Below are 57,671 nucleotides of genomic sequence, written 5' to 3'. Positions count from 1 at the left end.
ACCCCGAGGAGCGTTCCGAGGTCGAGCTGCACGGCAAGGAGTACGTGCTCCTGCGCGAGCGGGACGTGCACGCGGTCGCCGCCAGCCGGGTCGAGTCCGACGGCACCGGCCTCTATCTGTAGTAGTAGGGGGGCGGCAGGACCACCGGCAGGGGCACCACGGGCTCGGCCGGCGCACCCACCTGCCGCACCGTCCCGTCGGGGAAGCGGACGCTGTAGAACGCCCCGTTCCAGAAGGCCATCGGCGCCTGCGGGTCCCGGCCCACGAAGACCGCCCGGTAACCGGACAGCTCGGTGAGCAGCTTGCGCTCCTCCGCCTGGGCCCGCTCGTGCTCCTGCGGCGTGCGGGTCAGGCCCCGCTGCATGCCGTCGCGCAGCAGGGCCAGCTGGGTGCCGGCGAGCTGGAAGGCGCGCATCGCTCGCAAGCCCGGCTCCCCGGCGACTCGCTTCGCCCAGCGGCGCGCCGAGTGCCGGCGGCCGAGGGTGCCCAGCGTGGCCACCTCGGGCGGGGACAGCCAGCCCGCGCGGACGTACACCGGCAGGATCCGCTCGCTGAGGCGCCCCTCGTAGCCGCGCAACGCGATGGCGAACCCGAGGACCGCGAAGAAGAACGGCACCATGAAGCCCAGGTAGCCGTACAGCATGATGACGGTCTCGCCGGTGGCCACCGACAGCGTGGGCAGCAGGTTGAAGGTGCCGTGCAGGATCATCGCCATCAGCAGGCCGGCGATCGGGGCCAGCCAGCGCACCCGGCGGTCGGCCGAGCGGGCCGCGATGCCGAGGCCGATGCCGGTCATCGACGTGAAGAGCGGGTGCGCGAAGCCGGTGAAGAGGATGCGCACGACGAAGATCAGGAAGACGTTCTGCAGGCCGGTCGCCGTGCCGTACTGCTCGGCGCCCGCGGCGTAGCCGTGCCCGCCCAGGTAGAGCACGTTTTCGACCATCGCGAAGCCGAGCGCGGAGAGCCCGCAGTAAACGATGCCGTCGGTGATGCCGGACCACTCCCGGCGGCGCCGCCAGAAGAGCAGGATCGGGCCGAGTGCCTTCATCGACTCCTCGATGAAGGGCGCCACGATGACCGCCACGAGCGCCTCGGGCAGGCCCCACTTGTCGAAGAGCCAGGCGGCGCCGCTGTTCACGCCGATCGCGACCAGGGTGGCCACGGCCGCGCCCCACGTGAAGCAGAAGACGAGATAGCGCACGGGCTCGGGCTCGTAGCGGTCGAGCCAGAGGAAGCAGGAGACCAGGACGGGCACCGGCAGCATCGCGGCCACCAGGCCGATGGCCAGGCCGGTCGGGCCGTTGCTGAAGCCCAGGATGACGAGCATCGCGACCGAGCACGCGGCGATGAACACGATGATGCCGGTCAGCGGCAGCCAGCGCCGCCAGCCCGCGCGCTTGTCCGGCACCAGTGGCGCGGGGGCCGGGGCGGGCAGCGGCGCGGGCGAGGAGGGCGGCGCCGACGTCGTCGTGCCAGCGGGCGAAGCGTCGTCGTCGGCCATGCCGCCAGCGTAGTCACCCGGGCCCCACTGTGCGGCCCGGGGAAGATCAAAGAGACCGGCGCCGGGAGCGGGGCTTCCCGTGCCAGCCCGCCGCCCGGCGGGTCAGCCGCGGCGCCTCCGCATATTCCACGCCGGTCGCCCGCAGCAGGTCCGTCACGGTGGTCCGGACCTGCGCCACCACGACACCACCCGAGAAACCCACCCCGTCCCGGTACGCCTGCCCGCCCTCCGCCGCGGCCCGCAGCGCTCGTTCCCGGGTCGCCTCGGGCTCGACGCCCCGTGCCCACTCCTGCCGCAGCAGGTCCACCGCGTCGGCGAGCAGCTCGACCGACGTGGGCAAGACGGCGGGGATCGACTCCTTGTCGTCCAGCGCGGTCATGACCCGGCGGGCGAGGACCCGGACATTGCGCAGCGCGTACGTGAGATGGGGCGCCCCCTCGACGTACTGGCTGAGCGCGCCGCGCGAGCGCCACCGGGCGGGCGCGATCGCGATGTTCTCGCTGGCCGCGGTGGCCGCCTGGGCGAGCGCCGTGAAGTTGCTCTCCGCCGCCCGCAGCCGCGCCAGCCCGGCGCCCACGTCGTCGGAGGAACCGGCCGCCGCGCCCCTGGCCACGATGCGCAGACCGGCGGCGAGCTCCTCCAAAGCCGGGTCGGCGGCCCGGCGTACGACGGAAAGGGGGTTGAGCGGCAGCAACAGCGACATGACCACCAGGCCGACACCGCCGCCGACCAGGGCGTCGAAGAAGCGGGTCCAGGGCAGGCCGGTCGCCGAGGTGAGCGTGGCCACCAGCACCGCGGACGACGCGGACTGCACGACCAGCGGGGTGCCGCCGCCGACCGCAGCCGCCGTCACGATGGCGAGCAGCACCACCAGCCCGATCTGCCACGGGCCGGACCCGATGAGCAGGATGATCGCGTCGCCGATCCCGATGCCGATGGCCACGCCGAGGACGAGCTCGGCCGTGCGCCGGGCCCGCTGCCCGATCGACGACGCCAGCGTGATCACGGCGGCGATCGGGGCGAAGAAGGGGTTGGGCCGGCCGATCACGTCGTGCGCCACGAACCAGGCGATGCCCGCGCCCAGCCCGGCCTGCAGCGCGAGCACGAAAGCACCGCGCACCCGGGCCCAGCCCGCCGCCGCGCCGGAGCGCGACCGGCTGTGCAGCTCGGCCAGCGCCGCAGCAAGCCCCCGGTCCGTCATGAGTCGGACTCTAGGCTAGATCGCGTGACATCACTTGAAGACCGATTCGTGGGCGCGGCCCGGGGCGCCGGCGCCACGGCGGACGAGGCCGACCTGGCCGCAGCCGGGGCGTACCTGCTGAGCCGGTGGTCCGAGCCGCAGCGGCAGTACCACGACGTGAGCCACCTCACCGCCGTGCTGGACATCGTCGACGAGCACGCCGCGCTGGCCCGGCACGCCGACCGGGTGCGACTGGCGACGTGGATGCACGACGCCGTCTACGACCCACGGGCGCTCGGCGACGCCAACGAGCGGGACAGCGCGGACTTCGCCGAGGGGCTGCTCACGACGCTCGGCACGCCCGCGGAGGTCGCCGCCGAGGTGGCCCGTCTGGTGGGACTGACCGCCGGCCACGCGACCGGCGACGACGACCCGGACGGCGAGCTGCTGTGCGACGCCGACCTGGCCATCCTCGCGGCCGATCCGGAGCGCTACGCGGCGTACACGGAGGCGATCCGCCGCGAGTACGCCCACGTGCCCGACGACACCTTCCGGGCTGCCCGCGCGCAGGTGCTCGTCTCGCTGCTCGAGCTGCCCGCGATCTATCGCAACGAGCCGCTGCGGGAGCGCTGGGAGGCCCGGGCCCGGGAGAACCTGGAGCAGGAGCTGCGCAAGCTAGCGGCGGGCCGAGAGATGCTTCGGGCGGCGCAACCCCGCCGTCCGCAACCGCGCCGCGATCTCCCGTGACGGCACCAGGATCGCCCCGAGCATGAGCGCCATCGCGAAGCGGTTCTCCGGGATGTCGTAGTGGTCCCGGTCGAAGCCGCGCCGGGGCGCGCCCAGCATCTCGGCGAAGACGTGCAGCTCGGCGAACGAGACGTCGCTGACCAGGTGGGACCAGAGCCGCCCCCGGGCCGGCCAGCGCGGCTCGTCGACCAGAATCACCGGCCGGCCGTCGCGGGCCGGCCGGGAGAGGCGACGGCCGTCACGGGCCGGCCGGAGAAGACGACGGCCATCACGGGCCGGCCGGGAGAGGCGACGGCCATCATGGGCCGGCCGGACGAGGCGACGGCCATCATCGGTCGGTGTCGAAGGCGGCCAGGTCCGGCCCGGCCAGGCCCGCGGTGTAGGGGTCGTCCTGGATCAGCTCGGGCAGCTCCGGGTCGGGCAGGACGAGCGACGGGCCCCGGTCCGCCGCATAGCCGCGCACGTCGGAGACGCCCAGCCGGGCCGCGTCGGCGGTGAGGTCGTCGGGCATCTTCTGCGACTGCCGCTCCGCCTCGACCCGGGCCAGGTAGTGCTCGACCTCGCGGTCGCGCACGGCGTCGTCCCAGCCCAGCGTCGTGGCCATGATCGTGGCCGCGTGCCGGGCCGTCTCGGCGCCGCGGTGCGCGGTCTCGAAGGAGATGCGGGTGCGCCGGGTCAGCACGTCGTCGAGGTGCAGGGCGCCCTCGGCCTCGGCCGCGTAGGCCACCTCGGCGGCCAGGTATTCCGGGGCTCCGGCCAGCGGCGCTGCCAGCTCCGGGTCGGCCTCCATCAGGGCGAGCAGGTGCCCGGTGAGCGTGCCGTAACGCTCCAGCAGGTGCTCGACGACGCCGGTGGTGACGCCGTGGCGGCGCGCGGCGTCCTGCCGGTCGCGCCACGCGGCGGCGTATCCGTCGGCGCCGAGCAGCGGAAGCTCCGCCGTGCGCGACGGGGCCTCGACGCCCAGCCGGCGGGCGGCCAGGTTGATGACGTCGGCGGCCATGACCCGATAGGTCGTGTATTTGCCGCCCGCCACGAGCAGCAGCCCGAGCATCGGCTCCACGACCGCGTGCTCGCGGGACAACTTCGACGTCGAGTCGGCCTCGCCGGAGAGCAGCGGGCGCAGCCCGGCATAGACGCCCTCGATGTCGTCGGTGGTGAGCGGCCGCTCGAGCACGGTGTTGACCTGGTCGAGCAGGTAGCGGATGTCGCGGGCGGACGCGGCCGGGTGCGAGCGGTCGAGCTCCCAGTCGGTGTCGGTGGTGCCGATGATCCAGTGGCCGCCCCACGGGATGACGAAGAGCACCGAGGTGGCGGTGCGCAGGATGAGGCCGGCGTCGCCGGTGATGGCCGAGCGCGGCACCACGAGGTGGACGCCCTTGGACGCGCGCACCCGCAGGCCCGGGCGCACGCCGACGTCGTCGAGCATGCGGGACATGTCGTCGCTCCACACGCCGGTGGCGGCGACGACCTGCCGGGCGCGGACCTCGAACTCGGGGGCGTCGGGCGACTCGAGATCGCGGACGCGGACGCCCACGACCTGCCGGGCCTCGCGCAGGAAACCGGTGACCCGGGCGCTGGTGACCACGGCCGCGCCGAGGCTGGCCGCCGTGCGGGCCAGGTTGACCACGAGCCGGGCGTCGTCGACCTGCCCGTCGTAGTAGCGGATGGCGCCGGTGATCTTGTCGGCCCGCAGGCTCGGGAAGAGGTGGCGGGCACCGTCGCGGGTCAGGTGCCGGTGCAGCGGCATGCCGCGGCCCTTGCCGAACACCCCGGCGAAGACGTCGTAGGCCGCGACGCCCAGCCCGTAATACATCCGGTGCCAGACGCGGGCCGGCGGGGCGGCGGGCTCCAGCGGCACCAGGATCGGCACCGGGCGCACCAGGTGCGGCGCGATGCGGCTGGTCAGCAGCCCCCGCTCGCGCAGCGCCTCGTGCACCAGGTGCAGCTCGAGCTGCTCGAGATAGCGCAGGCCGCCGTGGATGAGCTTGCTCGACCGGCTGGACGTGCCGGAGGCCAGGTCCCGCGCCTCGACCAGCGCGACTTTCAGGCCCCGCGACGCGGCGTCGAGGGCCGCGCCGGCGCCGGTGACCCCGCCGCCGATGACCAGGACGTCGAACTGCTCGTCACGCAGCCGCTGGAGGTCGGCCGCACGGCGGATCGGGGAGAGCCGCCCGGCCGCATACCGGGATTCCGAGGGATTGCGCACGCCCCCACCGTAGCGCCGCTCGGCATCCCTCAGCTCGTGACATTCGTCAGCATTTCCCGCACCGACCCGGCCGGATCGGTCACCGGGAACTGCACGGATCGGATCACCGCACCCGCGTCGACCAGCAAGGTCAACCGCTTGAACCGCTCGGTGCCACCCGCCCGGAAGGTCGGCAGCCGCAGCCCGGCGGCCAGCTTTCCGTCCTCGTCCGAAAGCAAGGGAAAAGGCAGCTCCGCGTACGCGGCGAAAGCGGCCAGCTCGTCCGGACGCTGGGTGCTCACGCCCATGACCGCCACGCCCTGCGCCGCGAAGTCGCCGGCGCGCGCCGCATAGGTCCGCGCCTCCAGCGTGCAGCCCGCCGCCCCCGGGATGTCGCCGTAACCCGGCGGATAGCCTCGGTGATCCTCCGGCGCGAAAGCCCCCGGGAAGAAGAACAGGACCGTCGGCTGCACCACCGTCAGCCCGGGCACCACCCGCCCCACCAGCTCGTGCACCCGGTGGATCTCGGCCGGGCCGGCCTCCGCGGTCAGCGAGCCGTCGCCCATGACGTGCCGCGTGCCCCAGTCCTGCAGCGCGATGAGCACCGGCAGCAGCCCCTCACCCTTGGCCGTGAGCAGGTAGTCGTAGCGCGGCGGGCGCTCGGAATAGGCCTCCCGGCGCAGCACGCCCTCGTCGACCAGGGCGCCCAGCCGCTCGGTCAGCGCCCGCCGGCTCATGCCCAGCGCCCGTTGCAACGCGTCGAAGCGGGTCACGCCCCCGGCGACGTCCCGCACGACCAGGAACGTCCACCAGTCGCTGAGCACGCCGACGGCCTGCGCTATCCCGCAGTCCGCATCGGCCAGGTCGACTCGTCGCACGCCCGCCAGTATAGTGCGTTCCAAATTGGAACTCACTGAAGCGAGGCGCGATGAGTGTCTTCTGGCGGTGGTGGACGGCCGGGACGGTGAGCAGTCTCGGCACGGCCATCGGGGGCGTCGCACTGCCGCTGACCGCGCTCGCGGTGCTCGACGCGTCCCCGTTCCAGATGGGTCTGATCGTCGCCGCGCGCTACGCCGCGTGGATCGTGATCGGCCTGCCGTCCGGGGTGATCGTGCAGCGGCTCCCGCTGCGCGGCACCCAGGTCGGCGCCGACCTGGCCCGGGCCCTCGCGGTGGGGTCCGTGCCCGTGGCCTGGTGGCTGGGCACCCTCTCGGTGACCCATCTCGTGGTGACCGCGCTGGTCATCAGCTTCGCCAACGTGCTCTTCGACGTCGCCAACTCGACGTTCCTGCCCGAGATCGTCGGCCGGGACCAGCTCCAGTCGCGCAACAGCCTCACCTCGGGCACCCACGCGTCGACCGAGCTCGGCGGTCCTTCGCTCGGGGGCCTGATCGTGCAGGTCGCCGGGGCGGTGCCGACCCTGCTGTTCGACGCCGTCAGCTATCTCTTCTCGGCGGCCATGCTGCGCGGTCTGCCCGCGCGGCGGGCGGCGCGGCGCGACACGTGGCCGCCCATGGCCGAGATGATCCGCGAGGGCTTCTCCTATGTCGTCCGGCACCCGGTGATGGGCCCCGGCATGTGGGCCGCGACGGCCGTCAACTTCGTCTGCGGCGTGCACCACGCGCTCTTCCCGCTCTATCTGGTGCGGGACTTGCACGCCTCCCCCGGCGTGGTCGGCCTCATGCTGGCCACCGACGGTGTCGGCACGCTGGTCGGCGCCGCGCTCACGACCCGCCTCACCGACGCCGTCGGCACGGCCCGGGCGCTCCTGATCACCGGCGGCACGGCGGCGGTGGGCGCGCTCCTGATCGCGGCCGGCGACGGTGGCGCCGCCTACGTCACCTTCGCGGCGGGCAACCTCGTCTTCGCGGGTTCCGTGGTGGTGCTGAGCGTGACGACCCGGACGTACCGGCAGACCGAGAGCCCGCCCGAGCTGCTCAGCCGGGTGATGGCGACCGTCCGGTTCGTGTCGTGGGGCGCCATTCCGATCGGCGGCCTGCTCGCGGGCGCCGCGGCCGGGCTGGTCGGCGCCCGGGTCACGTTGATCGCGGCGGGTGTGGTGGCCGTGTGCGCCCCCGTGGCCTGGCTGCTGTCGCCCGCGCGCGGCAAGCGGGATCTGGCCGAGGTGCAACTGTGAGCGGCCGCCGCTGCACCTGAACGGCTCTCGTCCGTCCCTAGCGTCAGTGAGACCCGGGCCACAAGGTCCGGGTCTTCCGTACGTGAGGATTCCCGAGGCCCGCATGCATGCCCTGCGCTCCGCACCGCACCGTGTGCTCGCTCTGCTCGTCGTCGTCGCCGTGGCTGTGGCCATGACGCTCTACATCAACCGCGCCGACGCCGCGATCACGACTCCGTTCGGCCAGGAGTTCGGGACCAACGCCAACGGCGCGATCCTGATGCGCGGCAACGTGAACCTCGTCTGCCCCACCGCGGCGACCGGCTGCACGGCCGCGCAGGGCGGCACGGGCTCGACCGCCGACGAGTCGTTGAACAACAACGGCTACGTCATGGAGAATATCGGGGCCGACAGCGGAAACGGCATCTTCAACTCCAGCAGCGCGACCATCGCGATGCCGGCGAACAGCACCGTGCTCTTCGCGGGCCTCTACTGGAGCGCCAACACCGCGGCGGGCACCGGTGGCGCGGTCGCTCCCACCGAGGCGGACAAGAACAAGGTCAAGTTCGGCGTTCCCGGTACGCCCGGCTGGAGCACCGTGACGGCCGCCAAGGTCAACATCACGGCCACCACGGTCTTCCAGGGCTTCGCGGACGTCACCTCGGTTGTCGCCGGCGCCGGCAACGGCACCTATGCGGTCGGCAACATCCAGGCCGGTACGGGCAAGGACCGTCACGCCGGCTGGGCGCTCGTGATCGCGTACCAGAACGCCGCGCTGCCCATGCGCGACCTGCGCGTCTACGACGGTTTCGGCGTCGTCAGCAACTCCTCGACCAGCGTCGACATCACCGTCAACGGCTTCCTGACGCCCGGCTCGGGCCAGGTCACCACCAAGATCGGCACGGTCGTCTACGAGGGCGACCTCGGCAAGACCGGCGACGCCCTGAAGCTCAACGGCACCGCCATGACGGACGGCAAGAACCCCGCCGACAACTTCTTCAACAGCACCATCAGCGAGGGCGGCACCTCGATCACCGACCGCACGCCCAACTACGTCAACACGATGGGCCTGGACGTCGACCAGTTCGACGCCACCGGCAAGCTGGCCAACGGCGCCACCAGCGCGACTCTGACGCTGACCACGAGCGGCGAGACGTTCTACCCGGGCGTCGTCACGTTCACCACCGACCTGTACGCCCCCGACCTCACCGCCACGCTCACCGGCACCGACAAGACGGGCGACGCGCGGCTCATGCCCGGCGACGTCATCGAGTACTCGATCAGCGTCAACAACAAGGGCACCGACAACAGCCTGCACACCGTGCTGACCGACGCCGTGCCGGCCGGGACGACGTACGTGCCGGGGTCTCTGAAGATCGACGGCACCGCCGTGAGCGACCCCGCGGGCGACGACCGGGGCGATTTCGCGACCGACAGCGCGCAGGGCAAGACGACCTTCCGCCTGGGTACGGGCGCCACCGCGACCGCCGGCGGCACGCTGGCCACCAACGCCACCACCGTGGTCACCTACCGGGTCAAGGTCAAGGACTCGACCCCGTCCGGCGCGACCATCACCAACGTCGCCGCCATGAGCTACGAGGGCGAGCACACCGGCCGCCTCATCTCCGGTACGAGCAACGTGGTCAACGCCACCGTGAACAAACCCGTCGCCGACCTGTCCGCCGCCGTGACCGCCACCCCGGTGACGGTGCAGCGCGACCCGGCTCCGGCCACGGTGACGTACGTCGTGACCGTCACGAACAACGGCTCGGACCGGGAGCCCCTGCCCGTCGCCAAGCTGACCCTGCCCACCGGGATCACCGTGAGCTCGCTGCCCGCCGGCTGCACCCAGTCGGGCCAGGACGTCACGTGCGCCCTGAGCGCCCTGGAGAGCGGCACCTCCGGCACGGTCACGATCAACGCGACCGTGGGCAGCAGCGCCGTGCTCAACTCGGCCACCACCGTCGTGGTCTCGGGCTCGGGCACCGACAACACCCCGGCCAACAACAGTGCCACCGCTCCGCTGCGCGTGAACAGCGTGCCCAAGGCGGGCGCCGACACGGCCAACACGAGCACCAGCACCGCCACCGCGCCGATCAATGTCCTCGCCAACGACACCGACGCGGACAACGACACGCTGACCGTCGCCATGGGCACCGCGCCCGGGCACGGCAGTGCGGTCGTCAACGGCGACAAGACGATCACCTACACGCCGGCGGCCGGCTGGGCCGGCACCGACACGTTCACCTACACGGTCAGCGACGGCTTCGGCGGCACGGCCACCGGCACCGTGACCGTGAACGTCGACAACGCCCCGCCGGTGACCGTCGACGACACGGCCGCCACCGCGGCGAACACGCCCGTGACGATCGACGTGCTCGCCAACGACTCCGACCCGAACGGCGACCCGAAGAGCATCGCGGCTGTCACCCAGCCTGCCGGCGGCACGGTCACCATCAGCGACAACAAGGTCGTCTTCACCCCGAACCCCGACTTCAAGGGCCTCGCGACCTTCACCTACACCGCGTCGGACGGCCGCGGCGGCACCACCCCGGGCACGGTCAAGGTGACGGTCGCCAACGCCGCCCCGGCCGCGTCGAACGACACCGCCACCACGCCCTACCTCACCGAGGTGGTCATCAACGTCCTGGGCAACGACACCGACGCCAACAAGGACCCGCTGACCATCACCGCCGCCACCACGCCGGCCCACGGCACCGCCGACATCACCAGCGGCAAGATCACCTACCGCCCGGCGGCCAAGTTCTCCGGTACGGACACCTTCTCCTACACAATCTCCGACGGCACCGCGACGTCCACCGCCACGGTCACCGTGACCGTGCAGAACGCCGCGCCGACGGCCGCCGACCTCACCGCGGCCACCGACTACGACACCCCGGTCACCATCGACTGGGCGCCGAAGGCCGCGGACGCCAACAACGACCCGCTGAGCATCATCGGCACGACGCAGCCGGCCCACGGCACGGCGTCCGTCGACCAGAACGGCAAGCTGGTCTACGAGCCCGACACCAACTTCTCCGGCCCGGACACCTTCGAGTACACGGTCGGCGACGGCAAGGGCGGCGAGGTCACCGCCAAGGTCACCGTGACCGTGGCCAACGCGGCCCCGATCGCCGGCGACGACCCGGTCAGCGCCGAGTCGAACGTGCCCACGACCCTGACCGTGCTCGCCAACGACTCCGACCCCAACGGTGACCCGCTGACGGTCACGATCACGACGATGCCGGCGCACGGCACCGCGTCGGTCAACCCGGACGGCACGATCGCGTACACGCCGGCCGCCGGCTACCTCGGAGCCGACAGCCTCGAGTACACGATCAGCGACGGCAAGGGTGGCACCGCGACCGCGCTCGTCACCATCGCCGTGCTCAACTCGGCGCCGGTCGCGAAGCCGGACTCGGCGAGCACGCCGACCGACACGGCGGTCACGCTGACCGTGCTCGACAACGACACCGACCCCAACGGCGACCCGATCTCGGTCACCGCGTTCACGAACGGCGCCCACGGCACCGTGACGCTGAGCGGCGGCAACCTGATCTACGTGCCGTCCGGCGGGTTCGCGGGCATCGACACCTTCACCTACACCGTCAGCGACACCCACGGGAACACCGACACCGCCGTCGTCACCGTGACCGTGCAGAACGCCGGCCCGATCGCCGTACCGGACACCGCGGTGGCCCAGCCGGGCACGCCGGCCGTCCTCAAGGTGCTCGCCAACGACACCGACCCGAACCTCGGCCAGGTGCTGCGCGTCAAGTCGGTCACCAAGCCGGGCAAGGGCAAGGCGGTCGTCAGCGCCGACGGCAAGACGGTCACCTACACGGCCGACGCCGGCGCCACCGGTACGGACACCTTCGAGTACACGGTGACCGACGACAACGGCGGCGAGGACACCGAGACCGTCACGATCACCATCCGGTCGCTGCCGGTCCCCGCGCCCGACAACGCGACGACCAAGGCCGGCTCGGCGGTCACCGTGGACGTGCTCGGCAACGACACCGACCCCGCGGGCGGCGCGCTCACCCTGGTCTCGGTGACTCAGCCGAAGCACGGCAAGGTGACGATCGTCGACGGCAAGGCGGTCTACACGCCGGACGCCGGTTACCTGGGCACCGACACGTTCACCTACCTCGTCCGCGACGCGGCGGGCGGCGAGTCCACCGGCACGGTCACCGTCGGCGTCGGCAACACGCCGCCGGTGGCGAAGCCCGACCAGGCCGCCGCGGCCCGCAACGGCAAGACCGACATCGACGTGCTCGCCAACGACACCGACGTCAACACCGGCCAGAAGTTGACCGTGCAGTCGGTCAGCTCGCCCGCGCACGGCAAGGCGACGATCGTCGACGGCAAGGTGCGCTACGTGCCGGACGCGGGCTTCACGGGTACGGACACCTTCACCTACGTGGTCGGCGACGGCAACGGCGGCACCGCCACGGGCACCGTCACCGTCATGGTCACCGGCGACGCCCCCGTGGCGCTGCCGGACTCGGCCACGACCCCGTACCAGAAGGCGGTGACCATCAAGGTCCTGGCCAACGACCTGGACCCGGCCGGCGACCCGCTGACCGTCACCGCGGTGACCCAGCCCGGGCACGGCTCGGTGACCTTCACCGGCACGTCGGTGCGCTACACGCCGGCGGACGGCTGGTCGGGGACGACGACCTTCACCTACACGATCACCGACGGCACCTCGACCTCGACCGCCACGGTCACCGTCAAGGTGGGTCAGCCGCCGGCGGTGCCGGACAAGAGCGCCAGCGCCAAGCCGGCCACCCCGGTGTCGGTGTCGCTGCCGTCGAAGGACGAGCACGGTACGCCGGTCACGGTCACCACGATCGGCAAGCCCGCCCACGGTACGGCCAAGCTGAACTCGGACGGCACGGTCACGTACATCCCGGAGGCGGGGTTCGCCGGGGCGGACAGCTTCACGTACTCGGCGATCGACGCGGACGGCAACGTGGCCACCGGCACGATCAAGGTGATGGTGGCCGGGACGTCCACGGCCATCGCGCCCAAGGCCAAGAACGACACCGCCTCGGTGAAGGCCGGCAAGTCGGTCATCGTGCAGGTCCGCGCCAACGACACCAACGCGGCCAAGGTCGTCAAGGTGAGCAAGCCGGCGCACGGGCACGCGGTGATCAACGCCGACGGCACGATCACGTACGCGCCGGACGACTCCTACACCGGCGGCAAGGACACGTTCACCTACACCATCAGCGACGGCCACGGCGGCACCGCCAAGGCCACCGTGACGGTGACCGTGCACGAGGCCGACAGCACGAGCGGCTCGCTGATCAAGCTGCCCAAGACCGGCTCTGACCTCATGTCGGTCGGCGGCGTGGGCATCCTGACGCTGATCGTCGGCGCGGCGCTCTTCATGTTCGGCGGGCGCAGCCCGGCCTGGCTCCTGGCCGGCGGCCCCCGGGACCGCGGCCCGGGCCGCCACCGCCCGGGTAAGCACGCCGCCTAGGAACCCGCCCGGACCGGCATCACCCCCCTCGGTGCCGGTCCGGGCGCTGCCCGTCCGGCCTCAGGGTCTGTCCCTAACCCTTGATGCCGGTCTGGGCGATGCCCTGGATGAACTGCCGCTGCAGGAACACGAAGACCGCGATCACGGGTACGGACGCCAGCAGCGAGCCGGCCATGAGGACCGGATAGTCGGTCTGGTACTGGCCCTGGAGCGACGCGAGACCGGCGGCCAGGGTCATCTTGTCCGGGTCCGTGTTGACCACCAGCGGCCAGAACAAGTCGTTCCAGGACCACAGCAGCACGAGCACCGCCAGGGCGACCATGCCCGGGCGGGCCAGGGGCAGGACGATCGACCAGTAGATGCGCCACGGGTTGGCCCCGTCGATGCGCGCCGCCTCCTCGAGCTCCACCGGCAGCCCGAGGAAGAACTGGCGGAGCAGGAACACGCCGAACGCGCTGAAGAGCCCCGGCACGATCAACGCCGGCAAGCTGTTCAGCCAGCCCAGGTCGGACATGATCTCGTACTGCGGAATGATGAACAGCTGCGGCGGCACCATGAGCACCGACAGGAACAGTCCGAAGAGGAAGTTGCGGCCCGGGAAACGCAGGCGCGCGAAGGCATAGGCCGCCATGGAGCAGAGAAATACCTGTCCCACCGTACGGGCCAGAGCCGTGATCAATGTGTTGAGGAACTGGGTGCCGAACGGCAGCAGGTCGAACACCCGCCCGTAGTTGGCCCAGTGGCCCTCGGGCAGCAGCGTCGGCGGCACGCTCGTGGCGCTGCTCAGCGTCTTGAGCGACGTGACGATCTGCCACACGAACGGCGTGACCATCAGCACCGAGGCGACGATCAGCACCGCGTGCAGCCCGATCCGCCGGCCCTTGTCAGGCATAGTGCACCCACCGCTTCTGGAGCCGGAACTGGATCGCGGTGAGCACCACGATGATGAGCAGCAGGGCCATCACGATCGCGGCGCCGTAGCCCCGGTCGTTGGTGACGAACGCCCGGTCGTAGAACAGCTGCACGACCGTCTGCAGCCGGGGGAACGCGGGGTTCGCGCGGGCCGCGGCGCCCGAGCCGCTGATGACGTACACGAGGTCGAAGAGCTGAAGCGAGCCGATCACCGAGACCACCGACACGAAGAACGCCGTGGGCGACAGCAGCGGCAGCGTGATCCGGAAGAACTGCCGGAACGCGCCGGCGCCGTCCAGCGCCGCGGCCTCGTAGTAGTCCGCCGGGATCGCCTGCATGCCGGCCAGGAAGATGATCAGGTTGTAGCCGACGCTGCTCCACACGCCGATGACCACGAGCGCGTAGAGCGCGGTGTCCGGGTCGGCGACCCAGTTCGGGCCGTCGACGCCGACCAGCGACAGCCCATAGTTGATCAGTCCGTAGTCGCCGTTGTAGAGCCAGCGCCACACCATCGCCACGGCGACCGGCATGGTCACGACGGGCAGGAAGAAGAAGGTGCGGTAGACGCTCACGCCGCGCATCTTGCGGTTGAGCAGCGCCGCGAAGACGATCGCCAGCGGGATGGAGAGCAGACCCAGCAGGGTGTACGCGAACGTGTTGACCAGCGCGCGGCCCATCTCGGGGTCGTGCACCAGGCGCTCGTAGTTGTCCAGGCCGCTGAACGTGTGCCCGCCGAACGCGCCCCACTCGGTGAACGAGAAGTACGCGGTCTGCAGCACCGGCCAGAGGTAGAAGAGCCCGAGCCCGAGGGCCGTGGGGGCGATGAACGCGTACCCCCACAGCGCCTCGGTGACCCGGTGCTTGCGCGGCGTCGTCATTCCTTGGCCAGCAAGGCGTTCATGTCGGTGGCAAGCTCCGTCGCGGCCTGCTCGATCGGCTGCTCTCCGCTCCACGCCTTGGTGAGGTGGCTCAGCTCGGCCTCGTTCCACGCCGCGGTGTTCTTGGACACCGGGAACGGCACGGCGTAGTTCACCGCGTCGAGGAAGGTCTGCAGCTTGAGCTCGGGGTGCGCGCCGACCCAGTCGGTCTGCGTGCCGGTGTAGGCCGGGATGGGACCGGTCTTGCCGAGGATCTGCGCCGCCGGCTGCGAGCCCAGGTACTTCACGAACTCCCAGGCCTGGTCCTTGTGCTCGCCCTTGGCCCCGACCACGTTGGCCACGCCGTGGATGATCGTCGCCTGCTTCTCGCCCTTGGGCAGCGGCGCGACGTCCACCTTGTCCTTGGTGTAGTCGTTGCCGGTGAACTCGAGGACGTCCCACGAGCCGCCCCAGTACATGCCGAGCTTCCCGGCCTCGAAGAGCTGGAGCGGGATGGTGTCCGTCATCGTCTTCAGGTCGGGCGAGTGCTTCTTCTGGATCAGGTCGGTCCAGAACTTGAGCCCGGCGATGGTTTTCGGGTCGGCGTAGCCCGAGCTCTTGCCGTCCGGGCTGATGACGTAGCCGCCGGCCTGGGCGATGGTGTTGTACTGGTACTCCTGGAAGCTGCTCAGCGAGGCGGCGGTGCCGTAGACGCCCTTGGCCGGATCGGTCAGCTTGGCGGCGGCGTCCTGGAAGTCGGCCCAGGTCCAGCCGTCCTTGGGATAGGGCACCTTCTTGGCGTCGAAGAGCGTCTTGTTGTACCAGACGCCGACGGTGTCCATGTCCTTCGGCAGGCCGTACATCTTGCCGTCGAAGGTGTAGAGGTCGACGAGCGCCTCGGGGTAGACGGAGGTGTCGACCTGCTCGGGGTTCGGGCTGATCACGCCGTTGGACGCGTACAGCTGGAAGTTGGGGCCGTTCATCCAGAAGACGTCGGGCGCGTCCCCGCCGGTGGCCGCGGCCTTGAGCTTGGTCCAGTAGCCCTCCCACGGGGTCAGCTGCACGTCGACCGTGATGGTGGGGTGGCCCTTGGTGAAGTCGGCGGCGAGCTGGTCCATCGCGGCCTTCTGGGTCTGGTCCCAGACCGCGTAGGAGAGCGTGACCTGGTCATCGGACCCGCTGCCGTCGTCCGACGAGCAGGCGGAGAGCATCAGGGCCGCGGCCCCGAGCAGAGCGGTGGCGATTCGTCTGGTGGCGCGCATATGTGGTCCCTCCGACACCCGCCGTCGCCCGGCGGTCCTGCGCTTGAGGAATTATCATGGGGACCAGTAAAATTATGGCAAGGCCTGGGACTGTTACAGATTCATCAACATTTACGTCCGGGAAAACGTGTCGGTCGACGTGAAACCGGACTTGGAGGCGAGAACCGCCTCAATATGATCGGCCGCGAGCTTGACCGCCCCGAGCGCCACGCCCCGGCCGGCCAGCTCCGAGACGCGGATCTCCGGCGTGCGGAGGCACCAGCGGTCCAGCTCCTGGCGCAGCGGCCCGACGAGGAGATCCGCCGCGGGCGAGAAGGCGCCGCCGAGCACGACCAGCTCCGGATCCAGCGTCAGGACCAGCGCGGACACGCCGAGCGCGAGATCCTTCACGTACTTCCGGAGCGCCGCCGCGGCCCGCCGGTCGCCCGCCCGGGCCGCCGCGAAGATGTCCTCCCCCGCGGGCCAGGTGAGGTGCTCGGGGGCGCGGGTCCAGCCCACCGCGGGCAGCGCGCCGATCTCGCCGGCCGCGTTGCCGAAGCCCCGGTGCAGCTTGCCGTCGATGATCAGCCCGACGCCGGTCGCCACCCCGGAGAGGATGAAAACGACGTTCTTCGAGTGCCGCGCCACCCCCTGCCAGCCCTCGGCCAGCGCCGCGAGCTTGCTGTCGTTCTCGACCAGGACCGGCCCGCCGACCAGGCCGTGGACGTGCGCCGCCAGGTCCACGCCGGTCCACTCGCGCAACGCCTCCGAGAGCATGACCTTGCCCGTGCCGTCGACCAGCCCGGTCGTCGCGACCCCGCTGGCCCACAGGCGGTCGCCGCTCAGGCCGGCCTCCTTGAGCACCGCGCCCACCACCCGGTCCGTGGCCGCCAGCCGCTCGCTGCGCCCCAGCTCGGGCGTGACGGTGACCCGGTGGCTGTGCAGCACCTCGCCGTCCAGATCGGTGAGCAGGGCAAGCACCTCGTGCCGGCCGATGTCCACGCCGAGCAGCCGGCCCGCGTCGGCCCGGAACCGGTAGCGCCGCGCCGGCCGCCCGACCCCGCCGGCCGTCGGCTCCGCCTCGGCCACCCAGCCCCGGCCGAGCAGATCGCGCACGACGTCCTCGGTCGAGGCCCGCGACAGGCCCGTGCGGCGCGACAATTCGGTGAGGGTCAGGCCGCCCTCCGAGGCCCGGAGCACCTTGAGCGCCGCCAGCGCGTTGAGCTGACGAAGCCGGGACAGATCCCCGCCACTGGTCAAGCCGGCCCCCCTTGTGAACGACGCCGTCCGCCGCCAATAATCATGGACTCCAGAGTATCTTTCCGGAGGGACCCATGCCCGCAGTGACTCTAGCCCTCGCCGGCGCCGGCCTGAGGGGCCAGGCGTACGCCCGGCACGCGGTCGCCTCCGGTCACGGCCGCGTGGTCGCCGTCGCCGAGCCCGACCGGCACCGCCGCGAGCTGGTGGCCACGGAGTTCGGCATCCCCGCGGAGCAGGTCTACGAGGACTGGGCCGACCTCGCCGCACAGCCCCGCCTCGCCGACGCCGCCGTGATCGCCACCCAGGACCGCATGCACCTCGGCCCCGCCGTGGCGCTCGCCGACCGCGGCTACCACATCCTCCTCGAGAAGCCGATGGCCCCGACCGAGCCGGAAGCCGTCGCCATCGCGGACGCCGCCCTGCGCAACAACGTCATCTTCGCCATCTGTCACGTGCTGCGCTACACCCCGTACACCCGCATGCTCAAGAAGGCCCTCGACGACGGGCTCATCGGCCGGCTCGTGAGCGTCCAGCACCTCGAACCGGTCGGCTGGTGGCACCACGCCCACTCCTTCGTCCGCGGCAACTGGCGCAACTCCGCCGAGTCCGGCCCGATGCTGCTCACCAAGAGCTGCCACGACATCGACTGGCTGGTCCACCTCTTCGGGCGTACGCCCCGGCGGGTCAGCTCCTTCGGCAGCCTCACCCACTTCCGCGCGTCCGAGCGCCCGCCCACCGCCGCCGACCGGTGCGTCGACTGCCCGCTCCAGCAGACGTGCCCGTACTCGGCCACGAAGTTCTACCTGGCCGCCCTGGCCGACGAGGAACAGCACTTCTGGCCGCTCGGCGCGATCACCGACGAGTTCACCGAGCCCGCCGTGCTCGAAGCGCTGCGCACGGGCCCGTACGGCCGCTGTGTCTACGCCAGCGACAACGACGTCGTCGACCACCAGGTCGTCACCATGGAATTCCCCGACGGCGCGACCTGCGCCTTCACCATGAGCGCCTTCACACCCATGGAACACCGCAAGACCCGCCTCCTGGGCACCCACGGCTACCTCGACGGCGACGGCCACACGGCCCGCTACGTCAACTTCCGCACCGGCACCGAAACCACCCTCTCCGCAACAACCGAAGGCGGCCCCGACGCCGCCGGCGGCCACGGCGGCGGCGACGAGGGCCTGATCGCAGCCTTCCTCGCCGCGGTCTCCTCCCACGACCCGTCCCTGCTCACCTCGGACGCCACCCAGAGCCTCGCCACCCACCGAGTCGTCTGGGCCGCCGAAAAAGCCCGCCAGACCGGCACCGTCATCACCCTCGACGATTAGGGCGTGCCCTGCCTCTCATGGCGTGGTCCAGGTCTCGCGTCGCATCCGGGCGCCCGGACCTGTTGTGGTGTGACATGCTCCGCCGATGGCGGATGGCCACGATGGCTGGCCGAAGCAGAGCCGCTCCGGGTCGGACAGACACTGATGGCGGAGACGAACGGACCCGTGGACATCGACAACCTCGTCGAATCGATCAAGGCAACGAGCGGCTGGCCTTCCTTCCCCCAGTAAGGCCCCCCGGAACAGGCAACTCGCTCGTGGGCCGCGCCTATCCACAGCCGCAAGTTATTCACAGGCGCTTCCACAGCAGGCCCCTCTTCGCTGCCAGTCCATAGCCTTCGGGGCGACGAGGCAGCTGCGGTGACGGACGTGGGGGCCACAGTGGCCGGTTCTTGCGCTGCGGGGCGGTCTGCGGCCTATAGTTGGCACTGCCAATCAGCGAAGGAGAAGTTCGATGTCTCGTCTCACCACCGTCGACCCGGCCGCCGCTGACACCGATCCGAAGGCTCGGGCCCTCCTCGGCAAGGTCGAGCGCGCCCTTGGGGTCACGCCGAACATGATGCGGGCGATGGCCGCGTCGCCGGCCACGCTGAACGCGTATCTGCAGTTCAGTGGGGCGCTGTCGCAGGGGCTGCTGCCGGCTGCCGTGCAGGAACAGATCGCCCTGGTCTCGGCCGTGGCCAACGACTGCGGTTACTGCCTGGCCGCGCACACCGTGCTCGGGGCGAAGGCCGGCGTCTCGGCGGAGGATCTGGCGGCCGGGCGCAGTGCTCAGGCGTCCGATCCGAAGACCGAGGCGGCCCTGGTCTTCGCGCGGGAGGTCATCGCGACCAAGGGCTTTGTCAGCGATCAGGACCTGGACGCGGTTCGCGCGGCGGGCTGGTCGGACGGGGAGGTCGGGGAGATCGTGGCGGCGGTCGCGTTGAACGCCTTCACGAACTATTTCAACTCGGTCGGGCAGACGACGCTGGACTTCCCGCCGGTGGCCGGCGTCAGCATCGGCCACTGACCCGGCCGCGGCGCGCGGGTCACTCGTCCGCGGCGGAAGCGCCGGAAGCGGCGGAAGCGGCGGAAGCGGCGGAAGCCGCGGAAGCGGCGGAAGCGGCGGAAGCCGCGGAAGCGGCGGAAGCCGCGGAAGCCGCCGCCGGCAGTTCGTGGTCGGGGCAGGTGACCCGCAGCTCCGCGTCGCCGAACGGGGCGTCGACATAGTTGCAGTGGTGGGGGCGCCCGGTGGCGGCGGGGTGGGCGTCCCGGACGAAGAAGCGGCAGGTCAGGCACATCTGGGAGACCGGGATCAGGCGCCGGTCCTGCAGCTCGCGCATCAGGGTCACGACGCCGCGGAGCGTGGCCGTGAAGTCCTCCGGTGACAGCGTGGCGACGGCGCTGCCCAGGCGCTCGGACGTGATCGCCAGGCGGCCCGCCTCGGCTTGGCCCTCCGGCGTCAGGCTGAGCCGCACGGCCCGGGCGTCGCCGGGGTCGCGGACGGCTTCCAGCAGCTCCTTGCGCCGCAGCACGCGCACCGCGTCGGAGACGGTCGGCGCGGTGGAGGCCAGGGCGGTGACGATGTCGCCCTGGCGCAACGGCTCCCGGCTGCCCTGCAGGAGGCTGACGATGTCGGCCTGCAACGGCGACAGGTTGTGCGGGCCGGCGTTGCGGATGGCCTCCATGCGCACGGCCTGGCCGAGGCGGGCGAGGCCGGCCAGCAGCTGGGCCTCGGGCGGCAGCCCCGGAACGTGCGGCATCCCCCCAGCTTAGTTGGCACTGATAACGAAAAGCGGGCCGCCCCGAAGGGCGACCCGCTTTCATGCCTTGCTGCGGCCCGCCGTGCGGCGGGCCGGGCCCGGGACCGGACTCAGAAGTCCATGTCCCCGCCGCCCGGGGCACCGGCCGGGGCCGGGGTCTTCTCGGGCTTGTCGGCCACGACGGCCTCGGTGGTGAGGAACAGCGCGGCGATCGACGCGGCGTTCTGCAGCGCCGAGCGGGTGACCTTGGCCGGGTCGATGATGCCCGCGGCCAGCAGGTCGACGTACTCGCCGTTGGCGGCGTTGAGACCGTGACCGGCCTCCAGGTTGCGCACCTTCTCCACCACGACGCCGCCCTCGAGGCCGGCGTTGACGGCGATCTGACGCAGCGGGGCGTCGAGCGCGACCTTGACGATGTTGGCGCCGGTGGCCTCGTCGCCGGCCAGGTCCAGCTTGTCGAACGCGGTCTTGCCGGCCTGCACCAGGGCCACGCCACCGCCGGGCACGATGCCCTCCTCGACGGCCGCCTTCGCGTTGCGCACGGCGTCCTCGATGCGGTGCTTGCGCTCCTTGAGCTCGACCTCGGTGGCCGCGCCGACCTTGATGACCGCAACGCCGCCGGCCAGCTTGGCCAGGCGCTCCTGCAGCTTCTCGCGGTCGTAGTCGGAGTCCGACTTCTCGATCTCGGCGCGGATCTGGTTGACCCGGCCCTGGATCTGCTCGGCGTTGCCGGCACCGTCGACGATGGTGGTCTCGTCCTTGGTGATGACGACCTTGCGGGCCTGGCCCAGCAGGCTCAGGTCGGCGGCGTCGAGCTTGAGGCCGACCTCCTCGCTGATGACCGTGCCGCCGGTGAGGATGGCGATGTCGTCGAGCATGGCCTTGCGGCGGTCACCGAAGCCGGGCGCCTTGACGGCGACGGACTTGAAGGTGCCCCGGACCTTGTTGACGACCAGGGTCGCGAGGGCCTCGCCCTCGACGTCCTCGGCGATGATGATGAGCGGCTTGCCGCCCTGCATGACCTTCTCCAGCACCGGGAGCAGGTCCTTCACCGCGGAGATCTTGCTGTTCGCGATGAGGATGTAGGGGTCGTCGAAGACGGCCTCCATGCGCTCCGCGTCGGTCATGAAGTAGGCCGAGATGTAGCCCTTGTCGAAGCGCATGCCCTCGGTGAGCTCGAGCTCGAGGCCGAAGGTGTTGCTCTCCTCGACAGTGATGACGCCTTCCTTGCCGACCTTGTCCATGGCCTCGGCGATGATCTCGCCGACCGTGGAGTCACCGGCGGAGATGGAGGCGGTGGAGGCGATCTGCTCCTTGGTCTCCACGTCCTTGGCGAGCTGCGAGAGGCCCTCGGAGACGCTGGCGACGGCGGCCTCGATGCCCCGCTTGAGAGCCATCGGGTTCGCGCCGGCCGCGACGTTGCGCAGACCCTCACGGACCAGCGCCTGGGCGAGGACGGTCGCCGTCGTCGTGCCGTCGCCGGCCACGTCGTCGGTCTTCTTGGCGACCTCCTTGACCAGCTCGGCGCCGATCTTCTCGTAGGAGTCCTCGAGCTCGATCTCCTTGGCGATCGACACACCATCGTTGGTGATGGTGGGAGCGCCCCACTTCTTCTCGAGCACGACGTTGCGGCCCTTGGGGCCGAGCGTCACCTTGACGGCGTCGGCGAGCTGGTTCATGCCACGCTCGAGGCCGCGACGAGCTTCCTCGTCGAATGCGATGATCTTGGCCATACGGCTGTGTCCTCCTGGACATTCGCGGCGCCGGGCCTCGTCGGCCCGCTTTCCGCACGTCGAGAATCGCTGTGGACGTCGCCACCTGGCGATGCGACGTCCTCAGGCCGAGCCGGATAGCCCGCGACGACCGGTCCTGTGCCCCGGCGCCGATGGCAGCACCGCGGCCGTGACCCCACCGTCCCGACCTGCTGGCACTCACAACTCGCGAGTGCCAATGACTTGTTTAGCACTCGCAGGGGTCGAGTGCAAGGAGAACGGCCGGGTCCGCGGCGGCGGCGCAATGCCTCGTTGATCACAATGCGTGAACGATCCGCGAGGACCGGCGGCGAGGCAAGAGTGAGACACGCCCGGAGGCGGAGATCAGCTGTCCGGATTAAGCTTTTCGCCCGATTTAATCCGGACAGATCAATGCTAAGTTTCCGTTGCCGCAGGTGGACGCGGCCCGAACGACACGTTGACCGCGCGTGTACCGTGCGGGGGCGGCCGTGCGTGCCGAGGGACCGAGGGCGATCCGGCGCGGGCCGGGTTGAGGAGTGAGCGGAGTGGACAACCGTATCGTCGGCGCCGATGAGCGCGCCCACCTACGGGAGCCGGAGAGCCAGCGCATTCCGGCTCAGCGATCACCCAGCGTCACCGACTCGGTCGCGGAGTCGCCCCGGCCGGAAGCCGGCGGCGGGCAGCCGCTCCTGAGCGTCGTGGTGCCGGCCCACGACATCGAGATCTTCCTGGAGGACTGTCTCGCCTCGCTGGCCCGCCAGTCGTGGCAGCGCCTCGAGGTCGTCGTCGTGGACGACGGCTCGGTCGACGGGACGGCCGCCATCGCCGACGAGTGGGCCCGCAAGGACTCGCGCTTCCGCGTGATCCACCAGGCCGAGGGCGGCCCGGGCAAGGCGCGCAACGTCGGCATCGCGGCCGCGCAAGGCGAGTTCTTGACCTTCGCCGACGGCGACGACGTGGTGCCGCCCTACGCGTACGAGATGCTCATGACGACGCTGGCGACGACCGGCTCCGACTTCGCCTGCGGGGCCGTCCGGTCGCTGACGTCCAAGGGCGCCGCCGCGTCGCCCATGCACACGCCGATCTTCGGGCGCACCGTCCTGCGTACCCATGTCAGCAAGCGCCTCACGCTGCTCAAGGACCGCACGGTCTGGAACAAGGTCTTCCGCCGCGAGTTCTGGGACGCCAACCAGCTGACCTTCCCCGAGGGCGTCGTCTTCGAGGACGTGCCGATCGCGCTGACCGCGCACGCCGTCGCCAAGTCGGTCGACGTCGTCAACGTCCCGGTCTACTACTGGCGCAAGCGCGAGGCCGGCGAGCAGTCGATCACCCAGCGCAAGACCGACTGGAAGCTGACCGGCGACCGGCTGCGCGCCGTCGAGCGGGTCAGCACCTTCCTCGGCGAGCACCAGCAGAGCGAGGTCAAGCAGGCGTACGACGCCAATGTCCTGGTCGACGACTTCGCCATCGTGCTCAACGCGCTGCCGGACGCCGACGACGAGTTCCGCGCCGCGTTCATGCGCGAGGCCAACCTCTTCCTGGCCAAGGTCAGCCCGGGCACGATCGAGGGCCTGCCGCCCAAGTTCGCGGTCTGCTGGAGTCTCGTCCGGCAGAACAAGCTGACCGAGCTGCTCGAGGTCGTCATGGCCACCCGGCCCGGCATGCCCGTCGGCACCCGCCACGAGGGCAACAAGCGCTTCGCCGAGCTGCCCTTCCTCGACGACCCGGCGGTGGGCGTGCCGCGCGAGCTCTATGCGATGGGCCGCCCGGCGCTGCGGAGCCAGATCACCGAGCTGGAGTGGCGCGACGGCAAGCTGGTGCTGCGCGGCTTCGCCTTCATCGACGGCACGGCCGCCTCGTCCCGCTGGACCTCCATGCGGGTCGTGCGGCTGCGCGAGCGGGCCACCGGGCGCACCGTGACGCTGCCGGCCTCGCCCCGCCTCGAGCCGCAGGCGACCGCGGTCTCCAGTCACGCCGACAAGTCCTACGACTGGGCCGGCTTCGAGGTCACCGTCGACCCGGCCGCGCTGCAGCAGGGCGGCCGGTGGACCGAGGGCCGGTGGACCATCGCCGTCGGCGTCCTGGCCGGCACCAAGCTGCGCAAGAACAGGCTCCGGGTCGGCCCGCACCCGTCCCGCCTGCGGCTCACCCCGCAATACCTCGACGCCTCGACCCAGCTGACCCCGTCCGTCGACGGCGCCAACCTGCTGCTGCGCGTCGACCGGACCGCGGCCAAGGCGACCAGCGTCCACTTCGAGGGCGAGAGCCTCGTCGTCAAGGGCCAGATCATCGGGGCCCGGCCCAGCGACGGCACGCTCGAGCTGTGCCGGGTGCCCGAGGTGCCCGAGCTGACCCACCGCGTCGAGTTCGGCGAGACCCGCAAGGGCAGCACGCCCTTCACCGCCGTGGTGCCGCTGACCAAGGCGTTCGAGCACGCCGGCGAGCCGGTCATGCCGCCGCCCGGCGGCCCCATGGACCGCTGGCGCATCCAGCTGAGCTACACCGCCGGGGGCACCGCCCAGTCGGCCCACCTGCTGACCGACGCGCACACCACGGCCCGGTCCGGCATGTTCGACCGGCACGTCTTCGTCCGGCGTACGGCGGGTGGCTTCCTCTGGCTCTGCGCCCGCGCCCAGGGCCCGGTGGCCAATCACGTCGAGTGGGAGCCCGACGGCACGCTCGTCCTGACGGGCGACTTCCGGCTCGAGGACGGCGTCCCGGAGATCATCCTGCGCATGCGGGGCGCCGCCGACGAGCGCGCCTTCGCGGTGAGCGCCGAGGGCGACCGGTGGACCGCCCGGCTCAACCCGGCCGAAGTGCCGTCGTGGGGCGGCACGGTCGAGCTGCGCCCCGGGCTGTGGGACATCCTGACGACGCACGGGGCCGGGGGTGCGTACGCGAAGACCACCCTCGTCGTGTCGAACGCCGTCCGGTCCGTCTGCCCGTCGCTGTCCCCCGACGACCACCGCGAGTTCCGGCTGGAGATGTCCGAGGGCGACTTCGTGGCGCTGCGGGCCGGGTCGGTGCTGCGCATCGAGGAGCGGGGGGCGTACGCGCGGGATCAGCTGCGCAACAAGCGCACCGCCGCCCTGCGCCGCAGCCCGCTGCGCGACGCCGTGCTGTTCGAGAGCTTCGGCGGCCGGCAGTACAGCGACAGCCCCAAGGCCATGCACGAGGAGCTGCTGCGCCGCGGCCTGCCGCTGGAGGCGCAATATGTGACGGTCCGCGACGGCCAGGCGGCGACACCCGACTCGCTCACCCCGGCCCGCCTCGGCGGCACCGAGTGGTACGAAGCGCTCGCCACCGCGCGTTACATCGTCACCAACTCGCACCTGCCGGACTGGTTCCAGCGCCGCCCCGGCCAGGTCGTGGTGCAGACGTGGCACGGCACCCCGCTCAAGCGGATCGCCTTCGACGTCACCGACGTCAAGCACGCCGACCGCGACTATCTGACCCGGGTCGCCAAGGAGACGCCCAACTGGACGTTCCTGGTCTCGCCCAACAGGTTCAGCACACCGATCCTGCAGCGCGCCTTCCGGTTCCCCGGGGAGATGCTCGAGTCGGGCTATCCGCGCAACGACATCCTCTTCCAGAACGACCCGGCCACGATCGCCTCGATCCGCCGCCACGTCGGCGTCCCGGAGGGCAAGCGCGCCATCCTGTACGCCCCCACGTGGCGCGACGACGAGTTCTACGGCCAGGGCCGCTACAAGATGTCGATGCAGCTCGACCTGGCCGCCGCCCGCCGGATGCTCGGCGACGACCACGTCCTGCTGGTGCGCCGCCACCCCAACGTCGTCGACCCGATCCCGGACGACGGCTCGGGCTTCGTCATCGACGTGTCCACCTATCCGGACATGGCCGACCTGCTCTGCATCACCGACGTGCTGATCACCGACTACTCCTCGGTGATGTTCGACTTCGCCAACACCGGCCGGCCCATCCTGCTCTTCACCTATGACCTCGAGCACTACCGGGACAAGCTGCGCGGCTTCTATTTCGACTTCGAGAGCGAGGCCCCGGGCCCACTCCTGATGACGTCCGACGACGTGATCAAGTCGCTCGCGGAGCTGGCGCAGGACCCGAGCCTGTTCACGGCGGAGCGGCAGGCCTTCCAGGCCCGCTTCTGCGACCTGGACGACGGCGAGGCGACGCGGCGGGTGGTCGACCGGATGCTCGAGCTGGGCTCCTGATTCGGGCATCCCGGTTGCCGGACGGCTCGCCAGCGGGTAGGCAAGGCAGCATGACCAGCACCCTCGCGCCTCCGCTCACGGTCCACCGGGTCCGGGCGGAGGACGCGGCGCGGATGCGGGCCCTGCGCCTGGAGATGCTGGCCGACACCCCGCTGGCGTTCCTGGAGACGCTGGCGCAGGCGGCCGCCCGCTCGCACGCCGACTACCGGCGCCGGATCGAGCAGGCGGCCACGGGCAGCCAGCTCGCGCAGTTCGTCGCCGGCCCGACCGGCCCGGCCGGCCTCGCGCCGGCCGACCCCACGCCGGCCGACCCCACGCCGGCCGGTTTCGCGCGGGCCGGGACAAGCACCGGCCGTCTCATCGGGCACGCCGGCGGGACGACCCTGCCCGAGCACCCCGGCGCCACGGTGGTCTTCGCGGTCTACATCACGCCCGCCCACCGGGGTCAGGGCGTGCTCGCCGCGCTGGTCGACGCCGTCGCCGAGTGGTCCCTGGCGTGCGGGCGCAACGAGCTGATGCTGGAGGTCGTCGTGGGCAACGACCGGGCCGTCCGGGCGTACGAGCGGATCGGTTTCGAGGACACCGGCGTGCGCGTGCCGCACCCGGTCGTTCCGGGCCTACGTGAACTACAAATGCGGCGCCGGGCGTAAAAACGGGTATCCCACGGGGCATGAGAGGGCTCGTCAACGCGGTCAACGGCACCACGGCGGCCGGCATCGCGCTCGCCCTGCTGAGCGGGGCCCGTCTACGCCGGGGCCGCGACGGCATCCTGATCGCCGAGGGCTACCGCCGCCGGTTTCCCCCGGCGACCTGCTTCACCGTCGGCTCGGTCGTCGTCACCCGGCGGTCGGCGGCCTGGCTGCTGCATCCCGACCGGTCCGAGCTCTTCGCGCACGAGAGCCGGCATGCCGATCAGTACGCCCGCCTGGGCCCCGTCTTCTGGCCGGCGTACTGGGCGGCGTGTGGCTGGTCGTGGGCGCTCACCGGCTCGTACGGCGCTCGCAACACGTTCGAACGGCGCGCCGGCTTGGCCCCCGGCGGCTATCGCGAGCTGCCCCTGCGGCCGAGGCTCAGAGCGTTGCTTGCCACTGCACCCAAGTCTCGCACCGGCGGTAGCCCAGCGCCTCGTTGACCGCCAGCATCGGGGCGTTCTCCGCCGCGTTGAAGGTGTCGATCGCCCGCAGCTCCGGCCGGGCGGCGCGGGTGTAGGCGAGGTTGGCGGCCTTGACGGCCAGGCCGAGCCCGTGACCCCGGTGCGGCGGGTCCACGAGCGTGATCTGCTGCCACGCCTGCCACCGGACGTCATCGGGGCACATGAGGAAGGTCCAGGCGACCAGGCGGTCGGACTCCTCGTGGACGGCGCCGGTGTGGAAGGCCGTGCGGTTGCGCTGGATGATCGCCTGCTCGGACTCGCGGATCCGCGCGGCGTCGACCTGCTCCGGCTCCCACGCGAGATCCCCGGTGGGCGCGTCGGCCAGCAGGCGGCTGTCGAGATAGGCGACGTCGTCGACGTACTCGCCGGGAGCGTGGTCGGTCCACTGCACCAAGCGGTAGCCCTCCGCGACGGGCGGTGCGGCCACGGCGTCGGCCACGTTTAGCCGGCTGCGGATCTCGGGCAACCCCGGGGCGGCACCCATGGCGGCGGCGAAGGCCGGGCCGTCCGGCAGCCGGTCGACAGCCGCGGCGATCAGGTGCTTGCGGCCGAGGGCACGGGCGCGCTCGACGGCGAGTGCGTAAAGGGCCCGCCCTACTCCGCGCCGCCGCCGGCCCGGGTGCACGGCGAGATGCAGATTGACCGCGCTCCCGGATTCCGGGAAGGCCGCCTCGAGATAGCCGGCCGGCGTGCCGTCGTCGAGCCGCGCGAGGAAGAACTCGTAGGTCAAACCGGGCCACTGGGCCTCGATGCGACCGAGGAAACCGGCGCGGGACCAGAAGGGGATGTCCGGCGTCTCGTGCTCGCCGGAGGCGCGGGCCACGGCATAGGCGTCGTCGTGGTCGGCCGGGGTGAGAGGAGAGATGCGCACCCGCGGATGGTCGTCCATCCCCGGGCGCCGCACCATCGAATTTGGTCGAGAGGGCGCGCGCACGGCGCCTCCGGCACCGGGTCGTTGGACCCCCGGGCGAGATTGTTTCCAAGCTCAGAGGTGGGGGTCTCGTACGGCGTCGCGCCCTCCCGCGTAGAGCATCCTGCCGATCCGGAGATCGGTGCGCAAGCCCTCCTGGGAAGTAATTTAGACCGTCGGCAGAGGACTGATTACCGACCGTGATCAGCCGAGGAGACCGGCCTCGCGGGCGCCTCGCAGCGACGGCTTGATCGTGTGCGTCGGCCCGACCAGGCCCGCCACGGCGTCGATCGTCTTGAGGCCCTCGCCGGTGTTGTAGACGACGGTCTCCTTCTCGGGGTCGAGCTTGCCGCTCTCGACCAGCTTCTTGAGGACGGCGACGGTGGTCCCGCCGGCGGTCTCGGCGAACACCCCGGTCGTACGCGCGAGCAGCCGGATCCCCTCGCGGATCTCGTCGTCGCCGGCGTAGTCCATCCAGCCGCCCGTCCGCTTGACCGCCTCGATGGCGTAGCCGCCGGCCGCCGGGTCGCCGATGTTCAGCGACTTCGCGATGCCGGTCGGCTTGACCGGGACGATCGTGTCGCGGTCGTCGTGCAGGGCCGTCGCGATCGGGTTGCAGCCGGCCGACTGCGCCCCGAACACGGTCCAGCCGCCCTCGGGCGCCTCGACCAGGCCGATCTCGACCAGCTCGCTGAAGGCCTTGTCGATCTTCGTCAGCAGCTCGCCGGACGCCATCGGGATGACGACCTGGGCCGGGATGCGCCAGCCGAGCTGCTCCGCCACCTCGTAGCCCAGCGTCTTGGAGCCCTCCGCGTAGAACGGGCGGACGTTCACGTTGACGAACGCGGTGTCCTCGAACTCGTCCGTCTCGACGAGCTCACCGCACAGCCGGTTGACGTCGTCGTAGGAGCCCTCGATGGCGACCAGCTCCCCGCCGTACACCGCGGTGGTGATGATCTTGCCCTGCTCGAGGTCGCTGGGGATGAACGTGATCGAGGGGACGCCGGCCCGGGCGGCGTGCGCGGCGACCGAGTTGGCCAGGTTGCCGGTCGACGCGCAGGCGAAGCGGGTGAAGCCCAGCTCACGGGCGGCGGTGAGAGCCACCGACACCACCCGGTCCTTGAACGAGTGCGTCGGGTTGGCCGAGTCGTCCTTCACCCACAGCGGCGCCCGCAGCCCGATCTCCGCGGCCAGCGCCGGCGCGCTCACCAGCGGCGTCATGCCGGGGTCGAGCGTGACCCGGGTGGCGGCGTCCTGCCCGGCCGGCAGCAGCGCCGCGTAACGCCAGATGTTCTGGGGACCCGCCTCGATCTGCTCCCGCGTCACCTTGGCCAGCGCCTCGGTGTCGTAGGCGACCTCGAGCGGGCCGAAACACTCGTAACAAGCGTGCTGCGCGGCGAGCGGGAACTCGGTGCCGCAACCACGGCACACAAGCGCGCGGGCGGGGCTGGTGGAGGTGGTGGTGGGGGCGTCGACCGTCGACGTCATGCGAGGCTCCTTCTCATCTTTCCCAGCCCGCGGGCTGGGACGGAATTAGCACCTGCCGTGCCTCTGCCTCGTCGTCGAGTCGAGCGCGGTGGTTGCCGGGGTGTCGTCGGGCCGTGTCCCTCTACCCCTCTGGATGAGGTATTCAGTTGTTACGCCCACCTTACGTCCCCGCCGCCGGAATGCCACCGGGTCATCTCAGGGTGTGAGCGAGATCTAACGCCCGCCACTGCGGCAGCACGAACGGCGTCAGCGAGACCACGAGATAGAGGACACCACCGGTCACGAGCGCCGCGTGCAGCCCGAGCCCGTCGACCGCCACCCCGCCGAGCAGGCCACCGAGCGGAATGCCGAGCCAGCCGATCGCGACGGCGACACCCAGGACCCGGGCGTGCAGATGGGTGGGGATGCGCTCGTACCCGGCGGCGGTCAGGATGGGATTGAGGGTGGCGGCCGCGAGACCCGCGCCGAAGGCGACCGCGAGGACGGGCGCCAGAGTGCCGGCCCCGGCGAGCGCGAAGAGCCTGGGCGCCCCGGCGATCAGGAAGGACACGCCGAGCGTCACCCGCCGGGGCAGCCGCGAGGCGAGCGCCAGGAAGACCAGGTTGCCGAGGACGGCGCCCAGCCCGAAGACGCCGCCGACCAGTCCGATCGCCACGGGATCCAGGTCATGGTCGCGAACCCAGGCGGGAACCAGCACCACCGTGTACGCCTGATCGACGAGATTCGTCCAGAACAGCACCCCGACCACGGCCAGCACGACGGTGTCCCGCCGCAGAAAGGCGAAGCCGTCGCCCAGGGCCCGGACGTAGGAGCCGGGGACAACGGGAATCTCGGTGATTCGGACAACCGTGGCGGTGAGCAACGCGCAGAAGGCGAACGACCCCGCGTCCAGGGCGAGCGCACCCGCGGGTCCCACGGCGGCGACGAGAATCCCACCCAGGGGCAGGCCGAGCAGCATCGCGGCCCGGCCGATGCCGTCGTAGAGCGTGGCGCCGCGGGTCAGGGTCGCCCCGGACGCCTCGATCGCGCGTGGCAGCAGGGCCCGCTTGGCGGTGTCGCCGAGTCCGCCGCACGCGCCGGCCGCGACCATCAGGGCGACCAGCATCCCGTACGAGAGGTGGCCGGAGGCCTGCAGCAGCGGGACCGAGCCCACGGTGATCGCGCTCGCCAGGTCGGACCCGATCGCGGTGCGCCGGATGCCGAGCCGGTCGACCAGGGGACCGCCCACGACGCCGGCCAGCACGAACGGCAGCAGCTGGGCGAAGGCGACGACGCCGGTCCGGGTGGCCGAGCCGGTCGTGGTCAGCACCAGCCACGGCACGGCGACGGTCGAGACGCGGCTGCCGGCCATCGACACCGCCTCGGCGACCAGGAGGCCGGGCAGCGGTCTCATCGCCGGACCACGGGGAAGAGTTGCCAGTTCACCACCACCGGCTCGGCGTCCGCCGCGGCGCTCTCCGCCGGGTATTCGTCCAGCAGCGCCTGCAGACGGTCGCGCAGTTCGGCCGTCTGGGCCGCGGTGAGGCGGCGGGTGGTGGTGCTGAAGCTGACCGCGTCCTGCCACTCGGGCGGCAGGGTGGGCAGCTCGGAGATCGCGTCCTCGACCTGGCGGTAGGAGCTCGTGGCGATCGCCCGCAGGTAGCCCTCGGCCGCGACCGGGTCCGCCCGGCCCGTTGCCGCGTCCAGGTGGGTCGAGCGGTGCACGGCCCGCCACCAGCGCTCGCGTTGCGTGCCCCGGCCGGGCTCGTCGGTGACGAAGCCGTGCGCGGCGAGTTGCCGCAGGTGGTAGCTGGTCGCTCCGCTGGACTGGCCGAGCCGCTGGGCCAGCTTGCTGGCGGTCGACGGGCCCTGCTCGCGCAGCAGGCCGAGCAGGCGCACGCGGAGCGGATGGGCAAGCCCGCGCAGCTTGTGCGGATCGAGAGTCATCTCTTCCATGGATGCAAAGTAGTCTTTGCAACGATGCCTTTGCAAGGGGTGGCGCACGCTGCGTAAGGTGACGCAGGTCATGACCACCGAGCGGGAGGTGCGGCTTGAGTGCCGTCCTGGAGATAGCGGGTCTGCGCAAGACCTACAAGAGCCGGAAGGGGGTGCGCCGGGCCCTCGACGGCTTCGACATGGTCGTCGAGGCGGGGCAGGTGCACGGCTTCCTGGGGCCGAACGGCTCGGGCAAGACCACCACCCTGCGTACGCTGCTCGGGCTCATCCGCCCCGACGGCGGCCGGATGGTGCTGCTCGGCCGCGAGGTGCCGGCGGCGCTGCCCGAGGTGGCCGGCTCGGTGGGCGCGATCGTCGAGAGCCCGCAGTTCTTCGGCAACTTCTCCGCACAGGACACCCTCGCCCTGCTGGCCGACGCGGGCGGCGTCGACAAGCGGCGGGTCACCGAGGTGCTCGAGCTCGTCGGGCTGCGGGACCGGGCCAAGGACCGGGTGAAGAGTTACTCGCTCGGCATGAAGCAGCGGCTGGCCGTGGCGTCGGCGCTGCTCAAGAACCCGCGGCTGTTGATCCTGGACGAGCCGGCGAACGGGCTCGACCCCGGCGGCATCCGGGAGATGCGGTCGCTGATGCGCAATCTCGCCGAGTCGGGCATGACCGTGCTGCTGTCCAGCCACATCCTGGGCGAGATCCAGCTGATCTGCGACTCGGTGACGATCATCGCGGCCGGGCGGCGGGTGACGGCGGGCTCGGTGGCGGAGGTGCTGGCGGCGAACGCGTCGGCCTCGGTTCGCGTACGCCTGGACACCGTGACCGACCTCCCGGCGGTGGCCAATCTCCTCCGTGAGCTCGGGGCGCAGGTGTCGCTCGAGAACGACCACCTCCTGGTCTCCGGCGCGCAGCCGAGCGCGATCAACCGGGAGCTCGCCACGCGGGGCGTCTTCGTCAGCGAGCTCGCCCCGGTGACCGCCGACCTGGAGAGCGTCTTCCTGGAGCTCACCGGCACCGCGCCGGTCGAGGGCGAGCACCGGCAGGTGGACCAGACGGTCGCGTCGGCGGCCGGGAGCACGAACGGGTGGGGCCGATGAGTCTGTTCAGGGCGGAGACGCGGCGGCTCACCAAGCGCCGCTTCACGAAGTTCTTCCTGCTCGGCGTGCTGCTGATCCTGGCCGCGGTGGCGGTCGGCATGGGCGCGACGAACCAGAAGCGCGGCCCCGAGACCGCTGCCGCCGCGCAGGCGGAGGCGCGGCAGGAGTTCGAGGCCGCCGTCGAGCGTTCCAAGGCCGACAAGCAGGCGTGCGAGGCGGCGCAGGGCACGCCGGACGCCGGCAACTGGCCGTCGAACTGCGCGGACATGTACGAGCCGCAGCAGGCCGACTTCGACCCCCAGTGGTACGAGCCGGCGACGTTCCAGTTCGAGGAGTCGTTCCCGGCCATGGTCGTGGTGCTGGCGAGCCTGCTGGCGGCCGCGGCGTTCGTGATCGGGGCGTCCTACGTGGGCGCCGAGTGGAACAGCGGCGGCATGATGAACCTGCTGCTGTGGCGGCCTAAGCGGGTGCAGGTGCTCGGCACCAAGCTGCTCGCGCTGCTGAGCGTCTTCACCGTCCTGACCGTGGTGCTCTCGGCGCTCTGGACCGGCGTCTTCGCGCTCATCGGGGAGTTCCGGGGCTCGATGGAGGGCATGACCGCGGGCGCCTGGCAGTCGGTGGCGCTCACCGAGCTCCGCGGGCTGGTGATCGTGCTGGTCGCCGGGGCGGTCGGCTTCGGGCTCGCCTCGATCGGCCGGCACACCGCCGTGGCCATGGGCGCCGCGATCGGCGTGATCGCCGTGCTCCAGGTCGGACTCGCGACCGTGCTCTCCCTGGCGGGCACGAAGTTCGTGGACGCCTATCTGGCCCCGGCGTGGCTCTCCGCCTGGATGCTCAAGGAGGTCAAGCTCGAGGACTGGAACGCGTGCAACTTCTCGCCGACCGGGTGCGAGCCGGACACCCTCACGCTGACCTGGCCGATGGCGGGCGGGCTGCTGGGCGGGATCCTGGTCCTCATCGTCGCCCTGGCCCTCTGGTCCATCCGTAGCCGAGACATCACATGATGTAGTTTCTGCCGGACAACGCGCGGAGGGGATCGTCGGCTGCCACTATTACGACGGTCCCCCTCCCGGGGGCTTGCCTATCACCGCGAGGAACCGCCATGCAGCCTGACGAGCCCCAGGTGCCCGCCCAACGCGTGCCGCTGACCGAGCGCGAGACGCAGATCCTCGCTTTCGAGCAGAAGTGGTGGAAGCACGCCGGGTCCAAGGAGCAGGCCATCCGCGACGCGTTCGGCCTCTCCTCGACCCGCTACTACCAGCTGCTCAACGGGCTGCTCGACAATCCCGCCGCCCTGGAGCACGACCCCGTCCTGGTGGGCCGGCTCCGGCGGCTGCGGTCCACCCGGGCCCGCACCCGCCGCCGCTAACCCGCGCTGTGCGTCGAGGCATAAGCCTCGAGCCACGCCACCTGTACGGGATCCAGCGACGGACGCACCCGCTTGCGCGCCGCGGCGACGTGCTCGGCCGTGACCGTCGTCGCGTCGAGGGACTCGCGCATCGCCGCCAGCGCCGCCTCCCGGATCAGCGCCGCGCAGTCCGCCGCCGAGAAGCCCTCCAGCTCCATCCCCAGCTCGGCCAGATCCACCTCGCCGGCCAGCGGCACCGACTTCGCCGAGGCGCGCAGGATCGCGGCCCGGGCGTCGGCGTCCGGCGGCGGCACGAAGACCAGCCGCTCGAGCCGCCCCGGGCGCAGCAGCGCCGGGTCGATCAGGTCGGGCCGGTTCGTCGCCCCGATGACCACGACGTTGCGCAGGGCCTCGACCCCGTCCAGCTCGGTCAGCAGCGCGGCCACCACCCGGTCCGTGGTGCCGCCGTCGGTCGCCTGCCCGCGGGTGGGAGCCAGCGCGTCCACCTCGTCCAGGAAGACCAGCGTCGGGGCGGCCTCGCGGGCGCGGCGGAACAGCTCGCGGACGGCCCGCTCACTGTCGCCGACCCACTTGCTGAGCAGCTCGGCGCCCTTCACCGACAGGACGTTCGCTCGGCCCGTACCGGCGATGGCCTTGACCAGGTAGGTCTTGCCGCACCCGGGAGGCCCGTAGAGCAGCACGCCGCGCGGGGGTTGCACGCCGAGCCGGGCGAACGTGTCCGGATAGGTCAGCGGCCACAGCACCGACTCGGTCAGCACCTCCTTGACCTCGGCCATGTCGCCGACGTCGTCCAGCGTGACCTGCGCGACCTCCAGCGTGGACTCGGCCATCGACGTCGGGCGCACCACGTCGAGCGCGGCCTCGAAGTCGGCCATGGCCACGGTCGGCGCCTCCGCCTCCTTCTGCCGCAGCGCCGCGTGCACCCCGGCCTCGCGGGCCAGCGCACCCAGGTCGGCGGCGACAAATCCGGGGGTACGCCCGGCGACGTCGTCCAGTCGCACGTCCTCGGCCAGCGGCATCCCCCGCGTCAGCACCCGCAGCTGCTCCCGGCGCATCGCCGCGTCGGGCAAGGGCACCGCCAGCTGTACGGCCAGCAGGTCCGGCGCCCGCAACGCGGGGTCCACCGCCTCGGGGCGGCTCGTGGTGCACACCACGGCCGCGCCCGACTCCACGAGACCGGCCAGCACCTGGCGGAACACCGTGGCCAGCGGGCCGGGCTCGTCGCGCGGGGCGAGCGCCTCGACGTCGCTGATCAGGAGCACGGCGGGCCCGCCGGCCGCGAGCTCCCGGGCGGCGTCACGCAACCGGGTCGCCGCCGCGTCGTTGGTGAGCGCCGCGAGCTCGGGGCCCCAGATCGCGCGTACCTGGGCGCCCACGCCCGCCGCGACGGCCCGGACCAATGCCGATTTTCCTGACCCCGCGGGGCCGGTCACCAGGACGCCCAGGGCCACGGTGGTGCCGAGCTTGCTGAGCACTTCCCGATGGTTGAAGCCCAGGTCGAGCAGCTCGGTCAGCTCGTCGGCCTGGGTGCGCAACCCCGGCAGGTCGTCGAGGCTGGGCGGGGGCGTGTCCGGGTCGGTGGAGGCGGGCTGGGCGGGGGCCGCCACGGGCGGTTGCTCCGTGCGTACGGTGGCGTCGCGGCCCTGCCACCCGACCACCGTGTCCATCGTGACCAGCGCGGAGTCGGCGTCCTCGACCGCGACGACCTGCAGCAGCTCGCTGGTCCAGCGGAAGCCCACGCGGTTGGCCAGGCTGCGGCGCGCGCCCTCGACCAGCGCCCGGTGCCCGGCCTGCGGCGGCACGTCCTGCGGCAGCAGCGACACGTCGTCGCCCGTGGTCACGACCTTGCCGAGCAGCGCCAGGCGCAGCATCTCGTGGGTGACCACGGCCGTGATCTCCGGCGGCCCGGCCAGCGTGACCCGCCGCGCGGCCACCACCGGGATCGGCGTGACGGTCACCTCGTCGCCGTCGCGCAGCCGCAGGTTGCCGATGGTCAGATCGTCGGCATAGAGGGCGGCCCGGCTGGCCCCGGCCTCCGCCCGGGCCGCGATGCCCGCGGTGGTGCGCCGGCCGGTCAGCCGCAGCGGATCGCCCGGATTGACCGCCAGCGCGGCCATGACCTCGGGGTGCAGGCGGACGATGCCGCGGCGGGGCAGCTGCCCGGGGCGCTCGTGCACGGTCAGGGTCAGATCGTCGGGCACGCGGCGGCCTTTCGTTGCGGTCATCACTTCTGCTGACACGCTAGCGCCGCATGCCACTTCACAGCGATCACTCAGTGGCATCGCTATAGCGTGATCACATGCCTCTGCCCCGCCCGACACCGCGCCGGATCATGGCGGGTGCCGCGGTTCTCGTGCTGGTCGCCGCCCTGGTCACCTGGGCGGCGCTGCCGTCACCCACGTCGTGGACGGCCGCCGACGAGCGGCTGACCGTGCTGTCCGGCCCCTCCGGCACCGAGCCGGTCACCCTCGACACCCGCTTCTACCTGCCGAAGGACCGGGACGGAAAGGTCCCGGCCGTCCTGCTCGCGCACGGCTTCGGGGGTACGAAGAACTCGGTCGCCGACACGGCCGAAAAGCTCGCGGACCGGGGCTACGCCGTGCTCACGTGGACGGCGCGGGGGTTCGGGGCCAGCGGCGGGGAGATCCACCTCGACAGTCCCGACTACGAGGTGAAGGACGCGCAACGGCTGCTCGACTGGCTCGCCGCGCGGCCCGAGGTGCGCACCGACGCGGCGGGGGATCCACGGGTGGGCGTGGTCGGCGGGTCCTACGGCGGGGGGCTGGCGCTGCTGCTGGCGGGGCAGGACAGCCGGGTGGACGCGATCGCGCCGTCGATCACGTGGAACAGCCTGGAGTCGTCGTTCTTCCCTCAGTCCGCCGCCGGGACCGGAGTCCCCGGCGTTTTCAAGAAGACCTGGGCGGGCCTGTTCTTCGGCTCGTCGTCCGCTCTTTCCGCCGCCGCCTCCCCTGCGCCTGCCGCGACTTCCTCCTCTCCCGGCCCCGCTGCGGCTTCCGGGGATCCGGCTTGCGGGCGGTTCGCGGCCGACGTCTGTGCTGCTTATCTGAAGATGGCGACGACCGGGGCGCCGGACAAGGCGAGCTCCGACCTGCTGGCCAAGTCGAGCCCGGCCGGCGTGCTGGACAAGATCAAGGCGCCGACGCTGCTGATCCAGGGCGCCGTCGACACGCTCTTCCCGCTGTCCGAGGCGGACGCCAACGCGCGCGGGATCGCCGCCACGGGCACCCCGGTGCGGGTCGCGTGGTTCACCGGCGGGCACGACGGCGGGCTCGGGCCACAGACCGATCAGGACCGTACGGAAGCCCTCACGGTTCAGTGGCTCGATCACTACGTCAAGGGCTCCGGGGCGGCGCCGGCGACGAGCTTCACGTACTCGAGGGTGGCCGGGTTCAGCGCCCTCGACCGGGGGCTGGTGACGAACGGGTACTCGGATGTGGCGTACCCGGGGCTGGCGGGCTCCGGGCGTACGCGGATAAGTGTCTCCGGGTCCGCGCAGCGCGTCGCGAGCCCGCCCAATGGCAATCCAGGCGCGATCTCCTCCCTGCCGGGCGTCGGGGGCCAGCTCAGCTCGCTCCTCGGAGGCGTCGCCGGCGACCTCCCGGGGCAGCACGCCACCTTCGAGTCCGTGCCCGTGACCGAGGCCATCGAGGTGGCCGGGGCGCCGTCCGTGCAGGTGCGGGTGGCCTCGGCAAGCGGGTCGGCGACCGTGTTCGTCAAGCTCTACGACGTCGGCGCCGACGGCACGGCCACGCTGAGCGGCGGCCTGGTCGCGCCGGTCCGGCTCACCGGCCTGCCGGCCACCGTCGAGGACGCCCAGCCGGTCACCGTCACGCTGCCGGCGATCGTGCGCCGGATCGACAAGGGCCACACGGTACGGGTGGTGGTCGCCTCCTCCGATCAGGCGTTCCTGACTCCGGCGGACCCGGCGGTCTACACCGTCGCGGTGTCCCCGGACGTCACGTTGCCGACGCTGGTCGGTACACCCATCGCCAACCCTCAGGTCGTCTGGCGCTGGATCCTGCTCGGCGTCGTCGTAGCTTTGATCGTTGCCGTGGTCGTGGCGGTGCTCGTGGCGCGACGCCGGCGCGCTCCGGCGCGCGTTTCCGACTTGTCGGATGTGCCGCTCGTCGTGCGCGGGCTGCGGAAGGCGTACAACGACGGGTTCGTCGCCGTGGAGCAGGTCGACTTCCGCGTCGAGCGCGGACAGGTCGTCGGGCTGCTCGGACCCAACGGCGCCGGCAAGACGACCACGCTGCGGGTGCTCATGGGCCTGACCATGCCGAGCGGCGGCGACGCCCTGGTCTTCGGCGAGCGGCTGGTGCCCGGCGCGCCGGTGCTGCGCCGGGTGGGTGCGCTGGTCGAGGGCCCCGGCTTCCTGCCGCACCTCAGCGGGTACGAGAACCTGCTGGCGTACTGGCGGGCCACCGGCCGGCCGGTCGAGGAGGCCCGCTTCGACGAGGCGCTGGAGATCGCCGGGCTGGGCAACTCGGTGCACCGGCGCACCAAGTCGTACAGCCACGGCATGCGCCAGCGTCTCGCCATCGCCCAGGCCATGCTCGGCCTGCCGGAGCTGCTCGTCCTCGACGAGCCGACGGACGGCCTCGACCCGCCTCAGATCGCCGAGATGCGCCGGGTGCTGCGCCGCTACGCCACGGACGGCCGCGCGGTCCTGGTCTCGAGCCACCTCCTCGCCGAGGTGGAACAGACCTGCACCCACGCCGTCGTCGTCAACAAGGGCCGCATCGTCGCGTCCGGCCCGGTCGAGGACATCGTCGGCGAGTCCCCGTCCATCCAGGTCGGCGTCTCTGACGTGGACGCGGCCACCGCGGCCCTCGCCGGTCTCTCCCTCTCGGTCCGCCCGGAAGGCTCCTCGCTGATCGTGGACACCAACGGCACCCCGCGCGAAGAGGTGGTGGCCTCCCTCGTCAAGGCCGGCGTCGGCGTCGACCGGGTGGTGCCCCGCCGCCGCCTCGAGGACGCCTTCCTCGCCCTGGTCGGCGACAACTCCCGCGGAAGTGGTGACCGATGAGCACACTCCCCCTCGCAGCCGAGGTACGACGTCAGGCGTCGCGGCGGCGTACCCAATTGGCCCTGGGTTTCATGGTCCTGCTGCCCTTGATCGTGCTCGTCGCCTTCGAGTTCGGCGGCGGGGACGACGACGACAACGGCGGCGGCGCCTTCTCGTCCCTGGTCGACCTGGCCACCTCGGGCGGCCTCAACTTCACCCTGTTCACGCTGCTGGTCTCGTCGAACTTCCTGCTCATCGTCGTCGTCGCCCTCTTCTTCGGCGACACGGTGGCCTCCGAGGCAAGCTGGGGCAGCCTCCGCTACCTGCTGGCGATCCCGGTGCCCCGCGCCCGCCTGCTCACCGTGAAGCTCCTCGTCGCCCTGGGCTACTCACTGACGGCCCTGCTCACCCTGGCCGGAACGGCCCTGCTCGCCGGCACCCTCCGCTACGGCTGGCACCCCCTCGGCAGCACGGTCGCCGCCTCCATCCCCGCGGGCGACGGCTTCCTCCGGCTCCTGGGCATCCTCGCCTATCTCGCGGTGATCCTCCTCGGCGTCGCCGGCCTCGCCTTCCTCCTGTCGGTCGCGACCGACGCGGCGCTGGGGGCCGTGGGCGGGGCCGTCCTGCTGTGGATCCTGTCGAGCATCCTCGACCAGATCGAGGCGCTCGGGGTGATCCGGTCGTTCCTGCCCACTCATTACAGCCAGGCCTGGCTGGGCCTCCTGTCCACGCCGACCCAGACCGACGACATGGTGAAGGGGGCGCTGTCGGCGGTTTGTTACGCAGCGCTCTTCTGGGGGCTGGCGTTCTACCGCTTCACCCGCAAGGACGTGACTTCCTGAATCGGTGTCGATAAACGGCTTTGTGCTTCCGGGAAAGTCGGCGATACTCGGAAGCCGAAGGAGGGCCGAGCCATGACGCTGGCCACGGAAGAAGAACGCACGACGCATGTCTTCGAGCTGGTCGACGAGCTCGAAGACATTGCCTCGACCCCGAATCTCGCCGAGAGTGTCCGTGCCCGGCTGCAGGACCTTGCCCGCCGGGAGCTCACGCGGAGCGAGCCCGTCAGAGTGGCCGTGGCCGCCAAACTGCTGGGCCTAAGCGAGCGCAGCGTGCGCAACTGGGCCAAGGAAGGCGTTCTTACGCCGGCCGAGACGGACAGTCCCCGGCTTCTGCTCGACCCGGAGCGGCTGCACGAGGTCATGCGGCTGATCAAGGATCTCCGCAAGCTCGGCAAGAATCGCGACCTTATCGACCTCGTGTGGTACCGCCTCTCGGATCACGCCTTGCTCCAGCGGGGCGACCTGCTCGAAAGCCTCGAGCAGATGGCCCGCGGCGAGGGCAGGCGGGTCCGCTGACAGGCTCAGGCGCGGATGACGTCGACGCCGGCTTCGCGGAAGGTGGCGACCAGGGAGTCGGGGGCGCCGGAGTCGGTGACGAGGGTTTCGACCTTGGTGATGGGGCAGATGCGGGCGAAGGCGTGCCCGCCCAGCTTGGAGCTGTCGGCGATCACGACGACGCGCTTGGCCCGGGCGACCATCAGGCTGTTCATGGCGGCCTCGCCCTCGTGGTGGGCCGCGGCGCCCAGGTCGACGTCGAGGGCGTCGACGCCGAGCAGGACGATGTCGAGGGTGACTTCCTTGAGGAGGGCGCCGCCGAGGGGGCCGACGAGCTCGAAGGACTGGGGGCGCACGACGCCGCCGGCGACGACGATTTTCATGCGGGAGCGGACGAGCAGTTCGTTGGCGATGTTGAGGGCGTTGGTGACGACCGTGAGCTGGGCGCCCTCGCCGCTGGTGTTGAGGTCGGGGCGGACGGCGAGGGCCCGGGCGACCTCGGTCATGGTGGTGCCGCCGTTGAGGCCGACCACCGTGCCGGGCTGGACGAGGGTGGCGGCCGCCTCGCCGATGCGCTGCTTCTCGGCCGAGTGCTTGGCGCTCTTGTAGCGCAGCGGCAGGTCGTAGGACACGCCGTTGGCGACCGCGCCGCCGCGGGTGCGGGTGATCATCTGCTGCTGGGCGAGCTGGTCGAAGTCGCGGCGGATGGTCGCCTGGGAGACGTCGAGGCGGTCGGCGGCGTCCTCGACGGTGACGCGGCCGCTCTCCGCGAGCAGCTCCAGCAGGGCATTCCACCGCGCGTACCGGTCCACCCGATGATCTCCCATGCTCGAAACCGGTTGAGAGAGTGCACATTAGTGCGCGAAACGGCCCGTAGCAAAGAGGTTACCTGCGCGAAGCCGCGCGGGAGGTTGCGTCGCCGACCGAAAACTGCGCAGAATGGCGCTCGAAAGACCGGCGAACCGAGCGTAACCGCGCAGCAGCAGCACCTGATGAGGAGCAGTATGAGCCACGTCAAGGTGGAGATCGCCAGCCAGCCGGACTGCTGGCGGCAGGCGGCCGGGCTGGCCGGCGCGGCCGGGCTGCCCGAGCCCGGCGAGCGGGTCGCCGTCGCCGGCTGCGGCACGTCCTGGTTCGTCGCGCAGACCTATGCGGCGCTGCGCGAGCGGGAGGGCCACGGCGAGACCGACGCGTTCCAGGCCTCCGAGTTCCCGCTCGGCCGCCGCTACGACCGCGTGGTCGTCGTCAGCCGCTCCGGCACCACCACGGAGGCCGTCGAGCTGCTCAAGCAGCTGCAGGGCAACACCCCGACGACGGTGGTGACCGCCGACGCCGACACGCCCGTGGTGCCGCTGGCCGACGACAAGATCCTGCTCGACTTCGCCGACGAGCTGTCGGTCGTGCAGACCCGGTTCGCCACGAGCACGCTGGCGATGTTCCGGGCGCACCTGGGCCACGACATCGAGGCGCTCGCGGCGGACGGCGAGGTGGCCGTGCGGCTGCCGCTGCCGGTGCACCCGTCGCTGGCCAAGCAGATCACCTTCCTCGGCCGGGGCTGGACCGTCGGGCTGGCGGAGGACGCGGCGCTCAAGTGCCGGGAGGCGGCCGGCTGGTGGGCCGAGGCGTACCCGGCGTTCGAGTACCGGCACGGGCCGATCGCGATCGCCCAGCCGGGCCGCGTGGTGTGGGCCTTCGGCGACGTGCCGGCCGGGCTGCCCGAGGAGGTCGAGGAGACCGGGGCGACCTTCGTGCACAGCAAGAGCTACTGGGGTGCCGCCGACCGGGAGACCTTCGACCCGATGGCCGACCTGGTGGTGGCGCAGCGCGTCGCGGTGCTCTTCGCCACGAGCCAGGGCATAGACCCCGACCACCCGCGCGGGGTCACCCGATCCGTAGTGCTGTCATGACGCAACGCGGCGTCCCACGAAACATGCGTCGCGAAAGGTAAACCCCGTGAGCAACGACGTTGTGGTGGCGCTGGACGTCGGCGGCACCGGCATGAAGTGCGCCCTGGTGAGTACGGCCGGCGCGGTCCGCCACGTCGAGCGGCACCCCACGCTGGCCCAGCGCGGCCCCGAGGCGGTCACCGAGAACATCCTCGACATCGCTGTCAGCCTGGCCGCCCGGGCGCGCGCCGAGGGCCTGACCCCGGTGGCCGTGGGCATGGCCGTGCCCGGGGTGATCGACGAGGACAACGGGATCGCGGTCTGGTCGAGCAACGTGGGCTTCCGGGACGTACCGATGCGGCAGTTGACCGAGCAGAAGGTGAAGCTGCCCACGGCGCTCGGCCACGACGTGCGCGCGGGCGGGGTGGCCGAGGCGCGGCTGGGCGCGGGCCGGGGCGAGGCGCACGTGCTCTTCATCGCCGTCGGCACCGGCATCGCGGCGGCGCACGTGATCGACGGCAAGGCCTTCGCCGGGGCGCACGGCGCGGCCGGCGAGCTCGGGCACATCGTCGTCCGGCCGGGCGGCCCGCCCTGCGCCTGCGGGAGCAACGGCTGCCTGGAGTCGATCTGCTCGGCCAGCGCGATCGGCCGGCGTTATGTGGCCCTTTCCGGCGAGGCCGGCGTGACCGCGCAGGACGTGGCGACCCGGGCCGCCGCCGGCGAGCGGCTCGCCAACCAGGTCTGGGACGAGGCCGTCGAGGCCTTCGCCGACGGGTTGCTCACCGCGCAGGCGCTCTACGACGCCGGCGCCATCGTCATCGGCGGCGGGCTGGCGGAGGCGGGCGAGGCCCTGCTCGGCCCGCTGCGCACCGCCCTCGACGCGCGGGTCACTTTCCATCGGATGCCGCAGCTCGTACGCGCGGCACTGGGTGACAATGCAGGCTGCATCGGCGCCGCTCAATTGGCCCTGGATCACGTGGAGGCGCTGTGAAGGTGCACGGTCGGATCGTCCGCCCCGGCGCGGTGGTGCCGGGCTATGTCGAGATCGACGGCCCTACCATTCTCGACGTCACGGCGGATGAGTCAGACAAGTCGGATCTCATTGTTCCGGGCTTCGTCGATCTGCACTGCCACGGCGGCGGCGGACACACGTTCACCAGGGGAAACGTCGAGGATGCGGCGAAGGCAGCCGCTTTCCACCTCGCCCACGGCACGACCACGATGTTGGCGAGCCTGGTCAGTAGTCCCTTCGAGCTGATGCGCGACGCCGTCCAGGCCTACGCCCCACTGGTCGAGGGCGGGCAGATCGCCGGGATCCACTTCGAGGGGCCCTATCTGAGCAGCGCCCGGTGCGGCGCCCAGAACCCCGACTTCCTCCGTGGTCCCAGCATCGATGAGCTGTCGCAACTTGTCGGGAATGTCCGCATGGTGACGATCGCCCCGGAGCTGCCGGGCGCCCTCGACGCGATCAAGTGGCTCGGGGCCAACAAGATCATCGCGGCGATCGGGCACACGGATGCCACGTACGAGCAGGTCCTGGCCGGCATCAACGCGGGCGCGACCGTCGGCACCCACGTCTTCAACGGCATGCCGCCGATGCACCACCGCGAGCCGGGCCCGGTCGTGGCGCTGCTGGACTCCCCCGGCATCGTCTGCGAGCTCGTCGCCGACGGCATCCACCTGCACGACGGCACGCTGCGCTTCGCGGGCCACGCCACCGGCCCGGACCGGGCGGCGCTGATCACCGACGCGATGGACGCGGCGGGCATGCCGGACGGCGACTACGAGCTGGGCGGGCAGGCGGTCACGGTCGCGGACCGGGTGGCCCGGCTCACCCGCAACGGCTCGATCGCCGGCAGCACGCTGACCATGGACGCGGCCTTCCGGCAGGCCGTCGGCGCGGGCTTCGACCTGCCCACGGCGGCCGCGATGGCCGCGACCACCCCGGCCCGGGTCCTCGGCCTCGCGGACGAACTCGGCGCCCTGGAGGCCGGCCTACGCGCGGACCTGGTCGTCCTGTCGGAAGACCTGCGGGTCAAGCGGGTGATGCGGCAGGGCGCGTGGGTATGAACGACCACGGTACGCGCGCCAGCACCCGGCCCAGGACGAGCCCGAGCAGCAGCCCGGCCACCGAGTCCGTGATCCAGTGGAAGGCCAGGTAGGTCGTCGTCACGAACACGATCGCGGGCGGCACCACGCGCAGCAGCACGGCGGCCCGGGGTGACAGCGGCGTCCGCAGCACGAGACCCAGCAGCAGGGCGATCACGAAGTACCAGACGATCGCGTTCGCCACGTGCCCGCTCGGATAGCTCATCGACAAAGCGCCCGAGGACGCGGGATTGAACAAGATCGAGCGGTCGGGACCGGAGAAGTGCGGGGCGGCCCGGTCGAGCCAGACCTTCAGCGGGCCGATCGTGACGTAGGTGATCACGAACCCGGCGGCGAACGGGACGGCGACGCGCCACGACCGCAGCCGCCAGAACGCCAGCGCGGTGAGCAGCAGGGCGACCGGCATCAGCACCTGGCCGCCCTGGCCCAGATAGTTGAGCACGCGCAGCGCCCAGTAGAGCGGGGCCGGACGGTGGGCGTCCACCCAGTCGGCGACGGCCTCGTCCAGGGCCAGCAGATGCCCGTTGGCCAGCGCCACCGTCAACGCCACGAACCCCGCCAGCGCCAGCGCGTCGGGCCACCACTGGCGGCGTACGCGCTGGTCTGTGCGGGGTTCGATGGCAGTCGGCATGCCCTCAAGCTAGCTCAGAGGTACGACTTCAACTTCTCGTGCAGCAGGTCGGCGCGCACACCCGAGTTGGGGCAGCCGCCGAAGTGGTGCAGAGCCACGACCTTGTCCGACTTGCGGGACAATACGGGACTGCCGCTGGAGCCGCCCTCAGTGTCGCAGTAGTACGAGACGTCGGTGTCCGCGGCGTACCCGTCGAAGGCGTTGTCGACCACCGCGCAGGTGCCGGCCTTCTCCCCCAGGCGCCCCGCGATGCGCGTCGGCTCACCGGCCGGGTGCTGCGGCACGTAGAGCTCCTGGCCCTTCGCCGGCCGCCCGGTGTCCAGCGACAGCGAGCCGAACTTCTTGATCTTGTCGAAGTTCCCGACCGTGAAAAGCGTGTAGTCGTACGTGTGATTGGTGGCCAGCACCTCGTCCCCCCAGACCTTCGTGGGGTTGAACACGTCGTAGCCGCCGCACTTCGCGCACTGGTAGTTGAACCAGACCTCGGTCTCGTACGCGTCCGCTGAGCTGGCGAAGCAGTGGTTGTTGGTCAGCATCCTGTTCTTGGAACCGACCCGCCACCCCGTGCACAGCTCGGTGCCGTTGATCAGCAGCCGGGCGATCGCCTTGGACCGTGTGTACGCCACCGGGTCGGCCGACTTGTAGCAGACCGCGTCGGAGCTCTCGTCGCTCCCGCAGACCGATTCCTCCCGGCCCGTCCGGTTCGGGGCGGACATCTCGTCGACGGGCACCCGGGCCTGCTCCGCGCGGGAGTAGCCCTTCGCGACCTTGTCGACCCGGACGCCGAGCTTGCCGAGCAGCGAGCTGACCAGGGAGCCGCCGCCGCGGTGCACTTCGAGCACGGCGGTGTCCCCGGTGACAGACATCGCCCACTTGTCGACGGACTTGCCGCGGTCGAGCAGCTTCGGCGCGTCGTACCGGTAGGACTCCTCGCCCTCGGGGTCGGAGACGGTCACGTAGTCGCCCGGCAGCATGGCCATGCGGTCGAAGTGCAGCTTGACGTACGAGGCCTTCGGATAGTGGAAGACCTCGCGCTGCGGCTTGCCGTAGCCGAGCAGCTTCTCGACGTCGAGCAGCTCACCGACGCGCTGCTTGCCGTCCTCTTCCTTGCCGCTCTCGTGCATTTTCTCGCGGGGCTCCGCGGTGGCGCTCTCTTCCTTCCGAGCGCTGCTTCCACCGTAGGAACTCACGTCGCTTCCCGCGCTCGCGGAGGCGGAGGGGGAAGCCGACGGGGACGTGCTCGGCGCGGCTCCGGCCAGGGCGCGCTGGTCGGAGACCGGGGTACGCCCAGCCGCGTCGTGCCACGAGCCGACCGCCCGGCCCTCGGTCCCGCCGGACTTGTTCCACGCCACCGCACCAGCCGTGCCGGCCAGTGCCAGGGCGGTACATGCCCCGGCGACGATGCCTACCGAGCGTCGCACTCTCACTCCCGTCCCTCGGTCGCCATTTCCTGCTGTGTAACGAGCCACGTACGACAGCGACGCGCCGTGGCGGCGAGGCACACTGGCAACGTGCGAATCACGTCCGCCCTCATCGACCCGGCGCTGCTGGACCTGCCGTGGAGCGTGCCGCTCGAGGAGTGGCCCGCCGATCACCTGGTCGCGCTCCCGCAGGGCATCTCGCGGCACATCGTCCGGTTCGTCAAGCTCAACGACACGGTCTACGCGCTCAAGGAGACCCGGGAGCGAATCGCGGAGAAGGAGTACGACCTGCTGCGCGCCCTCGAGCGCATCGACTTCCCGGCCGTCGAGGCGGTGGGCATCGTCACCGACCGCACCGACGAGCAGGGCGAGCCGCTGGAGAGTGTGCTGATCACCCGGCACCTCCAGTTCTCGCTGCCTTACCGCGCGCTCTTCTCGCACGTGCTGCGCCCCGAGACGATGAACAGGCTGCTCGACGCCCTGGCCGCGCTGATCGTGCGGATGCACCTCACCGGCTTCTCGTGGGGTGACTGCTCGCTGTCCAACACGCTGTTCCGGCGCGACGCCGGGGCCTTCGCGGCCTATCTGGTCGACGCGGAGACGGGCAACCTCTATCCGAAGCTGTCGGAGGGGCAGCGCAGCGAGGACATCGAGATCCTGCGGCTCAACATCTTCGGCGAGTGCCTCGACCTCGAGGCGGCCGAGCTGCTGCACGAGTCGATCGACCCGGAGACGGTGGTCGACGACATCGTCGCGCGCTACGAGCGGCTGTGGCACGAGGTCACCTATGAGCAGGAGATCGGTCGCCGCGACGCCCGCCACGACATCGAGGGCCGGATCCGGCGCCTCAACGAGCTCGGCTTCGACGTGGCCGAGGTCGACATGTCCACGGTCGACGGCGGCTACCGGGTGCGGCCCAAGGTCGTCGACGCGGGCTACCACACGCGCCGCCTGCTCCGCCTGACCGGCCTCGACGCCGAGGAGAACCAGGCCCGGCAGCTGCTCAACGACCTGGACACCTATCGGGCGGAGAGCGACCTCGTCGACGAGCAGCAGGCCGCGCACCGCTGGCTGACCGAGGTCTTCGAGCCGGTGGTGCGGGCGGTGCCGGCCCCGATGCGGCGCAAGCTGGAGCCGCAGGAGATCTTCTCGCAGATCATCCAGCACAAGTGGCTGCTGTCCGAGCGGGCGGGGCGCGATGTGGGCATGGGCCCGGCGGTGCAGTCCTATCTGACCGATGTGCTCGCCCACAAGCCCGACGAGCAGGCCGTCCTCGGCGTCGAAGTGGGCGCCCTGCCCTAAATGGCCTCTTCGAGGGCCGGCGGGCTGGCCTGCTCGGCGAGGGCGCGCAGGCCGGCGCGGCGGGCGACGACCAGGACGCGGTCGCCCGGGACGAGCACGCGCCGCGGGTCGGGGGCGTAGTCGACCCACTCCTGGCCCGCGGTGGCGAGGCCGATCACGCGTACGGCCGGGGGCAGCGCCGCCTCGCTCAGCGCGGCACCGTCGAGGGGCGACTCCTCGGCCACCCGGACGCTCGCGAGGAGCACCGCGTGCCGGTCGACCGGGATCGTGGCGATCACGTCGCGTTCCAGCATCGCCGCGGCGAAGGAGGGCGCGACCAGCCGGGACACGCTGCGGGAGATGCCGATCCCGAAGGCCGTCTCCACCCGCTGCGCGAAGTCGTCGTCGAAGAGCCGCAGCACCACGCGCAGGTCCGGCCGGGCGGCCCGGGCATTGAGGGCGGCCTGCAGGTTGGTGACGTCGTCGGTGGACACCACGACCAGGGCGCGGCTGGTGTCCACGGAGGCCTGCCGCAGCGTCTCCTCGGCCGCGGCGTCACCGATGATCAGCGGCACGCCGAGCTGCTGGGCGGTCTTGACCCCGCGCGCGTCGGGGCTGCGGTCGATCGCGACCACGTCGATGCCCAGGTCGACGAGCTGGCGGAGCACCCGTGTGCCGACGTTGCCCAGCCCCACCACCACGACGTGGTCGTCCCGGCGCAGCGTCGCGCGGCCGCCGGCCAGGGCCAGCCGGGCGCTGACCATGCCCTCGACCACCGCCGCCGTGATCAGGGGCAGCAGGGCGAGGCCGGAGATCGTGAGCACCAGCTGGGCCGCCTGGGCGATCGCGCCGCGGTCCTCCTCCACGTCGGCCGAGCCGATGGCGGTGGCCAGGGTCACGTACAGGGACTTCCAGAAGCCCTCGATGTGGTCGTTCTGCGCCAGCACGGTGCCGGAGACGGCCAGGATGCCGAGCGTGACCAGCACGGCCATGCCCAGCTTGCGGTTCAGCGCGGCGCGCAGGGCCCGGGCGAAGACGGTCATCGGACGCCGCCGGCGCCGGCGCGGCTCCGGGGCTGGGCCGCTCGCCTCGGCCAGCACCAGGTCGTCGGGCCGCGGAACGTCCGGCTCCGAAGGCACCACCTCGCCCGACGCGCTCAGCGTGCATATCACACGGTCCGCCGGGACGGCCGCGCGCTGAGCGACGTGGACAGTGCGGCCCGGCAACCGTACGTGGGTCGGCACTTCCTCCCCCAGCGACGCCGCGACGAACGCCGGGGCGGCCATCGCCGCGTCGGACAGCACCGCACAGTCGGCGAACAGCCGCCGCACGCCGTAACCCAGCCCCGAGTTGAACATCCGGATGACCAGCCGCAGGTCCGGCTCGACGGCCTGGGCGCACAGCGCGGCGTGCAGGTTGACCACGTCGTCGGGCATGACGAGGGCCAGAGCCGTGGCGCCGGCCAGGCCCGCCGCCCGGAAGGCGCGTTCGTCGAGGCGCTCGGAGCGGATGACGCGTACGCCCCGCAGCGCCGTGAGATCCGGCACATCGGCCCGCAGCTCGGGCGGCACGATCACGGTGAGCCGGACCCGGTGACCGGCGTTGGCCAGCTCCTCCGCGACGGTGAAGACCAGCGGGTCCGCCCCGCACACCACGAAGTGCGGGCGCGTGTCGTCGGGGCGGGGCAGCTGCTGGCGCAGACGCGTGACCAGCGACCGCCGGTTCGCTGCGTGCGCGGGATCGACGGCCATTGCCGCATCGTAGTCACCCGCGATTCGTTGGCCCTGCGTAAACCCTTCGACCTTGGAGACACCATGCGCAAGTGGTTGTACGGTTCCGCGGTGCTCGGCGCGTTCCTCCTGTTCGGCATGGCCCCCGCGCAGGCCGACGACCGGCCGCAGCTCCCGGACGCCGACGTCGTGACGCCGCTGAACTCCGGGAGCGACGACCCGTTGGTGCCCGAGCTGCCCGCCTTCACCCAGGTGCTCGGCGGCCTGACGGCCACGCCCAGCGCGACGCCTTCGGAGCGGCCCTTCCGCGGCGGCATGCGCCCCGTGGCGGGTGAGGACGAGGACTTCCGCTGATCATTGAGACATGCAGACCTTTCTCCCGTTCCCTGACTTCGTCGCCAGCGCGCAGGCCCTCGACCAGAAGCGGCTCGGCAAGCAGCGCGTCGAGACGGTGCAGGTGCTGCGCGGGCTGACCATTCCCACGTACGGGTGGCGGCACCACCCGGCCGTGAAGATGTGGATCGGCTACGAGGAGGCCCTGGTCCGCTACGGGCTCGACTTCGCCGGCGTCTGGATCGCCACCGGACGCGCCGACACCACGGCAGCCACCCTGCTCACGGACGTCGCCGCCGCCCGCGGTCTCACGGACATCCGCTCGCAGGAAGATCTGGCCGCGGCGGGCGAACTGCCGCCGTGGCTGGGCGACGAGGCGCTGCACCTGAGTCACCGGTCGGCGTTGCTGCGCAAGGACCCCGGCTTCTACGGGCCGCTCTTCGGGACCATCCCGGACGATCTCCCGTACGTGTGGCCGCCGTCGGACCGGGTGCGCGTCAGCGAGTGACGTCCCAAGAGAGCATCAAGAACGGCTCCTCCTCGTCGGCGCCCGCCCTCCGATAGGTGCGGTGGGCCGCCACGTTGTCCCGCTCGGTGCTCACCCACATGCCGTAGCAGCCGCGCTCGCGGGCCAGCTCGGCCAGCGCCGTGACCAGGGCTGACCCGACCCCGCGACGCCGCGACTCCTCGGCCACGCCCAGCTCGTAGACGAACATCTCGGTGCCCTTGTCGGGGTGGGTCAGCTCGACCCCGGTGATCATGCCGACCGCCCGGTCGCCGTCATAGGCCAGCAGCAGGTGGTGGCCGGGGAGCGCGAGAAATTTTTTCGTGGCGTCCGGCAGCGGCGGGGCGTCGAAGAGATCGGCCGCGGCGTGCACGGCGGCAGCGTCCGAGATCCGCTCGATGCGCATGCCTACAGCCTAGGGAGTGTGGAGCCCCCGGTCGGAATCGAACCGACGACATCCTGTTTACAAGACAGGTGCTCTGGCCAACTGAGCTACAGGGGCAGCGGCTCACATACTAACTGAGTCTATGGCCGCCGCTTCGCGACGGCGGCGCTCCGCCCCTCTTGTGTCGAGGACTTGAACACCCAAAGATCGCCGAAGAAACCCGCTTCGCCGATCTTGGGCGCCCAAGTCCTCGACGGGCGGAGCGCGCGGACCTTGAACTTGACCTTGGCAGAACGTGAAAAAAGATTTACGGTGGCCTGACGTGTGGTACGCCACACGTGTTTCCTCCACTCGGATCGTCCGGCACGTTCCTGCCGGTGGAAAGGAAGTTGAGCCTGCATGGCTACCGTGACCTATGACAAGGCGTCCCGGATCTACCCGGGCGCCGAGCGCCCCGCGGTCAACGAGCTGAACCTCGAGATCGGCGACGGCGAGTTCCTCGTCCTGGTCGGCCCCTCCGGTTGTGGCAAGTCGACCAGCCTGCGCATGCTCGCGGGCCTCGAGGACGTCGACCGCGGCCGCATCCTCATCGAGGGCAAGGACGTCACCAACCTGCCCCCGAAGTCGCGCGACATCGCGATGGTCTTCCAGAACTACGCCCTCTACCCGCACATGTCGGTGTACGAGAACATGGCGTTCGCGCTCAAGCTGCGCAAGACCCCGAAGTCGGAGATCGACCGCCGGGTCAAGGAGGCCGCCGCGCTGCTCCAGCTCGACGAGTACCTCAGCCGCAAGCCGAAGGCGCTCTCCGGTGGCCAGCGCCAGCGTGTCGCCATGGGCCGCGCGATCGTCCGCGAGCCGCAGGTCTTCCTCATGGACGAGCCGCTGTCGAACCTCGACGCCAAGCTCCGCGTCCAGACCCGCACGCAGATCGCGACCCTGCAGGCCAAGCTCGGCATCACCACGGTCTACGTCACCCACGACCAGGTCGAGGCCATGACCATGGGCCACCGGGTGGCGGTCATGCTCGACGGTGTGCTCCAGCAGGTCGACACCCCGCGCGCGCTCTACGACACCCCCGGCAACGTCTTCGTCGCCGGCTTCATCGGCTCGCCCGCGATGAACCTCAAGACCGTGCCGCTGACCGAGGCCGGGGCCCAGTTCGGCGCGCTGACCGTGCCGCTGACCCGCGAGCAGGCCACCGCCGCCCAGTCCGGCGCCGGCAAGGTCACGGTCGGCTTCCGTCCCGAGTCCACCGACCTGGTCGGTGCCTCCGAGGGCGGCCTGCCGGTCGTCGTCGACCTGGTCGAGGACCTCGGCTCGGACGCCAACGTCTACGGCCACGCCGACATCGACGGCGGCTCGGAGCGGTTCGTCGTGCGGACCGACCGGCGCGGCATGCCGAACATGGGCGAGACGGTCTACATCAAGCCGCAGACCGGCGCGCTGCACGTCTTCAACGCCGCCTCGGGCGAGCGCATCTGAAGCTGACTGACCAGAACGGCGGTTCCCTCCCGGGGGAGCCGCCGTTCTGTCATGAAGCGAAGCGCTGGATCACGAAGTCCTCGGCGGCGACGCAGGCCAGGTGAGCCGTGTCCCACGCGCACGTGCCGGACCGGACGTCCGTGAGCGCCCCGAGCGGTTCGACCTCGTCTCCCACGTGCAGCCCGGACAGCGCGGGATCATCCGCCGACGAGCTCAGATCCTTGGAGAAGAGCAGCAGGTTGCCCGCATCAAGGCGGCCCGCCGCGCCGGCCCGGGTCCACGTGACCTTCCCGTCCGCGTCGAGCAGAGTCACCTGCGCGGGTGACGTCGACGACACGAGCACGGCATCGCCGACGGGCAGCAGACTCTCCGCGCCCGCGACCTGTCTCGTCCAGAGGACCCCGCCGTCGGCCGTGTCGAGGGCGACGACCCGGGCGGTGGCGGCGTCGTACCCGGTCTTCTGCACCCCGCAGACCCGGTCGGCGCCGCACGGAGTCAGCTTCTCCAGCCGGGTGTTCGGGTCGGGCGGGGTGTAGAGGATCCGCGGCTCGCCGAGCTCGGCCAGGTCGTAGGCCGCCACCCGTGAGCCGGAGCCCGACTCGGCCACCACGAGCCGCCCGTCGTGGGCGAGCAGGGCATCGTCCGGGTCGGCCACGCTCTGCCGCGGGCCCGCGACCACCTCGCCGGTCGACGTGTCGATGACCCGGGCCGAACGGTCCGCCCCGATCTGCACGACCCGATCGTCGCCTCCGGCGGCCGCGAAAGCCGTGCCGCCCGCGGAGGCCGGGCCGGCCACGTCCTTCCGCGTGGTCGCCGGGACGACGGCGGTGGTGCTCCCGCCGTACCGGGATTGCGGGCTCTTCAGCTCCCACGCGGCTTTGCCGTGATCGCGCACCGCGAGCCCGACGAGCCTGTTCTCCGCCCGGTCGACCAGCACGGCGATGTCCCCGGCGAAGACGACCTCGTCGTCCGGGGCGACCCGGCGCTGCCACAGCTCGGACCCGTCGCCCGGGCTGAGGAAGACCATGCGCCGGTCGCTGGTCTCGAGATCGGTCCCGGTGACGGCGACCACGGCGTGCGGCACGGTGAAGAAGGACTCCCACCGGTCCGCGACCCCGGCCGCCTGGCTGCGCCACAGCTCCTTGCCGCTCTCCACGTCGGCCGCGACCACGCCGAGACGGCCGTCGCTGTCGCCGCCGGCGAAGTACGCGCGCCCGTCCCGCAGCCCGGCGGCCGAGAAGGACGACACCTCGACCGGCGCCGCGATGCGGACCGGGTCGCCGAGCGGCCGATAACCGAGCGCCCGGTCTCCGGGCCAGAAGCGGACCGTCAGCCCGGTGGCCGCCGCGAGCATGACCACCGCCGCGACGGCGACAAGACCTTTCCTCCGGTACGCCCTCCGCGCGGGCTGTTCGTGCGGAGTCCCGACCCCGGCCGGCGCCGGGAGTGGCGGGGCCGCGATACCGCCATGGGCCGCGGCCAATGGCGGGGCCTCGATGCCACCATGGGCTGCGGCCAGGGCGGCGGCCTCACCGGTGGCCCACGGGTCGACCGGCTCGGCGTAATCCGGCTCGGGCGTGGCCTGTGGCGAGAGATCAGGCGCCGGGATCGCGACCGTGCGCGGCTCCTCGGACGGCGGCCATTCGAGCAGGGCGCCCTCGGCCACGGCGAGCTCAGGCTGCTCCAGCACAGTCGGCGCCACGCCCAGCTCACTGTGCAGCAGGCGCGCCACCAGCGGCACCCGCGACGACCCGCCGACCAGGAACAGCCCGGCCAGCTCGCCCGGCGCCACCCCGGCCGCCTCGATCACGGCCCGCGCCTCGGCCACGCCCCGCCGGACGAGGGGCGCGGCGACGAGCTCGAACTCCTCCCGGGTCAGCTCGACGGCCCGCTCGACGCCGGGGACGGACACCGGGGCGACCTGGGTCCGCGACAGCATCTCCTTGGCCTCGCGCACGTCCTCCTGGAACCGCCGCCGCGCCCGCCCCTCGGCCAGGCTCGACGGCTGCTCCAGCGCCGCCCAGGCCGCGGGCTCGTCCCGGCGCAGACCGGTGCCCAGCTGCCCGACCAGCGCCGCGTCGAGGTCGAGCCCGCCGAGATCGCCCAGCCCGCCCGACGCCGTGACTTCGAAGTGGCCGTCCGGGGCCGGGCGCACGACGGCGACGTCCAGCGTGCCGCCGCCGAAGTCGACCACCGCGAGCGCCTGGCCGGGCGGCACCGGCCGGTGCAGCACCTCGGTGAAGTAGCGGGCGGCGGCTACGGGCTCCTCGACCAGCGCCGTGTCCGCCGGCCAGCCGGCCCGGGCGAGGGCCTCCCTCAGCACGGCCCGGCGCGGCGGGCCCCACGAGGCGGGGCAGGTCAGGACCGCGGGCGGCAGGTGCCCGACCGTCGCCACGGCCTCCCGGGCGACCGCGGCGAGCAACGCCGCGAGCAGATCGGGGACGGGCACCTCGGCGCCGGCCAGGAGCACGCTGCCCGCGTCGACGTGCCGCTTCGGGCTGGGCACCAGGCGCGCGGGCTCCGCATGGCCGAGCCGGATCGCGTCGCGGCCGACGTGCAGGCGCCCGGTCGTGTCCCGATAGACGGCGGACGGCAGCAGCGGGTGCCCGTCGAACAGCAGCGGACGCACCCGGCCGCCGGGCTGCCGGAGCAGCGCCACCGTGTGGGAACTTCCGAGGTCCACCCCGAGCATCCGCTGCCCTCCGCGCCGACGACCGCCCGGCAGGTCACGTTACCCGCCGGGCCAGTCCGCGAGAGTCAGCCGGGAAGGCGACGCCGGGTGACCCCGGCCCGGGGCCAACCAGGCATGCGACACCGGGTGACCCCGGCGCGACCCCGGCCGGGCTCAGCCGTAGATGCGGCGGCGGGTCACCTCGGCCAGGGTCACCGCGGCGGCGACCGAGGCGTTGAGCGACTCCACGTCCGAGGACATCGGGATGCTGACGCGCAGGTCGCACGTCTCCCCGACCAGGCGGGACAGGCCCCGGCCCTCGGAGCCGACCACGACCAGCAGCGGCCCGACCGCGGCCTCGAGCTGGTAGAGATCGGTCTCGCCGTCGGCGTCGAGCCCGATGACGGTGAAGCCGGCCTGCTGGGCGGTCTTGATGGCCCGGGTCAGGTTGACGACCTGGGAGACCGGGACGCGGGCGGCCGCGCCGGCGCTGGTGCGCCAGGCGGTGGCCGTGATGCCGGCCGCGCGCCGCTCGGGCATGAAGACGCCGTGCGCCCCGAAGGCGGCCACCGACCGGATGACCGCGCCCAGGTTGCGCGGGTCGGTCACGCCGTCGAGGGCGACCAGCAGCGGGGCGGTCTGCTCGAGCGCCGCGGCCACCAGGTCGTCGAAGTTCTCGTAGGCGTAGGGCGGCACCTGCAGCCCCACGCCCTGGTGCAGCACCCCGCCGGTCATCCGGTCGAGCTCGTTGCGGCCGATCTCCAGGATCGGGATGCCGCGGTCGCCGGCCGTGCGGACGATCTCGGTGACCCGGTCGTCGATGTCGATGCCCTGGGCCACGTAGAGCGCGGTGGCCGGGATCGACGCCCGCAGCGCCTCGACCACCGGGTTGCGGCCGAGCAGCAGCTCGGGACCTTCCTTGGTGGGGTTGGACCGGCGGCCGGGGGCCACGCGCGGGCCCCGGCTCTGCATGCGGCCACCGCGCTGCTGCGTCGTGCGGGTGGCCGAGGTGCCGCGGCCGCCGCCCCGGCCCCACGTGGTGTCCTTGGAGCCGGGGACGCCGACCTTGGGGGCGCGCCCCTCGGCGGCCGCCGCGCGGCGCTCCTTGTCCTGCTTGCGGGCCGTCTTCTCGGGGAGCTTCTCGGTGCCGGAGTAGCCCTTGTGCCAGGGCCGCTCGTCGGCGGGCAGGGTCTTGCCCCGGCCCTTGAGCCCGGCGCGGTTCTTGCCGCCGGAGCCCATCGCGGCGCCCTTCTTGGTGGTGACGCGCTTGCTCGCGTTGCGTGAGTTGCCCGGCATCAGTTCTGCTCTCCTACCGTCCAGCGCGGCCCGGCCGGAGTGTCCTCCACCTGCACTCCCGCGTTCTTGAGCTGGTCGCGCACCGAGTCGGCCGCCGCCCAGTCCTTGCGTGCCCGGGCCTGCGCGCGCTGCTCCAGCGCGAGCTCGACCAGGGAGTCGACGACGGGCTTGAGGTCGCTGCCGGACTCGCCGGCGCCCCACGCCGGGTCCAGCGGATCGAGCCCGAGCACGCCGAGCATGGCCCGCACCTCGGTCAGCGCCGCGCGCACACCCGTCTCGTCGTTGGCCGCGAGCGCGGTGTTGCCCTCGCGGATCGTGTCGTGCACGACGGCCAGCGCCGCCGAGGTGTTCAGGTCGTCGTTGAGCGCGTTGGCGAAGGCGGGCGGCACGTCCTTGGGCCGGCCGGTGCCGACGATCTCGACCGCGCGCTGCACGAAGCCCTCGATCCGCCGGTACGCCGTCGCGGCCTCGCGCAGCGCCTCGTCGGAATAGTCGATCCGGGAGCGGTAGTGCGGCACGCCCAGGTAATAGCGCAGCTCCACCGGGCGGATGCCCATGCCGCGGACGGCCGCGATGTCGATGACGTTGCCCAGCGACTTGCTCATCTTGGCCTCGCCGAGGTTGAGCAGCGCGTTGTGCACCCAGTAGCGCGCGAACGGCAGCCCGGCCGCGCGGGACTGCGCGATCTCGTTCTCGTGGTGCGGGAACGTCAGGTCGAGCCCGCCGCCGTGGATGTCGAACTCGTCGCCCAGGTAGCGCCGGGCCATGGCCGAGCACTCGATGTGCCAGCCGGGGCGGCCGCGGCCCCACGGCGACGGCCACGAGGCCTCGGCGGGCTCGGTGGGCTTGAGCCCCTTCCACAGGGCGAAGTCGCGGAAGTCGCGCTTGTCCTTCTCGCCGCCGCCCTCCGGCTCGCGCATGTCCGCCGGGTCCTGACCGGACAGTGCGCCGTAGCCGGGGTAGGAAGGCACGTCAAAATAGACGTCACCCGTGCCGCCCTCGGCCGCGTAGGCGTGGTTGCCCTCGATCAGCGTCTGGATGAGCTCGTGCATCTCGGGCACGTGCCCGGTCGCCAGCGGCTCGTAGGTCGGGGGCAGCACGTTGAGCGCCCGGTAGTCGGCGTCGAGGGCGAGCTTGTTCTCATAG

General features: G+C 71.8%; 47 protein-coding genes, 1 tRNA gene and 1 riboswitch (2 of these 49 only partly in view). Of the genes, 22 read left to right on the top strand and 26 right to left on the bottom strand.

The features are described from left to right. Positions 1-122, top strand: the 3' portion of a protein-coding gene (locus RAN62_RS27065; protein ID WP_305787597.1) for a GroES family chaperonin. It extends 175 nt beyond the left edge of the window; 122 of the gene's 297 nt are visible here — the last part of the coding sequence; the start codon falls outside the window, past its left edge; it ends in the stop codon at positions 120-122. On the opposite strand, the gene RAN62_RS27060 is transcribed toward RAN62_RS27065, so the two are convergent. Beyond that, a complete protein-coding gene (locus tag RAN62_RS27060) occupies positions 113-1,501 on the bottom strand; it encodes a PrsW family intramembrane metalloprotease (protein WP_305787576.1) in 1,389 nt (462 codons plus the stop codon). The genes RAN62_RS27065 and RAN62_RS27060 overlap by 10 nt on opposite strands. A 46-nt stretch (positions 1,502-1,547) precedes the next feature. Further along, positions 1,548-2,702, bottom strand: a complete 1,155-nt coding sequence (locus RAN62_RS27055) for an FUSC family protein (RefSeq protein WP_305787575.1) — start codon at positions 2,700-2,702, stop codon at positions 1,548-1,550. Between the two features lie 24 nt (positions 2,703-2,726). Between RAN62_RS27055 and RAN62_RS27050 the strand changes: the two genes are divergently transcribed. Continuing rightward, positions 2,727-3,428 carry an HD domain-containing protein gene (locus RAN62_RS27050; RefSeq protein ID WP_305787574.1) on the top strand — a complete coding sequence of 234 codons (702 nt, stop codon included), beginning with the start codon at positions 2,727-2,729 and terminating at the stop codon, positions 3,426-3,428. Here RAN62_RS27050 and RAN62_RS27045 read toward each other — a convergent pair. The 4 genes from RAN62_RS27045 to RAN62_RS27030 are packed head-to-tail and all read right to left on the bottom strand — an operon-like array spanning position 3,357 to position 6,491. Further along, complete coding sequence (locus RAN62_RS27045; protein ID WP_305787573.1) at positions 3,357-3,626, bottom strand: DUF4031 domain-containing protein; 270 nt, start codon at positions 3,624-3,626, stop codon at positions 3,357-3,359. The genes RAN62_RS27050 and RAN62_RS27045 overlap by 72 nt on opposite strands. Continuing rightward, positions 3,623-3,757, bottom strand: coding sequence for a hypothetical protein (locus RAN62_RS27040; protein ID WP_305787572.1), 135 nt, complete (start codon positions 3,755-3,757; stop codon positions 3,623-3,625). The genes RAN62_RS27045 and RAN62_RS27040 overlap by 4 nt, the downstream gene beginning before the upstream one ends. Then, entirely contained in the window at positions 3,757-5,634 is a 1,878-nt protein-coding gene (locus RAN62_RS27035; protein WP_305787571.1) for a glycerol-3-phosphate dehydrogenase/oxidase, read from the bottom strand. The genes RAN62_RS27040 and RAN62_RS27035 overlap by 1 nt, the downstream gene beginning before the upstream one ends. A gap of 29 nt (positions 5,635-5,663) precedes the next feature. After that, the gene (locus RAN62_RS27030; protein WP_305787570.1) at positions 5,664-6,491 is read right to left on the bottom strand and encodes a winged helix-turn-helix transcriptional regulator; all 828 of its coding nucleotides are present in this window, start codon (positions 6,489-6,491) and stop codon (positions 5,664-5,666) included. Positions 6,492-6,541: 50 nt separating this feature from the next. Between RAN62_RS27030 and RAN62_RS27025 the strand changes: the two genes are divergently transcribed. After that, a complete protein-coding gene (locus RAN62_RS27025) occupies positions 6,542-7,750 on the top strand; it encodes an MFS transporter (protein ID WP_305787569.1) in 1,209 nt (402 codons plus the stop codon). An 82-nt stretch (positions 7,751-7,832) separates the two neighbouring features. Continuing rightward, positions 7,833-13,220 carry an Ig-like domain-containing protein gene (locus RAN62_RS27020; RefSeq protein ID WP_305787568.1) on the top strand — a complete coding sequence of 1,796 codons (5,388 nt, stop codon included), beginning with the start codon at positions 7,833-7,835 and terminating at the stop codon, positions 13,218-13,220. 73 nt (positions 13,221-13,293) lie between these two features. Here RAN62_RS27020 and RAN62_RS27015 read toward each other — a convergent pair whose 3' ends face one another. The 4 genes from RAN62_RS27015 to RAN62_RS27000 form a co-directional block, all read right to left on the bottom strand. Next, positions 13,294-14,112, bottom strand: a complete 819-nt coding sequence (locus RAN62_RS27015; RefSeq protein WP_305787567.1) for a carbohydrate ABC transporter permease — start codon at positions 14,110-14,112, stop codon at positions 13,294-13,296. Then, positions 14,105-15,010 carry a carbohydrate ABC transporter permease gene (locus tag RAN62_RS27010; RefSeq protein WP_305787566.1) on the bottom strand — a complete coding sequence of 302 codons (906 nt, stop codon included), beginning with the start codon at positions 15,008-15,010 and terminating at the stop codon, positions 14,105-14,107. Before RAN62_RS27010 ends, RAN62_RS27015 begins: the two co-directional genes overlap by 8 nt. Then, positions 15,007-16,251 (bottom strand): ABC transporter substrate-binding protein, encoded by a 1,245-nt coding sequence (locus RAN62_RS27005; RefSeq protein ID WP_305787565.1) that lies wholly within the window; start codon positions 16,249-16,251, stop codon positions 15,007-15,009. Before RAN62_RS27005 ends, RAN62_RS27010 begins: the two co-directional genes overlap by 4 nt. Before the next feature lie 111 nt (positions 16,252-16,362). Beyond that, positions 16,363-17,490: an ROK family transcriptional regulator gene (locus tag RAN62_RS27000; RefSeq protein ID WP_305787564.1), complete on the bottom strand. Its 1,128-nt coding sequence runs from the start codon at positions 17,488-17,490 to the stop codon at positions 16,363-16,365. A gap of 74 nt (positions 17,491-17,564) precedes the next feature. Between RAN62_RS27000 and RAN62_RS26995 the strand changes: the two genes are divergently transcribed. After that, the gene (locus RAN62_RS26995; RefSeq protein ID WP_305787563.1) at positions 17,565-18,818 is read left to right on the top strand and encodes a Gfo/Idh/MocA family protein; all 1,254 of its coding nucleotides are present in this window, start codon (positions 17,565-17,567) and stop codon (positions 18,816-18,818) included. Between the two features lie 454 nt (positions 18,819-19,272). After that, the gene (locus RAN62_RS26990) at positions 19,273-19,827 is read left to right on the top strand and encodes a carboxymuconolactone decarboxylase family protein (RefSeq protein ID WP_305787562.1); all 555 of its coding nucleotides are present in this window, start codon (positions 19,273-19,275) and stop codon (positions 19,825-19,827) included. 19 nt (positions 19,828-19,846) lie between these two features. Here RAN62_RS26990 and RAN62_RS26985 read toward each other — a convergent pair whose 3' ends face one another. Further along, on the bottom strand, positions 19,847-20,560 hold the full coding sequence (locus RAN62_RS26985) for a MarR family winged helix-turn-helix transcriptional regulator (protein WP_305787561.1): 714 nt from the start codon (positions 20,558-20,560) through the stop codon (positions 19,847-19,849). A gap of 110 nt (positions 20,561-20,670) precedes the next feature. Continuing rightward, a complete protein-coding gene (gene groL / locus RAN62_RS26980) occupies positions 20,671-22,293 on the bottom strand; it encodes a chaperonin GroEL (protein WP_305787560.1) in 1,623 nt (540 codons plus the stop codon). Between the two features lie 545 nt (positions 22,294-22,838). Between groL and RAN62_RS26975 the strand changes: the two genes are divergently transcribed. From RAN62_RS26975 to RAN62_RS26965, 3 genes are read left to right on the top strand one after another with little or no spacing between them, the layout of a single operon-like run. Continuing rightward, a complete protein-coding gene (locus RAN62_RS26975; protein ID WP_305787559.1) occupies positions 22,839-26,486 on the top strand; it encodes a bifunctional glycosyltransferase/CDP-glycerol:glycerophosphate glycerophosphotransferase in 3,648 nt (1,215 codons plus the stop codon). 50 nt (positions 26,487-26,536) lie between these two features. After that, the gene (locus tag RAN62_RS26970; RefSeq protein WP_305787558.1) at positions 26,537-27,136 is read left to right on the top strand and encodes a GNAT family N-acetyltransferase; all 600 of its coding nucleotides are present in this window, start codon (positions 26,537-26,539) and stop codon (positions 27,134-27,136) included. Between the two features lie 20 nt (positions 27,137-27,156). Next, positions 27,157-27,618 carry a hypothetical protein gene (locus tag RAN62_RS26965; protein ID WP_305787557.1) on the top strand — a complete coding sequence of 154 codons (462 nt, stop codon included), beginning with the start codon at positions 27,157-27,159 and terminating at the stop codon, positions 27,616-27,618. Here RAN62_RS26965 and RAN62_RS26960 read toward each other — a convergent pair. From RAN62_RS26960 to RAN62_RS26945, 4 genes are all read right to left on the bottom strand, one after another. Continuing rightward, on the bottom strand, positions 27,557-28,510 hold the full coding sequence (locus RAN62_RS26960) for a GNAT family N-acetyltransferase (protein WP_305787556.1): 954 nt from the start codon (positions 28,508-28,510) through the stop codon (positions 27,557-27,559). The genes RAN62_RS26965 and RAN62_RS26960 overlap by 62 nt on opposite strands. Positions 28,511-28,753: 243 nt before the next feature. Then, positions 28,754-30,037 carry a threonine synthase gene (gene thrC, locus RAN62_RS26955; RefSeq protein ID WP_305787555.1) on the bottom strand — a complete coding sequence of 428 codons (1,284 nt, stop codon included), beginning with the start codon at positions 30,035-30,037 and terminating at the stop codon, positions 28,754-28,756. Between the two features lie 10 nt (positions 30,038-30,047). Further along, positions 30,048-30,177: riboswitch (SAM riboswitch) on the bottom strand. A 50-nt stretch (positions 30,178-30,227) separates the two neighbouring features. After that, positions 30,228-31,430, bottom strand: a complete 1,203-nt coding sequence (locus RAN62_RS26950; protein WP_305787554.1) for an MFS transporter — start codon at positions 31,428-31,430, stop codon at positions 30,228-30,230. Then, entirely contained in the window at positions 31,427-31,972 is a 546-nt protein-coding gene (locus RAN62_RS26945; RefSeq protein ID WP_305787553.1) for a winged helix-turn-helix domain-containing protein, read from the bottom strand. The genes RAN62_RS26950 and RAN62_RS26945 overlap by 4 nt, the downstream gene beginning before the upstream one ends. 95 nt (positions 31,973-32,067) lie before the next feature. On the opposite strand from RAN62_RS26945, the gene RAN62_RS26940 reads away from it, so the two are divergent. Genes RAN62_RS26940 through RAN62_RS41435 form a run of 3 tightly spaced genes read left to right on the top strand, consistent with a single transcriptional unit; the run spans position 32,068 to position 34,426 of the window. Continuing rightward, positions 32,068-33,057 (top strand): ATP-binding cassette domain-containing protein, encoded by a 990-nt coding sequence (locus RAN62_RS26940; RefSeq protein ID WP_305787552.1) that lies wholly within the window; start codon positions 32,068-32,070, stop codon positions 33,055-33,057. After that, on the top strand, positions 33,054-34,061 hold the full coding sequence (locus RAN62_RS26935) for an ABC transporter permease (protein ID WP_305787551.1): 1,008 nt from the start codon (positions 33,054-33,056) through the stop codon (positions 34,059-34,061). Before RAN62_RS26940 ends, RAN62_RS26935 begins: the two co-directional genes overlap by 4 nt. 8 nt (positions 34,062-34,069) lie before the next feature. Beyond that, positions 34,070-34,426 (top strand): DUF3263 domain-containing protein, encoded by a 357-nt coding sequence (locus tag RAN62_RS41435; RefSeq protein ID WP_438874555.1) that lies wholly within the window; start codon positions 34,070-34,072, stop codon positions 34,424-34,426. Here the strand turns inward: RAN62_RS41435 and RAN62_RS26925 are convergent. Further along, the gene (locus RAN62_RS26925) at positions 34,423-36,651 is read right to left on the bottom strand and encodes an AAA family ATPase (protein ID WP_305787550.1); all 2,229 of its coding nucleotides are present in this window, start codon (positions 36,649-36,651) and stop codon (positions 34,423-34,425) included. The two genes, RAN62_RS41435 and RAN62_RS26925, sit on opposite strands and share 4 nt — an antisense overlap. 74 nt (positions 36,652-36,725) lie before the next feature. On the opposite strand from RAN62_RS26925, the gene RAN62_RS26920 reads away from it, so the two are divergent. From RAN62_RS26920 to RAN62_RS26910, 3 genes are all read left to right on the top strand, one after another. Further along, positions 36,726-39,476 (top strand): alpha/beta fold hydrolase, encoded by a 2,751-nt coding sequence (locus RAN62_RS26920; RefSeq protein ID WP_305787549.1) that lies wholly within the window; start codon positions 36,726-36,728, stop codon positions 39,474-39,476. Beyond that, positions 39,473-40,297, top strand: coding sequence for an ABC transporter permease (locus RAN62_RS26915; RefSeq protein WP_305787548.1), 825 nt, complete (start codon positions 39,473-39,475; stop codon positions 40,295-40,297). The genes RAN62_RS26920 and RAN62_RS26915 overlap by 4 nt, the downstream gene beginning before the upstream one ends. Before the next feature lie 72 nt (positions 40,298-40,369). Continuing rightward, positions 40,370-40,813 carry a MerR family transcriptional regulator gene (locus RAN62_RS26910; RefSeq protein WP_305787547.1) on the top strand — a complete coding sequence of 148 codons (444 nt, stop codon included), beginning with the start codon at positions 40,370-40,372 and terminating at the stop codon, positions 40,811-40,813. A 5-nt stretch (positions 40,814-40,818) separates the two neighbouring features. Here the strand turns inward: RAN62_RS26910 and RAN62_RS26905 are convergent, their stop codons facing one another. Further along, the gene (locus tag RAN62_RS26905) at positions 40,819-41,604 is read right to left on the bottom strand and encodes a DeoR/GlpR family DNA-binding transcription regulator (protein ID WP_305787596.1); all 786 of its coding nucleotides are present in this window, start codon (positions 41,602-41,604) and stop codon (positions 40,819-40,821) included. A gap of 192 nt (positions 41,605-41,796) precedes the next feature. On the opposite strand from RAN62_RS26905, the gene RAN62_RS26900 reads away from it, so the two are divergent. From RAN62_RS26900 to nagA, 3 genes are read left to right on the top strand one after another with little or no spacing between them, the layout of a single operon-like run. Next, positions 41,797-42,699: an SIS domain-containing protein gene (locus RAN62_RS26900; protein WP_305787595.1), complete on the top strand. Its 903-nt coding sequence runs from the start codon at positions 41,797-41,799 to the stop codon at positions 42,697-42,699. 46 nt (positions 42,700-42,745) lie between these two features. After that, positions 42,746-43,669, top strand: a complete 924-nt coding sequence (locus RAN62_RS26895; RefSeq protein WP_305787546.1) for an ROK family protein — start codon at positions 42,746-42,748, stop codon at positions 43,667-43,669. After that, the gene (gene nagA, locus RAN62_RS26890) at positions 43,666-44,748 is read left to right on the top strand and encodes an N-acetylglucosamine-6-phosphate deacetylase (protein WP_305787545.1); all 1,083 of its coding nucleotides are present in this window, start codon (positions 43,666-43,668) and stop codon (positions 44,746-44,748) included. The genes RAN62_RS26895 and nagA overlap by 4 nt, the downstream gene beginning before the upstream one ends. Here the strand turns inward: nagA and RAN62_RS26885 are convergent. Both RAN62_RS26885 and RAN62_RS26880 read right to left on the bottom strand, forming a co-directional pair. Continuing rightward, complete coding sequence (locus tag RAN62_RS26885) at positions 44,714-45,418, bottom strand: phosphatase PAP2 family protein (protein WP_305787544.1); 705 nt, start codon at positions 45,416-45,418, stop codon at positions 44,714-44,716. The genes nagA and RAN62_RS26885 overlap by 35 nt on opposite strands. A 14-nt stretch (positions 45,419-45,432) precedes the next feature. Next, a complete protein-coding gene (locus RAN62_RS26880; protein ID WP_305787543.1) occupies positions 45,433-46,839 on the bottom strand; it encodes a trypsin-like serine peptidase in 1,407 nt (468 codons plus the stop codon). 90 nt (positions 46,840-46,929) lie between these two features. On the opposite strand from RAN62_RS26880, the gene RAN62_RS26875 reads away from it, so the two are divergent. Then, on the top strand, positions 46,930-48,141 hold the full coding sequence (locus RAN62_RS26875) for a DUF4032 domain-containing protein (protein ID WP_305787542.1): 1,212 nt from the start codon (positions 46,930-46,932) through the stop codon (positions 48,139-48,141). Here RAN62_RS26875 and RAN62_RS26870 read toward each other — a convergent pair. After that, positions 48,138-49,871, bottom strand: a complete 1,734-nt coding sequence (locus RAN62_RS26870; RefSeq protein ID WP_305787541.1) for a potassium channel family protein — start codon at positions 49,869-49,871, stop codon at positions 48,138-48,140. The two genes, RAN62_RS26875 and RAN62_RS26870, sit on opposite strands and share 4 nt — an antisense overlap. A 63-nt stretch (positions 49,872-49,934) precedes the next feature. Here RAN62_RS26870 and RAN62_RS26865 point away from each other — a divergent pair, with 63 nt between their 5' ends. Together RAN62_RS26865 and RAN62_RS26860 are read left to right on the top strand one after the other, a co-directional pair. Beyond that, on the top strand, positions 49,935-50,204 hold the full coding sequence (locus tag RAN62_RS26865; protein ID WP_305787540.1) for a hypothetical protein: 270 nt from the start codon (positions 49,935-49,937) through the stop codon (positions 50,202-50,204). A gap of 10 nt (positions 50,205-50,214) precedes the next feature. Then, positions 50,215-50,691: an MSMEG_6728 family protein gene (locus RAN62_RS26860; protein WP_305787539.1), complete on the top strand. Its 477-nt coding sequence runs from the start codon at positions 50,215-50,217 to the stop codon at positions 50,689-50,691. On the opposite strand, the gene RAN62_RS26855 is transcribed toward RAN62_RS26860, so the two are convergent. Both RAN62_RS26855 and RAN62_RS26850 read right to left on the bottom strand, forming a co-directional pair. Further along, entirely contained in the window at positions 50,681-51,094 is a 414-nt protein-coding gene (locus RAN62_RS26855; RefSeq protein ID WP_305787538.1) for a GNAT family N-acetyltransferase, read from the bottom strand. The two genes, RAN62_RS26860 and RAN62_RS26855, sit on opposite strands and share 11 nt — an antisense overlap. A 19-nt stretch (positions 51,095-51,113) precedes the next feature. Next, positions 51,114-51,190, bottom strand: a tRNA-Thr gene (locus tag RAN62_RS26850). Positions 51,191-51,472: 282 nt separating this feature from the next. On the opposite strand from RAN62_RS26850, the gene RAN62_RS26845 reads away from it, so the two are divergent. Further along, positions 51,473-52,558: an ABC transporter ATP-binding protein gene (locus tag RAN62_RS26845; protein ID WP_305787537.1), complete on the top strand. Its 1,086-nt coding sequence runs from the start codon at positions 51,473-51,475 to the stop codon at positions 52,556-52,558. A 49-nt stretch (positions 52,559-52,607) separates the two neighbouring features. Here RAN62_RS26845 and RAN62_RS26840 read toward each other — a convergent pair whose 3' ends face one another. The 3 genes from RAN62_RS26840 to cysS all read right to left on the bottom strand — a co-directional run. Beyond that, positions 52,608-55,250, bottom strand: coding sequence for an Hsp70 family protein (locus tag RAN62_RS26840; protein ID WP_438874552.1), 2,643 nt, complete (start codon positions 55,248-55,250; stop codon positions 52,608-52,610). A 153-nt stretch (positions 55,251-55,403) separates the two neighbouring features. Next, entirely contained in the window at positions 55,404-56,525 is a 1,122-nt protein-coding gene (gene rlmB, locus RAN62_RS26835; RefSeq protein WP_305787535.1) for a 23S rRNA (guanosine(2251)-2'-O)-methyltransferase RlmB, read from the bottom strand. After that, a protein-coding gene (gene cysS / locus RAN62_RS26830; RefSeq protein ID WP_305787534.1) for a cysteine--tRNA ligase crosses the window boundary here: on the bottom strand, positions 56,525-57,671 show its 3' portion. It continues 269 nt past the right edge of the window; the window shows 1,147 of its 1,416 coding nt (coding positions 270-1,416); the start codon falls outside the window, past its right edge; the stop codon is at positions 56,525-56,527. The genes rlmB and cysS overlap by 1 nt, the downstream gene beginning before the upstream one ends.

The organism is Symbioplanes lichenis (genome assembly GCF_030709675.1).
In the GTDB taxonomy this organism is placed as follows: Bacteria; Actinomycetota; Actinomycetes; order Mycobacteriales; family Micromonosporaceae; genus Actinoplanes; species Actinoplanes lichenis.
The sequence above is the reverse complement of the archived record's forward strand: the minus strand, read 5'-3'. Positions and strand labels throughout refer to the sequence as shown.

Bases quoted from the DNA above. Each gene is read 5' to 3' on its own strand.
- RAN62_RS27060 (WP_305787576.1), bottom strand. From the start codon at position 1,501: ATGGCCGACGACGACGCTTCGCCCGCTGGCACGACGACGTCGGCGCCG.
- RAN62_RS27055 (WP_305787575.1), bottom strand. From the start codon at position 2,702: ATGACGGACCGGGGGCTTGCTGCGGCGCTGGCCGAGCTGCACAGCCGG.
- RAN62_RS27040 (WP_305787572.1), bottom strand. From the start codon at position 3,757: ATGGCCGTCGCCTCGTCCGGCCGGCCCATGATGGCCGTCGCCTCTCCC.
- RAN62_RS27025 (WP_305787569.1), top strand. From the start codon at position 6,542: ATGAGTGTCTTCTGGCGGTGGTGGACGGCCGGGACGGTGAGCAGTCTC.
- RAN62_RS27015 (WP_305787567.1), bottom strand. From the start codon at position 14,112: ATGCCTGACAAGGGCCGGCGGATCGGGCTGCACGCGGTGCTGATCGTC.
- RAN62_RS27010 (WP_305787566.1), bottom strand. From the start codon at position 15,010: ATGACGACGCCGCGCAAGCACCGGGTCACCGAGGCGCTGTGGGGGTAC.
- RAN62_RS27005 (WP_305787565.1), bottom strand. From the start codon at position 16,251: ATGCGCGCCACCAGACGAATCGCCACCGCTCTGCTCGGGGCCGCGGCC.
- RAN62_RS26995 (WP_305787563.1), top strand. From the start codon at position 17,565: ATGCCCGCAGTGACTCTAGCCCTCGCCGGCGCCGGCCTGAGGGGCCAG.
- RAN62_RS26990 (WP_305787562.1), top strand. From the start codon at position 19,273: ATGTCTCGTCTCACCACCGTCGACCCGGCCGCCGCTGACACCGATCCG.
- RAN62_RS26985 (WP_305787561.1), bottom strand. From the start codon at position 20,560: ATGCCGCACGTTCCGGGGCTGCCGCCCGAGGCCCAGCTGCTGGCCGGC.
- groL (WP_305787560.1), bottom strand. From the start codon at position 22,293: ATGGCCAAGATCATCGCATTCGACGAGGAAGCTCGTCGCGGCCTCGAG.
- RAN62_RS26970 (WP_305787558.1), top strand. From the start codon at position 26,537: ATGACCAGCACCCTCGCGCCTCCGCTCACGGTCCACCGGGTCCGGGCG.
- RAN62_RS26965 (WP_305787557.1), top strand. From the start codon at position 27,157: ATGAGAGGGCTCGTCAACGCGGTCAACGGCACCACGGCGGCCGGCATC.
- thrC (WP_305787555.1), bottom strand. From the start codon at position 30,037: ATGACGTCGACGGTCGACGCCCCCACCACCACCTCCACCAGCCCCGCC.
- RAN62_RS26950 (WP_305787554.1), bottom strand. From the start codon at position 31,430: ATGAGACCGCTGCCCGGCCTCCTGGTCGCCGAGGCGGTGTCGATGGCC.
- RAN62_RS26945 (WP_305787553.1), bottom strand. From the start codon at position 31,972: ATGGAAGAGATGACTCTCGATCCGCACAAGCTGCGCGGGCTTGCCCAT.
- RAN62_RS26935 (WP_305787551.1), top strand. From the start codon at position 33,054: ATGAGTCTGTTCAGGGCGGAGACGCGGCGGCTCACCAAGCGCCGCTTC.
- RAN62_RS26925 (WP_305787550.1), bottom strand. From the start codon at position 36,651: ATGACCGCAACGAAAGGCCGCCGCGTGCCCGACGATCTGACCCTGACC.
- RAN62_RS26920 (WP_305787549.1), top strand. From the start codon at position 36,726: ATGCCTCTGCCCCGCCCGACACCGCGCCGGATCATGGCGGGTGCCGCG.
- RAN62_RS26915 (WP_305787548.1), top strand. From the start codon at position 39,473: ATGAGCACACTCCCCCTCGCAGCCGAGGTACGACGTCAGGCGTCGCGG.
- RAN62_RS26910 (WP_305787547.1), top strand. From the start codon at position 40,370: ATGACGCTGGCCACGGAAGAAGAACGCACGACGCATGTCTTCGAGCTG.
- RAN62_RS26900 (WP_305787595.1), top strand. From the start codon at position 41,797: ATGAGCCACGTCAAGGTGGAGATCGCCAGCCAGCCGGACTGCTGGCGG.
- RAN62_RS26885 (WP_305787544.1), bottom strand. From the start codon at position 45,418: ATGCCGACTGCCATCGAACCCCGCACAGACCAGCGCGTACGCCGCCAG.
- RAN62_RS26870 (WP_305787541.1), bottom strand. From the start codon at position 49,871: ATGGCCGTCGATCCCGCGCACGCAGCGAACCGGCGGTCGCTGGTCACG.
- RAN62_RS26865 (WP_305787540.1), top strand. From the start codon at position 49,935: ATGCGCAAGTGGTTGTACGGTTCCGCGGTGCTCGGCGCGTTCCTCCTG.
- RAN62_RS26860 (WP_305787539.1), top strand. From the start codon at position 50,215: ATGCAGACCTTTCTCCCGTTCCCTGACTTCGTCGCCAGCGCGCAGGCC.
- RAN62_RS26855 (WP_305787538.1), bottom strand. From the start codon at position 51,094: ATGCGCATCGAGCGGATCTCGGACGCTGCCGCCGTGCACGCCGCGGCC.
- RAN62_RS26845 (WP_305787537.1), top strand. From the start codon at position 51,473: ATGGCTACCGTGACCTATGACAAGGCGTCCCGGATCTACCCGGGCGCC.
- RAN62_RS26840 (WP_438874552.1), bottom strand. From the start codon at position 55,250: ATGCTCGGGGTGGACCTCGGAAGTTCCCACACGGTGGCGCTGCTCCGG.
- rlmB (WP_305787535.1), bottom strand. From the start codon at position 56,525: ATGCCGGGCAACTCACGCAACGCGAGCAAGCGCGTCACCACCAAGAAG.